The sequence below is a fragment of the Kitasatospora sp. NPDC054768 genome (assembly GCF_053612025.1).
Map to the genome: position 1 here is coordinate 13,968 of NZ_JBSHBN010000012.1, position 56,365 is coordinate 70,332.

Below are 56,365 nucleotides of genomic sequence, written 5' to 3' on the forward strand. Positions count from 1 at the left end.
ATCTCACCACCACCACCGGCGGCACCCAGGCCCTCAGCGACGCCGGCATCACCGCCCCCCCCCGCCCCCTCCGCGCCGGGACCCCTGGCACCCCGCGCCCCCGCCCCCCCCCGCGCCACGCGCGCCGCGGGCGCGCCGGCGGCCTGCGCCCGGGCCCCGGGGGCGGCGCCCCGGTCACCCCCCGGGTGTGGCACGGCGCCCCGCCCCCCTCCCCACTCCGCCCCGCGGCTCACGTCGGCCCGGTCCCGTCCGCCGCCGAGCGCACTGCCGCTTCGTCGAGGTCGGCTTCGGTCGAGGCCGGGCCGGTCCGGTGCCACGGCCCAGGGTGGGCCTCCCGGCGCCACGCCTAGGGTGAGCCGCATGGGGAAAACGCAGATGGGCGGACTGGCCGGCCGGTGGACCCGGCTCCTGAACCGGGCACGGGGCAGCCGACGGGCCGCACCGCTCTCGCACGAGGCGCGGTTGCGGGAGGCCGCCAAGCGGATGCGCGGGCGGCTGCTCCGCTACCCGGTGGAGGGCCCGTGGCAGGAGCAGGCCTACTGGGACCCGCTGCCGACCGCCCGGGAGATGACCGGTTCCGTGGGCGACGGCCGCTGGGAGCAGCGCAGCCGGCTGAACGTGCCGGGCCCGTTCTACGCCGGCGAGACCGACAGCGGGCTGAACGGCCCGTACTACCTCCCCGAGCTCGTGCTCTCGGACGACGAGCACTGCGAGTTCGTCCACCGCCAGCCCGCCAACCCCCGCGAGGTGGCCGCCCTGGTGGAGATCGCCCACGGCGAACCGCAGGGCGGCTACGCCTGGGACGGTGACTGTCACTGGACCCCGCAGGCGGTGCGCGACTGGTGGTCGCGCCGGGACGAGGTGCGGGCCTGGATCACGAGCGAGCTGGAACTGGGCGACGACGGCCGGAACGAACCCGAGGCCCTGCGGCAGTACGCCGCCTACCTGGACGACGGACTGGAGGCCTACCTGCGCGGCTACCTGTTCCGGCTCACCGAGGGCCGCGAGCCGCAGGCCGGAGAGGCGCTCCCGGAGCTCTGACGGCCCACACCCCGACCCGGAGACGCAACTTCCCGTTCGGCGTGGGCCGGGACGGCACCACCGTCACCCTCGTCGAGGGGTCGCCATCGTCGAGGGGGAGAGCAACCGGACCCGGCCCGACGTCCCCGCCTTCGAGGAGACCGTCCGCGCCGCCGTGAACACCTTGCACCGATCCAGGAGGCCACGGTGGGGTGGTCACTGACGCAGCGTCACATTCCTTTAGGGTGACGGCCATGAGCGACCCGCACCCCACCTCGGCCTTCAACGCCGCCAACACCGACCCGGCCGTCACCGACCGGCTGATCGCCGTGCTGGACGCCCAGGCGGCCAATCCCGGGGTCCGGCGGCTGCGGGCGTGGGCGCACGCACAGCTCGCCGTACGCCCCGGGGAGCGCGCGCTGGACATCGGCGCCGGCACCGGGTCGGAGACCCAGGTGCTCGCGGCCGCGGTCGCCCCGGGGGCCGGGGCGACGGACCGCGCCACCGGCAGCGCGATCGGCCTCGAACCCAACCCCGGGCTCCGGGCCGTCGCCGAGCAGCGCGCCACCGACGCCGGCAGCGCGGCCCGCTTCCTGGACGGCGACGCGCGCGACCTGCCCTTGCCCGACGGCGAGTTGGACGTGGTCTGGTGCGAGCGCGTCCTCCAGCACCTCCCCGATCCGGCGAAGGCCGTCGCCGAGATGGCCCGGGTGCTGCATCCGGGCGGCCGGGTCGCACTGCTGGACACCGACTGGGCCACCTTCGTGCTCCACCCGGCCGCCCCGGAGATCCGCCCCGCGCTGGCCGCCGTCGCCGAGGGCACCGCCGCCACCCCGGACGCCGGGCGCCGCCTCGCGGGCCTGCTGGCCGAGGCCGGACTGGCCGTCGATCAGCTCGGCGCCGACGTCCTGCTGCACGACTCCCGCACGGTCACCCGGCCGATCGTCCACGGGATCGGCGCGGCGGCCGTCGGCCGGGGCCTGATCACCGAGGAGCAGCGCGACCGGCTCTACGCCGACCTCGACGCGGCCGCCGAGCACGGGACGTTCCACCTGTCGGTGGCGATGTTCGCCGCGGTCGCCCACCGGCCCCGCTGAGCGAACCCGTCGGCCAGCCGCACCGACCAGCCGCACCGATCAGCCGCGCCGACCGGCCGCTGAGGAGGCCGACGCGCGGCTACGCCTGCGGCGGCCTGGCGGCCTCGTACCCGGCGGGCCTCACGGCGAGGCGGCGGCCGGCCTGGATCTACCGCCTGTCCGGCGAGCCGACCGAGGCGGGCCGCTGGGCGCACCTCGACACGGACCGGGACCCGGCCGGGAGCGCGGCCTTCGAGGCCCACCACCCCGATCCGCTCGACCGGATGGCGGCCCTCGCCCGGCGCGGCCCCGAGCGGTCGGCGCGGACCGGGACCGCCCGCGCCAGGCCGGCCGGGCTCCGCGAGACGGCCTCCGCACGGGCGGGCCGCCCGGTCCACTGGCAGCGCGTGCACGACCGCGCCCGGCACCCCGCCCAGGAGGAGCCGGCCGGGCTGCCGGCCTGCGCCTCTCTGGTCCTCGCCGGTCTGGTGCTCGCCGGTCTGGTGCTCCCGGGCTTCGCGGTGCTCGGTGTCGTCACCTTCGTCCGCTGGTCACTCTGGCGCCGGCACTGCGGTACTCCGGCGCCCCCGGCCCCTCGCTTCAGAGCCGGTGCAGCGCCGCCTCGCAGAGCCGGCACCGCTGCTGCTCCAGCTCGGGCGGGTACCACGGCTCACCCGGCCGGGCGGGACGGTAGTGGGCGTGCTCCATCGGGGCGGTGTCCAGCCCGCAGAGGGTGCGCGCCTGCGGGTCCTCCGGGACGTCCGGATCCTGGCCGGCGGCGTGCACCGCGACCACGCCCGGGCCGACGCCCTCGGGGCCGAGGGCCTGTTCCGGGGCCATTTCGAAGAGGACGACGATCGCAGCCACGGTCCCACCGTGGCGGGCGGCGGCCGTCCGCGCATTTCGATCTTCACCCCGCCGAGGGGTCCGGTGGCGCGGGCCCCCGGGCCTGGGCCGATCCGCTAGCCGCGGTAACAGGAGCCGCCCGGCCCCGTGTCCGGGGAGCCCATCCCGAAGACGTACAGCAGGAACAGCAGCACGGCCGCCACCACCAGCACCACCCACTTCACCTCCGGTTCGGTGCCCTCGGGCAGCACGGCCACCAGGACGGCCTGCAGGAGGACCAGCAGCACGGTCATGCCGATCCAGCCGACCGGCAGGCTCAGCGCCATCGACGCCCGGGTCGGCATGTCCATCCCCCGCGGGCAGTCCGCCCACCTGCGCGCAACCAGCAGCGCCCCCAGGACGGTGACCGCCGCCGCGAGCAGCGGTCCGGCGGCGTACCACCCGCAGCCGTGCGATCTGTTGCGCTCCACCGATGCCGCCATCCCCGCCGGTCCCCCTCGCCCACGCCCACGCCCACGTTCCCGGACGCACACGCCTCCGGAGTCCCGCGCGGTTCCCGGGCACGAACACGCGTGGACCCGAACACGCGTGGGCCCGACGACACACAGCCCCGGATTTCGGCGTCACGGACCTGTCAAAGCTGTGCCCGCGTACTCCAGGATGACAACGCCCCCTCGCACGACCGACCGCACTTCGCCACACCGCACCGCACCGTATTGCACCGCACCGACCGGACCCCGAGGAGCCGCACCATGGGCATCGCACGTCGTGAACTACTCAAGTGGGGCGCGGGATTGGGCGCCGCCACCGTCACGGGCCTCACCCTGCCTGGCACCGCGTGGGCGGCCACCGACGCCACGACGCCGCGCGGCCTGCCGACGGACAGCTGGATGAGCCGCCTGAGCGGCGACCTCTCCCTGCTCGACCTCACCATCCCCGGCACCCACGACTCCTGCTGCGAGAACCCCGCCTACGGCACCGAGTGGTCGCACACCCAGAACTGGGGAATCCCCCAGCAGTTGACCGAGGGAGTCCGCTTCCTCGACATCCGCTGCAACGGCCTCCAGGGCGCGCCCGACGAGCTCGGGATCTACCACTCCGACGCCTACCAGCACATCCGGCTCCAGGACGTGCTCGACCGGTGCCGGTCCTTTCTCCAGTCGCACCCCGGCGAGACCGTCCTGATGCGCCTGCGCAACGAGCGCGCCGGCGGCCAGTCGCTCGACGACACCGAGTTCATGCGGCGGGTCAACCACTACTTCGACGACCTGGGCTACCGCGGCCTGTTCCACTTCTACGGGTGGCCGACCCTCGCCACCGCCCGAGGGAAGGTCGTCCTGATCGCCGACTTCGCCAACCCGTGGGGCCTGATCGACTGGTCCAGCGGCGAGAACGGCTGGTTCGACACCCAGGACCTCTGGCAGACCGGCGGCCTCGACCCGCTGGGGACGAAGGGCCGGCGCATCGTCGCCCAGTTCGACAAGGCCTTCCTCACCCCGGGCCACTCGAAGATGTTCGTCAACTTCCTCTCCTACGCCGGGGGTTACTGGCCGAAGACTAGCTCGCAGGCCCTGATGGACCGCACGGTTTACCCGTATCTGAACGCCCGCACCCAGCAGCGCGCCCGATTCGGCATCGTGCCGATGGACTTCCCGGACTTCCACGTCAACGTCCTGCAGATGCTGATCGACAAGAACTTCATCTGATCACGGCCGGCAACGCGGCGTCGCCCCGGCGCTGCCGCGTTGCCGCCTGCCGGGTGCCGGGTGCCGGGTGCCGCCGACCGGGTGCCGGTTGGTACTCATTGATGCCTGTTGGGGCTCGCTGGTGCCTGTTGGGGCCGTCCGCATCAGCCCGGGGATGTAAACCCGTGGGCCAATACGACGTGACGGAGGATCAATCGACGGGCTGATGTTGCCCACCCGGCCCGCATGACAGCGTTCCACGCATGGACACCACGCCGCTGGACACCACGCCGACCGCACGCCGTACCGGACCGACCCGCCGCCGCATGCTGGGCACCGCGCTCGCCCTCGGCGCCGTCGCGCCGCTGGGCCTCGCCCGCACCGCCTCGGCCGCTCCCGCCGCCGCCCCGGCCGCCGCTCCCGTCCCCTCCTCCGGCGCCGCGTCCCCCTCCCGCCTCACCCTGACCGCGCCCACCGGCCCCTTCCCGGTCGGCATGGTGCCGCTGCACCTGCGCGACGAGTCCCGGCTGGACCCGAACGCCCGGCCCGGCACGTTCCGCGAGCTGATGGCCACCGTCTGGTACCCCGCCCGGACCGCGGACGCCGCCGCCTACCCGCTCGCCCCCTGGATGACCGAGGGCGCCCTCAAGGCCTTCCTCGACGACGTCGGCTTCCCCCTCCCGCTCTCGCTCGCCCCGCTCACCGCCGGCCACCAGGGCGCACCCGTCCACCGGGCCGGCCGGCCGCTGCCGGTCATCCTGTACTCGCACGGCGCGGGCAGCCACCGCGGCGACCACACCATCGTGGTCCAGGAGTTGGCCAGCCACGGCTTCGCCGTCGTCACCGTCGACCACACCCACGACGGCATCACCGAATTCCCGGACGGGACCGTCGTCACCCGGGACGGCGTCGCCCCGGGCCTGTACCCGAGGGACTACGCGGCCGACCTGCTCTTCCTGCTCGACCGCGTCGTCGACCTCGCCAACGGCCGCAACCCCGACGTCGACGGCCGCACCCTGCCGAACGGCCTGCTCGGCGGCCTCGACGCCCGGAACATCGGCGCCTTCGGCTGGTCCAAGGGCGGCACCGCCGTCGGCCTCGCCATGGTCGCCGACCAGCGCATCCGCGCCGGGCTGACCCTGGACGGGCGGATGGAGTCGAACCCCGCCATCACCACCGACATCGACCGTCCGTTCATGATGATGACCGCCAACTACACCCGGGCGAACAGCCCCTACATCGCGACCTTCTGGGGCCACCTGCGCGGCTGGCGCCTCGACGTCCAGGCCACCGGCGCCGTGCACAACTCGTACGGCGACAACATGACGCTGATCCCGCAGGCGGGCCGGCTGATCGGCCTGACCGAGGAGCAGATCCAGTCCCAGGTCGGCACCCTCGACCCCGAGCGCGGCGTCCTCATCCAGCAGGCCTACCCGCGCGCCTTCTTCGACCTCCACCTGCGGGGCCGCCACTGCGGCAAGCTGCTCGACGGCCCGTCGAAGGCCTTCCCGGAGGTCGTCCACCACCCGTAGGACCTCGTGCACGGGCGGCCGCCACGGGGGTGCGGCCGCCCGACCCTAGCCGCGCCCCGCCAACGCCACGCCCGTCCGGTACAGCTCCACCAGCAGCGGCCGCAGCGCCTCCCCGGCAGGCGTCAACCGGTACGAGGTCCGCACCGGGAACCCGCGCCGCCGCTCCCGCACCACCAACTCCCGCTCCCCCAACGCCTGCAGGCGCTCCGCGAGCACCTTCGAGCTGATCTCCGGCAGCCGCTCCCGCAACTCCCCGTACGAGGCGGGCCCGTGCATCAGCTCGCGCAGCACCAGCGTCGTCCACCGGCCGGCCACCGCCGCGAGCGCCACCTCCACCGGACAGTCCGGCTCCGGACGGGCGGTGCGGCCGCGCCCGTCCGGCACCAGCTCCTCGTCCCAGCCCCGCTCACCCGACCCGTCACTTCCCGTTTGGTGACCCACGCCGGGCCGGTCTTCACTGCTCGCATGACTCACCCCACCACCCTCCCCCCGAGCACCGACCCGGCACAACACCCGGCCGTCTTCGCCGCCGCCTTCAACTCCGGCCGCCCGGAACTGCTCGCCCGGGTCTACGAGCCCGGCGCGGTCTTCGTCCCCGCCCCCGGCGCCACCGCCACGGGGACCGAACTCCAGCGCGCCAACGCCGAGTTCCTCGCCCTCGGCCTGCCCATCACCGTCCGCCCCCGGCACACCTACGTCGCCGACGACATCGCCCTGCTCATCGTCGACTGGGAGATCACCGGCACCACCCCCGACGGCACCGACATCCACCTCACCGGCACCGCCACCGACGTCGCCCGCCGCGACCCGGCCGGCCACTGGCACTACGTGATCGACAACCCCTTCGGCACGGCCGCCCGGCCGTGACCGGGCGACCACTCAACCCTCGGTCCGCACGTTCGGGTTGACCGTGCAGAAGTAGACCCGGCTGGTCTGCTTGTCGAAGTAGAAGCTCCCCGAATACTGGGTCCGAGTGATCGACTTGTCGAAGGCCGTGCTGTGGAGCCATCCGGTCGTGCCACCCACCTCGGTGGCGATCTCCTCCGGGACACCGCACTCGATGACGGTCTCCTCCCACGTTCCGCCCGACGTGATCGCCGCCAGCGTCGCCGGCTCGACCTGCGCCACCCCCTCCAGGCTCACGTCAGTCGGTCCGAGAACCCCCCGCCCGGTGTTCTGCGTCAACACCCGGCTGACCCACGTGGCCCCAGACAGCGAACCCAACTGCGGAAAGCGGCGCGTCAGCGGGTCGAGGTCCGTCCGCACCGTCGGCGTCGGCACGGGCGCAGGTGCCGGAGGCTCCGCCGCCGTACAGGACACCACCAGCGGCAGGCCGGTGATCAGCGCCAGAGCCGGAACGAACAGCGCGGCCCGAGGCCTTGAACGCTGCTTCACACGAGGGCGATCCATGAAGCCGATCATTCCACTCCCGAACTACTGTCGAACGAACGGTCCTTGGCGGGTGTCCACACCGGTCAGAATCAGCGCCTCCCCCCCGCTTCTCCCTTGACATACTGGAAGTACCGCTCGCAGGTGAGGATTCCCTCCACAGAGGCCAGTCTGGCGACTGCGCCCGTCCCGGCGTCCTCCTGCCTCCCGCACTCCCAGGTACCGGTGAACCTGACGGCCGTCGGCGACTCCTTTCCCCGACAGATGGCGGGCGGCAGACTCACCTCGCCGAGCCTGCCGCCCTCCAGGAACTGGATCGAAGCGGCGCCCGCCTTCCAGGTCCCGATGACAGCCGGGTCAGGCGCCTTCCCCACCGCGCACGAAACCGCCAACGGGACCACACATGCCAGCACCATCGACACGCGCCGCCCCGCATGCCTCGCTCCGAACGAGCCCATCAACTCTGCATTCCCCGCTCCACCTCTCCGGAGCCACGGGAGCCGTTCAGGACTTCGTCATCAGTAAGCCCGGACTCTTCAGCCGCTAGAGATCCCTGCCCGCCGAGCAGCCTCCGCAGGATGATTCGTTGGTCCTTCACGCACCCCTCCATCGAAAGCTCTCCCATCCACCAACGAAGCCCAGAGCGCCCCATCCGACCTTCGGATGGGGCGCTCCCTGAGCCGGTCGTACTGCACCCTGACGGCTGGTGAACTACTGCCGGACGAAGGGATCATCGGCGATCGAGACCCCCGTCAGCTGCAGCCGCTCCCGCCCCTCGTACGTGAAGTACTGGAAGTACCTCTCACACGTCGGATAGCCGGCGCCGGACGTCAGCGTGGCCCACGCTCCGGTCCCGGCGTCCTCCAACTTGCCATGCTTCCACGTGCCGGTGAACTGCACCGGCGTGGGCGACTTCTCCCCACGGCAGGCGGCAGGCAGCAGACTCACCTCGCCGAGCCTGCCGCCCTCCAGGAACTGGATCGAACCGATGCCCGACGTCCACGCCCCGACCACCGGGGGCCTCTCCTCGGGCCCGGCCGAACACCCAACCGCCACCGGCAAAACGGACGCCAGGGCGACCGCCAATCCGCACCGCCTGCTCCGACGAACTACGCCCTTGAGAACCATCGCTGCTCACTCCCCCGAGACTGGGCGGACATCGTGGTCACCGGTCCCTTGCCTTGTTCCTGCAGGAAGATCTGACAGTCCTGCCCGCGGTTGTAGTTCCGCAGGGTCACGAAGACCCCCGCCCCGTCGTCGTCCACGCTCTCCGCCTTCCAGGTCCCCTGGAACTCACCGAGCGGGCCGTCGCCCACCACGGGCTCCTTCAAGCAGAAGTAGCCGTCGAGCCGAACCTCCCCGAGCGCCCCGTTCTCCCGCAGCTCGATCACCTCGTCGCGCGCGGCCCACCGGCCCACATAGTCCTTCACCTCCGGCCCACCCGGCCTGAGCTTCAAATAGCCGGTGGCTCCGGCGATCAGCACGAGCCCCACCACCAGGACCACCCCCTCCCGCGACCTTGGAAACCACCTTCCGACAGCCATGTCTCCCGCCCCTCCCTCAAAGGATCTCCCGCACACCCGCAAACACCGGGAGCGCCCGATCCGTTCGCCGGATGGGGCGCTCCCGAAGGCAGGGGTCAACACGATGTCACGATCACCGAACTACTGCCGGACGAACGGCTCCTGGCCGGCGTCCACACCGGTCGTCCCGAGCCAGTCGCCCGACTTGGCACTGCCGTACTGAAAGTGCCTCTCACACCTCAGGTTTCCCTCCGCCGAGGACAGTTTCGCTACCGCCCGGTCCCCGCGTCCTCCACCTTCCCGTACTCCCACGAACCCGTGAACCTGACATTCCTCCCAAGGACCACGGTTCCCGGTGAACCGCGCCCCATGGTAGGAAGCGGGGTCCCGCATCCCGCACGGGGAGGCGGGACCGCGCAGCCGGTCCGACCGGTCGGCACTGCACGCGGCCGCCGACCTTCCCCATGTCGAGCGTTACACGATCCTCGGCAACCGCGCCGTCGCGCTGGACTGCCACCCGGTACTCGCCTTGGAGGCTTTGCGGTACGGATATCGTGTCGACGGTGCGGAGCACCCCGTCGACGGTGATCGAGAACCCCTTCCGCGCCGGAAAGCTCCCTCCTTGGCAGGAGATCTGATCGATCGTCTCACCACTGGACATCAGCATGACCGACCACTGGCCGTTGTACATGCTGGCACCGATGAAGGTTCCGACTCCGGGGAGCGGCCTGGCAGCGATGTCCGCGAGCGGAACGCATCCACGCGAAACCACCCTCGGCGACGCCGAGCAGATGGCGCCGGTCGTCTCGGCCTGCCAGATCAACTCCGGGCCGTAGCACCGTGTCCACCGGGCACCCCGGTGCAGGCGCAGACGCCGAACAGCAGACCTGCGAGAACGGTACGGAGTTTCACCGGAAAGCACCTCACGTCTTCTCCCCCCTTCTCCGTGGCTCCTCGACCACCAGAGCCTCCGACGCGTGCAGCCGCCGCCCCCTTGGGCGGTGGACCACGGCGGCCCCTCGCCGAACGTACAGGACGTTCGGGAAGGGGCCGCGGTGCTGTGCGGAGCGTGCGGGGGCGGGTCAGGCGCGCTGGCCCTCGGTGGGGGCGGCGGTGGGGGTGGCGGTGCTGCCGGCCTGGGTGCCGAGGGTGCGTTCGACCTTGGCGACGGCGGTGCGGTACTGCATGGAGGCGGCCTGCTCGGAGGTGGCCTGGCGTTCGAAGAAGCCGAAGGCCATGGCGACCGTGCCGAAGCGCTCGATGCCGACGTAGCCGTTGAGTTGGACGCCGGCCAGGGTGCCGTCGAGGTGGACGGCGGGGGCGTCCTTGCGGTCGCCGAGGGTGACCGGGGTGACGGTGAAGGTCACCTCGTCGTCGGTGCCGCCGTTGAAGGTGATGCTGTGGCAGGTCTTCAGGGCGTCGGAGACGGTGTTGAAGTCGGCGGTGAGCCGGTCGGGAGCCTCGGCGGCGAGGACCTGGGTGGTCATCGGGTTGCCGTTCGGGCCGTCGAGTTCGACCGCGGCGTGCGCGACGTCGGTGCCGGTCTGGGTGGCGTGCATGTTGATCAGGGCGCTGAGCGCGGCGCAGCCCGTCATCGGCGTCGGGTTCGCGCCGGGGCTGGGGCTCTGCGTCACCGGGATCTCGGTGTGGCCGGCGCCGAGGTCGGCGGCGGTCAGCAGGGCCGACTTCAGCTGGTCGGCGGAGGGCAGTTGCTGGGCGTCCTGGGCGGGTGCGGCCGATGCCGGCAGGGCGGCCGGGCCCAGGGCGACCGCCACGGCTGCGGCCGCGGCGGCGAGGGCGTGGATGGGCCTGGGACGAGTCATACGGGCCCCCGGTCGAGGGTTCGGGCAGGGACAGCCACCAGTGTCCCACCGGGGGCCGGACGGGGCGCGCGGGCGGGGATCTCCGCTGGTCAGGACCCGTTCGCGGGGTCGGCGGACGGAGCGGATGGGGCCGAGGGAGCGGAGGGGGCGGGCGGAAGGGCTTCGAGGGCCTCCAGGGCGTCGAGGGTCTCGGCGAGCCACTGCACCCAGAAGGTCTCCAGTCCGATGCCGGCCCGCAGCACCGCGTGCTGGAGCCGGTTCCCGGGGTCCGTCCGCTCGGCCGGGAAGTCGCGCCGTTCGATTTCCCGGTAGTCGGCCAACTGTTCGCGGTGCAGGGCGAGATGGCGCCCCAGCTCGGCCGTCAGCCCGTCCGTGCCGACCACCGCGGCCGCCCGCAGCCGCAGCAGCAGGGGCTCCCGGACGGCGCGGGGCGCGGCGCCCTCGGCGGTCCAGCGGGCGAGTTCGGCGCGGCCCTCGGGCAGGACCTCGTACTCCTTCTTCTGGCCGCGCACCGGCCCTTCCGGCTGGAGGGCCCGGATGTGTCCGGCGGCCTCCAGCCGGCCCAGTTCGCGGTAGATCTGCTGGTGGGTGGCGGGCCAGAAGAAGCCGATCGACTTGTCGAACCGCCTGGTCAGCTCCAGCCCCGAGGACGGTTTCTCCAGCAGGGCGGTGAGGATGGCGTGCGGCAGCGACATGGGGTCGATCGTACGGGGCCGACCGCGGGCGGCGGGCCCGGCTCGGCCCCGGGCGGGCACGGAGGGCGTGCCGGGGCGTGCCGGCCGGGTACGGACCGGGTCAGAGGGTGGCGGCCAGTTCGGTGCCCTGCTTGATGGCCCGCTTGGCGTCCAGTTCGGCGGCCACGTCGGCGCCGCCGATCAGGTGCGCCGGCAGGCCGCGCTCGCGCAGCGCCTCGTACAGGTCGCGGCGCGGCTCCTGGCCGGTGCAGAGCACGACGGTGTCCACGGGCAGCAGTTGGCGCTCGCCGTCGACGGTGAGGTGCAGGCCGGCGTCGTCGATCAGGTCGTAGGTGACGCCGGGGACCATCACCACGCCGCGGTGCTTGAGCTCGGTGCGGTGGATCCAGCCGGTGGTCCTGCCGAGGCCGGCGCCGACCTTGCCGGTCCTGCGCTGGAGCAGGTGGACGCTGCGCGGGGGCTTGGGCCGCTCCGGGGCGCGCAGGCCGCCGCGCTCGCGGTAGTCCGGGTCGATGCCCCACTTGGCCTGGAACGCGGGCGGGTTGAGGCTGGCCACGTCGCCCGGGTCGGTGAGGAACTCGGCCACGTCGAAGCCGATGCCGCCCGCGCCGAGGATGGCGACCCGCTCGCCGACCGGCGCGCCGTCGCGCAGCACGTCGAGGTAGCCGAGCACGCTGGGGTGGTCGATTCCGGGGATGTCGGCGGGAGTTCGCGGGGTGACGCCGGTGGCGAGGACGATCTCGTCGTGGTCCTGCTCGGCCAGCTGTTCGGCGGTGACGGTCGCGCCGAGCCGCAGCGTGACGGCCAACTCGGCCAGCCTGGTGCGGAAGTAGCGCAGCGTCTCGTCGAACTCCTCCTTGCCGGGGATGCGCCGGGCGATGTTGAGCTGTCCGCCGATCGTCTCGGCGGCGTCGTACAGGGTGACGTCGTGGCCGCGCTCGGCGGCGGAGACGGCGAAGGCGAGGCCGGCGGGGCCGGCTCCGACGACGCCGATCCGCTTGCGCGATCGGGTGGGGCCGAGGACGAGTTCGGTCTCGTGGCAGGCGCGCGGGTTGACCAGGCAGGAGGTGATCTGGAGGTTGAAGGTGTGGTCGAGGCAGGCCTGGTTGCAGCCGATGCAGGTGTTGATGGCCTCGGCGCGGTCGTCCCGGGCCTTGGCGACGAAGTCGGCGTCGGCGAGCAGCGGGCGGGCCATCGAGACCAGGTCGGCGCTGCCCTCGGCGAGCAGGCGCTCGGCGATCTCGGGGGTGTTGATGCGGTTGGTGGTGACCAGCGGGATGCCGACCTTGCCCATCACCTTCTTCGTGACCCAGGCGAAGGCGCCGCGCGGCACCGAGGTGGCGATGGTGGGGATGCGGGCCTCGTGCCAGCCGATGCCGCTGTTGATGATGGTCGCCCCGGCGGCCTCGACGGCCTGGGCCAGCTGCACGACCTCGTCCAGGGTGGAGCCGCCGGGCACCAGGTCGAGCATGGAGAGGCGGTAGACGATGATGAAGTCCTCGCCGACGCGCTCGCGGACCCGGCGGACGATCTCCACCGGGAAGCGCATCCGCCGCTCGTACGGGCCGCCCCACTCGTCCTCGCGGTGGTTGGTCGCGGCGACGACGAACTCGTTGATCAGGTAGCCCTCGGAGCCCATGATCTCGACGCCGTCGTACCCGGCGCGGCGGGCGAGTTCGGCGCAGCGGGCGAAGTCCTCGATGGTCTGCTCGACCTGCTCGGCGGTGAGCGCGTTGGGCGCGAAGGGGCTGATCGGGGCCTGGATCGCGCTGGGGGCGACGAGGTCGGGGTGGTAGGCGTAGCGGCCGAAGTGGAGGATCTGGAGGGCGATCCTGCCGCCGGCGGCGTGCACCGCGTCGGTGACGGTCCGGTGCTTGTCGGCCTCCTCCTCGGTGGTCAGCATCGCGCCGCCCTCCCAGGGGCGCCCGGCCTCGTTGGGGGCGATGCCGCCGGTGACGATCAGGCCGACGCCGCCGCGGGCCCGTTCGGCGTAGAAGGCGGCCATCCGCTCGTAGCCGCCGGGGGCCTCCTCCAGGCCGACGTGCATGGAGCCCATGATCACGCGGTTGGGCAGGGTGGTGAAGCCGAGGTCGAGCGGGCTGAGCAGGTGCGGGTAGCGGCTGCTGCCGGGGTGGGCGCTCATCGACGTCTCCTGGGGCGCGGGCTGGGGGGCGTTGTTACCGCAGGGTAGGGGACGGGCGGCGGGGTATGCAACTAGTTGCATAAGGCTGGACGGGGCTGCCGGACGGACCTCCGGACACCCCTCCGGACGACCCCCGGAGGCGCCCGACCGGACGCCCCGGGACCCCACCGGACGACCCTCCGGACGGCCCTCCGGATGGCTCGAACACGCCGCCGGAACCCGGTCGGCGGCGTATCGTCGTGTCCCGGACATCGCGGGGGCGACGCGGGGCGTCCCGGACATCGCCGGGGCGTCGCGGGACGACACGAGCTCGGGAGAGGAGCGGCCGTGCGGGGTGGCTCGGTGGCCGTGGTCGGGGGCAGCATCGCCGGAAGCGCGTTCGCCGGCGCCGCCGCCCGGCTCGGCGCGGAACGCGTGGTGGTGCTGGAACGCAGCCCCGGCCGGCTGGAGGACCGCGGCGTGGGGCTGTGCACCCACAACGACCGCTTCGACGAACTGGTCCGGACCGGGCACCTCGACGCGGACACCCGCCGCCACCGCCTCACCGTCCGCCGCTGGGTCACCCGGGGCGCGGCCGGCGAGGGCGACGGACCGGACGGCTGCGGTCGGCTGCTCTGGGCCCAGCCCTTCCCCTTCCACTCCCACCACTGGGGCGTGCTCTGGCAGGCGCTGCGCGAACGGACGCCCCGGCAGGTCGAGTTCCGGCTGGGCACCACCGTGACGGCCGTCGGCAACGGACCCGAGGGAGCCTGGGCCGAAGCCGGTGGCGGCCGCGAGACGTACGACCTGGTGATCGGCGCCGACGGCTACCGCTCGGTGGTCCGCGCCGCCGTCTGCCCCCGGGCCGAACCCGAGTACGCCGGGTACGTGTGCTGGCGCGGCAGCTACGACGCCGCCCTGCTCGCCGAGCTGCCCGGAGGTGCGGCGCCCTGGCCCGAGGAGCAGTGCATCACCGCCTGCTACCCCGGCGGCCAGGTGGTGATCTACCGCATCCCCGGGGTCGAACCCGGCCGCACCCAGGTGAACTGGGTCTTCTACGCCCCCACACCCGCCTGGCTGCGGCTGGACGGCCCGACCAGCATCCCGGCGGGCAGCCTCCTCGACGGACAGCTGGACGAACTGCGGCAGCTCGCCGAGCGGTACCTGCCGCCGTACTGGGCCGGCCTGGTCACCCTGACCCCGCGCGAACGGACCTTCCTGCAGCCGATCTACGACCTGGCGGCCCCGCACCGCACGGCCGGCCGGCTGCTCATCGGCGGGGACGCCGCCACCGTGGTGCGCCCGCACAACACCAGCGGCGCGGTCAAGGCGATGCAGGACGCCCACGCCTTCGAACTGGCGGGGCGGGAGGCCGGCTCCTGGTCGGCCCTGCTGGCCACCTACGACCGCGAACGGACGGAGTCCGGGCGGGAGTTGGTGGAGCTGGGCCGCACCCTCGGCCGGGCCCAGGTCACCGGGGCGCCGGACTGGTCGGGGATGGACGAGCCGGGCATGGCCGCCTGGTGGCAGCACCAGTTCACCGGCGGCGGGGGTTTCGGCGGCCACGCGCTCGACCGTACCGGCCGAGCGCTCGCGGCGACCGCCGAAACCACGTCAACCCGCGCGGGGCGGACGGACGTCGACGACGTCGACGGTGGTGACGTCCACCATGGTGGCGCGGACGGCACCGGTGACGCCGCCGGCGGCGACGACAACGGTCAGACGTTCACGCCGTAGTCGGTCGCGATGCCGCGCAGGCCGGAGGCGTAGCCCTGGCCGATGGCACGGAACTTCCACTCCACGCCGTTGCGGTACAGCTCGCCGAAGACCATCGCGGTCTCGGTCGAGGCGTCCTCGGTCAGGTCGTAGCGCGCGATCTCCAGGCCGTTGGCCTGGTTGACGATCCGGATGAACGCGTTGCGCACCTGGCCGAAGTTCTGCAGCCGGGCGTCGGCGTCGTAGATCGACACCGGGAAGACCACCTTGGCCACGTCGACCGGGACGCGGTCCAGGTCGACCTTGATCTGCTCGTCGTCCCCGTCCCCGCCGCCGGTCAGGTTGTCGCCGCTGTGCTCGACCGAACCATCGGGGCTGCGGAGGTTGTTGAAGAAGACGAAGTGCTGGTCCGAGACCACCTTGCCCAGCGCGTTGCACAGCAGCGCGCTGGCGTCCAGGTCGTAGTCGGCCCCGGTGGTGGTGCGCACGTCCCAGCCGAGACCGACGATCACGGCGCTCAGACCGGGCGCCTCCTTGCTGAGCGAGACGTTGCCGCCCTTGGCCAGCGAAACTCCCACAATGCCCTCCTCGGATCTCTCCCTGTGGACGAATCTACAACACTGTAGAGATCACGAGAATCCGTCTGGAGGCGGGCCCGCCCCGGGATTTTCTCCGGGTCGCGCACGGGAACCGCGCGCGGGAGCCGCCGCAGGGCAGGTCACGGCGTCATTGCACGGCGTCACTGCACGCCGTAAAGACACGCCGTCACTGCACGGCGTCGATCTCGATCCGCAGCGCGCTGTGCTCCGCATGCCGAGCACCCTGACGACCTCCCGCCCTAGACTGGCAGTGGATTTCCCCTCGTCGGCTCTTCCCCCGTTTCCCCTCGTCGCAGGCCCGGTCGCCGGAGGTCCCGATGCGCCAGCGGTACAGCTTCCACCTCGACCGGGGCGGGCACTCGGTGACCGTCAACGTCCGGTCCGGCTGGATCACCGAGACCGAGTTGCTGGTCGACGGCAAGGAGTGCGCCTTCCACCGCGTCCACGGGCACGGTGTCTACCCGCTGACCCTCGCCGCCCAGGTCGCCGAGGAGCCGCCGAAGCCGCTCGCGGTCCGGCTCGACCGCACCGGCCGGGCCGAGCACCCGCTCGCCTGCGTCCTGGAGCTGTCCGGCGCCGAGCACCCGATGCCCGAGCGCACGGCGCGCTGAAACACCCCGTTCGGGTGGTTTGCCCCTGAATATCGGAAAACCGTACGATCCAGGGTCGGCCCGGACGAGCCGCCTCCACGAGCCGGACGCCCACGAGCCGCGCCCCACGACCCCCACACAGACGACGAAGGCCTGCGCATGACCACCCCCGCGACCCCCGACGCCTTCGATGAGCTGCTGCGCGAGGTGATGGCCGACGCCGAGCGCTTCGGCCACCGCCAGCACGTCCGGCTCACCTGGCTCGCCGTACGCCGCCACGGCGCCACCGCCGCCCTCGACCTGATCGGCGAAGGCATCCTGCGCACCGCCACCAAGGCCGGCGCGCCGCAGAAGTTCCACGTCACCATGACCCGGGCCTGGGTCGAGCTGGTGGCCCTCCACGCGGACGACGACGCGACGGGCTTCGAGCAGTTCGCCGCCCTGCACCCGGACCTGCTCGACAAGGACCTGCTCGCCCGCCACTACCGTCCGGGGACGCTCGCGACCGAGCAGGCCCGGACCACCTGGGTGGAGCCGGACCTCGCCCCCTTCCCCCGAGCCGCGGCCTGACACTCCCCCGGACCTCGGCACGACACGCCGGTCGGACGGCCGCCGAGCGAATCACCCGGCGCGCCGAGCGCCCCCTGCTCCGCCCGACGCACCGACCGCCGATACGCCGAGCACCCGACGCGTCAGCCCCCCTGAACCTCCGCGAGGCACTCCGCCACGATCTCCTCGACCGCCTTCCGGGCCCGGTCCGCGTCCTGCGCGACCAGCCCGATCCTGGTGCGGCGGTCGAGCACGTCGGCCGCGTCCAGCGCGCCCTCGTGGCTGACGGCGTGGGCGATCTCGGCGCGGGTCACGTCCAGACCCTCCGCGATCGGCGTCAACTCCCCCGCCGCCAGCACCTCGTGGGCCGCGCCGCCGTGGCGGGCGAGCAGCGAGGCGGGCACCTGGCCGACGGCCCCCGCGCCGGCCGGCAGCGGGCGGCTGTCCCCGTGACCGGGGGCGCCGATCAGTGGCAGCCGGGCCGTCCAGCAGGCGCGGGCGGGCAGGCCGCGCAGACGGACGGCGGTGTCCACCGCGTCCTCGGCCATCCTGCGGTAGGTGGTGAGCTTGCCGCCGACCACGGTGATCACCCCGGACGGGCTCTCCAGTACCGCGTGCTCGCGGGAGATGTCGGCGGTGCTGCCGTCCCCGGTGTCGATCAGCGGACGCAGACCGGCGTACGCGCCGCGCACGTCCGCGCCGGTCAGGGCGGTGGCGAGGGCGGCGTTGACGGTGTCCAGGAGGAACGAGCGCTCGGCCTCGGTGGGCTGCGGCTCGTCCGGGATCGGACCCGGGGCGTCCTCGTCGGTCAGGCCGATCGCGACCCGGCCGAGCTGCTGCGGCAGGGCGAAGACGAACCGGCTGGTGGAGCCGGGCACCGGCACGGTGAGGGCCGCGGTCGGGTGGCCGAGCGCCTCCGCGTCCACCAGCAGGTGGGTGCCCCGGCTGGGCCGGAGCTTGATCGAGGTGTCCACCTCGCCCGCCCAGACGCCGGTGGCGTTGACCACCGCGCCGGCCCGGACGGCCAGCTCCTGCCCGGTCAGGGTGTCGACCAGCCGGGCCGAGGCACCGTCGACCTGCTCGGCGCGCACCCTGGTCAGCACGGTCGCCCCGTACTGCGCGGCGGTCCGGGCCAGCGCGACCACCAGCCGGGCGTCGTCCACGAGTTGGCCGTCGTGGGCGACCAGCGAGCCGCGCAGCCCGTCCGTCCGCACACCCGGCACCAGCCGGCGGGTCCGGTCGGCGTCGATCCGGCGCACCCGGGGCAGCAGCGCGCCCGGGGTGCCGGCCGTCAGGCGCAGCGCGTCCCCGGCGTGGAAGCCCGTGCGGATCAGCGCGGCCTGGCCCGGGCGCAGCAGGTCGGGGAGCAGCGGCACCAGTTGGGGCAGCGCCCGGATCAGGTGCGGGGCGGTGCGGGTCATCAGCACGCCGCGCTCGACGGCGCTCTCCCGGGCCACCTTGATCTGCCCGGAGGCGAGGTAGCGCAGGCCGCCGTGCACCAGCTTGGAGCTCCAGCGGCTCGTTCCGAAGGCGAGGTCGCGGGCCTCGACGAGCACCGTGCGCAGGCCGCGCGAGGCCGCGTCCAGGGCCACTCCGGCGCCGGTGACGCCGCCTCCGACGACCAGGAGGTCGATCCGGGGGTCGTCGCCGAGCGCTTGGAGTTCCAGCGTGCGGCGGGCGGCGTCGAGCCGGCCGGTGCCCGCGTACGGGCCCGCGTGCGGGCCTGCGGTGGGGGTCATGGCGCGAGGTATCCGTTCAGTGCTCTGGCCAGTTCGCGCCGCCAGGCCGCCTCGGGCAGCAGGGAGGCGACCATGCGGTGCGACTGGACGGTGGACTGGGCGATCAGCAGGACCATGGCGGCCAGTTCGAGCGGCTCGCCGGCCCGGATCGAGCCGTGCGCCTGGCCGTGTTCGATGCCGGCGCGCAGCGCCTCCAGCAGGCCGCGCTGGCTGGCGCCGAGCCGCTCGACGACGTACTGGAGCAGCAGGTCGGAGTCGTCGGAGTGCAGCAGCGCGCCGAGCACCGGGTGGTCGCGCAGCCGGACGGCGATCTCCACGACCCGCTCGACGAGGGTCTCCCGGTCGTGGACGTCCAGCCCGGCGCCCTCCAGGGTGGTCAGGATCTCCCGGGTGAGCAGCGCGCCGATCACCGCCCGGACGTCCGGCCAGCGGCGGTAGACGGTCGGGCGGCTGACCCCGGCGCGGCGGGCGATCTCGGACAACTGGGTCCGGCGCACGCCGAGATGGACGATCAGGTCGGCGGCGGCGTCCAGGATCGCGTCGTCGGTGCTGCGCTCCCCGGGGGTCGGGGGCGGCGTCTGAGGCTCAGCGTTACTACTTGACATGATGTGTGAAACTGTAACGCATGGCACCTGAGACGCAAGCGGGACCGGCCGGCGCCGCACTTCCGCTCCCCCCGATGAAGTGGGACGCCTGGGGCGACCCGGCCCTCGCCAAGGAACTGTCCGCCGACATCAAGGGACTGCTCGCCGCCGCCCTCGGCGTCACCGGCGACGCCGCCCCCGGGCCCGGCGCCGACGAGGTCGTCCTGCGCCCGTCCCGGATCTCCGCCGAGGACCTCAAGGCGCTCGCCGCCGCCGTCGGCGAGGCCCACGTCAGCGCCGCCGACGCCGACCGGCTGCCGCGCGCCGGCGGCAAGTCCACCCCCGACCTGCTGCGCCGCCGCAGCCGCGAGGCACAGGACGCCCCCGACGCCGTCGTGCTGCCCGGCAGCGAGCAGGAGGTCGCCGCCGTCCTCGCGGTGTGCGCCGAACGACGCATCGCCGTCGTCCCGTTCGGCGGCGGCACCAGCGTGGTCGGCGGCCTCGACCCCGAGCGCGGAGCCTTCGACGCCGTCGTCTCCCTCGACCTGCGCCGCTTCGACCAGCTGCTCGACCTCGACGAGACCTCCGGCGAAGCCGTCCTCGGCGCCGGCCTCACCGGCCCGGCCGCGGAGGCACTGCTCGCCGAACGCGGCTGGGAACTCGGCCACTACCCGCAGAGCTTCCGCTACGCGACCATCGGCGGCTTCGCGGCCACCCGCTCCTCCGGCCAGGACTCCGCCGGGTACGGACGCTTCGACGAGATGGTGCGCGGACTGCGCGTCGTCACCCCCGCCGGGATCCTCGACCTCGGCCGCGCCCCCGCCTCCGCCGCCGGCCCCGACCTGCGCCAGCTCTTCCTCGGCTCCGAAGGCACCCTCGGCGTGATCACCGCCGTCCGGCTGCGCGTCCACCCGCTGCCCGCCGTCAAGGCGTACGAGGCGTGGAGCTTCCCCGACTTCGCCACCGGCACCGCCGCGCTGCGCGCCGTCGAGCAGCAGGGCACCGGCCCGACCGTGATCCGGCTCTCCGACGAGGCCGAGACCATGATCAACCTGGCCATGACCGAGCAGATCGGCGGTGCCCCGGCGGTCACCGGCTGCCTGGCCGTCACCGTCTTCGAGGGCACCGCCGCCCAGGTCGCCGCCCGCCTGCAGCTCACCCGCGACACCCTGCTCGCCACCGGCGGCACCTCGCTCGGCGAGGTCCCCGCCCGGGCCTGGGAGCATGGCCGGTTCAACGCCCCCTACCTGCGCGACTCGCTGCTCAGCGCGGGCGCGCTGTGCGAGACCCTGGAGACCGCGACGAGCTGGAGCCGCCTGCCGGCCCTGCGCACCGCCGTCACCGAGGCGCTCACCGGCGCCCTGCCCGGCTCCCTCGTGCTCTGCCACGTCTCACACGTCTACCCGACCGGTGCCTCGCTCTACTTCACCGTCGTCGCCGCCCTCGGCGAGGAGCCGCTCACCCGCTGGGGCGCCGCCAAGCGCGCCGCCGGGGACGCCATCCTCGGCGCCGGCGGCACCATCAGCCACCACCACGCCGTCGGCGCCGACCACCGGCCCTGGATGACCGAGGAGATCGGCGACCTCGGCGTGCGCATCCTGCGCGCCGTCAAGGCCGAACTCGACCCGGCGGGCATCCTCAACCCGGGCAAGTTGATCCCGTGAACGAGGTGAGAACCGTCCGCAGGGTCGCCGTTCTCACCAACCCGGCGGCGGGCGCCGGCCATGCCGAACCCGCCGCCCACCGGGCCACCGCCCGGCTGCGGGCCCTCGGCGTCCAGGTCGAACCGCACGCCGGGCGCTCCCCCGAGGACGCCGTCCGCCTCGCCCGCGAGGCGGTGGCCGGCGGGGTGGACGCGGTGGCCGTCGTCGGCGGCGACGGCATGATCAACCTCGCCCTCCAGGCCCTGGCCGGCACCCCCGTCCCGCTCGGCGTGATACCCGCCGGCACCGGCAACGACCACGCCCGCGAGTACGGCCTGCCGCTCGGTGCCCCCGAAGCCGCCGCCGACGTCATCGCCGCCGGACGCACCCGCGGCATCGACCTCGGCCGGATCACCGGCCCGGACGGCGCCGTCCGCTGGTACGGCTCCGTCCTCGCCACCGGCTTCGACTCCCTGGTCAGCGACCGCGCCAACCGGCTGCGCTGGCCGCGCGGCCGGATGCGCTACAACCTCGCCATCCTCGCCGAGTTCGCCAACCTGCGCCCGCTGCCGTTCCGCATCACCCTCGCCGACGGCACCGTCATCGAGCGCGACCTCACCCTGGCCGCCGTCGGCAACACCCGCAGCTACGGCGGCGGCATGCTGATGTGCCCCGCCGCCCTCCCCGACGACGGGCTGCTCGACCTCACCCTCGTCGACGCCATGCCCCGGCTGCGCATCGCCCGCTTCTTCCCGACCCTCTTCAAGGGCACCCACGTCACCTACCCAGAGGTCACCACGCTGCGCACCGAGTCCCTGCGGATCGAGTCCCCCGGCATCACCGCCTACGCCGACGGGGAGTTCATCGCCCCGCTCCCGGTGGACGTCGCGGTCGCCAAGGACGCCCTGCGGGTGCTGGTGCCGTGAGAGGCTGATGCCGCGGTCCGGTCCCACGGGCCGGACCGCGGCATCAGTCACCGGTCACCGGCGGGAGGGCGGTCGTCGAGTACGCGGCCGTCGCCACCCTGTGGCTCCCCCTCATCCCCGTCGGCGCCGTCCTCCTCGGCGCCGGCCTCGGCCTCACCAACTACTGGCGCTGGACCCGCCGGCGCACCTGACCACCCGCCGGCTGCCGCCCCCCGGTCTCACGCGCCCAGGCGGCGGCGCCACAGCAGCGGGCGTATCTCGATCGCGTGGGACGGGTCGCCGTTCCAGACCGTCGGCAGGCCGGCCTCCGCCAGGGCGGCGACCACCTCCTTCCCGACCGCGACGGTGGTCGCCCGGGAACCGTCGAAGCCGCCGTACAGCAGGGACAGGCCGTGGCCGGCGGCGGCGGACTCGGTGCACTGGGCGTGGAAGTAGACGAAGCCGCGCGCTTCGGGGGCGCCGGCCTCGGCGATCTCGGCGTCGGCGCAGGAGCGGCAGCAGCCGAAGTCCTCCCGGGCCGTGAGGCCGCCCGCCTCCAGGGCGGCGAAGGCCCTGGTCAGGCGCTCCGGATCCGTCTCGCCGATCCAGCCGCTCTGCTCGCCGACCCGCTCCAGCCAGAGCCGGTCGGCGAGTTGCTCGGCCTGCGGGCGCGAGAGCGGGCGGCGGTCGCGCGCGACCAGGTGCTCCTCGGCCTGTTCGGCGAGCCCGGCACGGTCGGTGTAGCCGCAGGCCAGCGTCAGCCGCAACCGCTCCTCCAACTCCCTCCGCTCGCCCGCCTCCAGGTCTATCGGCGGCACCGGCTCCGGCGCCGGGCCCAGGTCGAGCGGCCGCCAGTCCAGGCCCTCGTCCCAGCCCGCCGCACCGCGCGCCCAGCCCGTCATCGCCTCGACCACCGGCTCGGGCCCGTCCAGCCGCACCTCGAAGTGCCGCTCGGCGGAACCGTCCCGGTGCTCCAGCGTGTACTCCTCGCCGTCGGCGTGCCACACCTGCACGTACACGTCCGGCAGGTCCGGTATCCGCTCCACGACGAGGAAGCGGTCGTCCGGCGCACCGATGCGCCGGACCATCCCCGCCAGTTCGTCCGCGGACACCCTCAGGTGTCGCGTCTCGTTCGTCTGCACCGCGATCGCCAGCATGACGTCACCCTTGCACACGCCACTGACAATCCCCGCGGACGATCCCGCAGTTCAGACCCGGTGCGCCCGCACCCGGCCGGCCACGAAGGCCACGGCCGCCGCCACGGCCGCCGTCTCCAGCAGCACGCGGCAGGGACTGCCACGGGCACAGCACCCGCAGCACCGGCTCCTCGGCGGCGAACGCCCCCGTCGTCCGGGCTCAGGCCCTCTGGACGAGGGACTTCAGCTCGCCGACGCTCTCGGTGAGGGTCGGTTCGCCGGTGGCGGGGTCGACGGTGAAGACGCGGTAGCCGGCGTCGGTGGTGATGCGGACGTGGCCGGCGTCGGACCACTGCGCCGAGACGAACTCGCCGTGCCCCGGGAACGCCTGTTGGACGGTGAGGACGTGCCAGCGGCGGGCCGAGAGGCCGGTGCCGGTCTCCAGCGCGATGTGGAAGGTGTTGCTCTCCTGCTCCGAGTAGCCGCGGTCGACCACGGTCAGGACGTGGTCCGTCCGGCCCGGGGAGCTCGTGCGGGTGTCCGAGCGGACCGGCTCCTGGAACGAGCCGAGGACGGACGCGCCCACCGCGGACAGCAGCCCGAGGACCCCGACCGCCGTCACCACCCCGCCGACCGTGTCCCGACGGCCGCGGACCAGGCGCGCGGCCAGGAGCAGGACGGCGGCCGCGCCGACCAGCAGCACCGGCCGGTTCAGGGCGTCGGCCACCACGGCCCGTCCGCCACTGCGGGACTCCAACCGCCCCACCACACCCACGGCCAGCGGCAACAGGGCCGTCGCGGCCAGGACCCCGCCGATTCTCACACGATTCATCGAACCCCCTTGCGGGGCACCTTGGACGGCGTGACGATCCCGGCGCAGGCGGACGACCGCGGACCGGGCCCGTCCACCTGGAAAACCGGGTGCTTCGACGGCGGAGGGTCGGGTAGCGTGCCGGGCATGTCGAGCCCTGAGGCATCCAGGGTGGGGGCTTTCGGTCACGCGCCGTCAGCCCCCTGAAACCCGGAAGCACTGAACCACCGAGGTCCGAGCGAGCGCCACGTCCGCGCCGCCCGGGGGTTGAGCGTGCGGTGACGAGACGTCCGTCCTTCTCGTTCCCATCGCCCCGCTTCGGAGCCTCTCGATGCCCTTTCCGCTCTACCTGCTCGCCCTGGCCGTGTTCGCCATGGGCACTTCGGAGTTCATGCTCGCCGGGCTGCTGCCCGGCCTCGCCGCCGACCTCGGCGTCCCCGTCGGGACGGCCGGCGGGCTCACCTCGGCCTTCGCGGTCGGGATGGCGGTCGGTGCGCCGCTCATGGCCGTTCTCGTCCGCGACCGGCCGGGGCGCGGCAGCCTGCTCGGGTTCGTACTGACGTTCGCGGCGGCGCACGCCGTCGGGGCGCTCACCGCGAGCTTCCCGGTGCTGTTGGCCACCCGGGTGGTCGCCGCGCTCGCCAATGCCGGGTTCCTGGCCGTGGCGCTGACCACCGCTGCCGCGCTGGTCCCGGCGGACCGCAAGGGGCAGGCGCTCGCCGTGCTGCTCTCGGGGACGACGGTCGCGACGGTGGCCGGTGTCCCGGGCGGGGCGGTGCTGGGCGCGGCGTTCGGGTGGCGTGCCGCGTTCTGGGCCGTCACGCTGCTCTGCCTGCCGGCCGCCGTCGGCATCGCCAAAGGCCTGTCACCCCAAGCCGGTTCGGCCGACCGCACCCTCTCCGCCGCCCCGGCGCTGCGCGCGGAGCTCGCCGAGCTGCGTAGCCCCCGGCTGCTCCGCGCGATGCTCCTCGCCGCGCTGGTGAACGCGGCGACCTTCGGCGGGTTCACCTTCCTCGCCCCCGTGGTGACCGGACCCGCCGGGTTGGGCGAGCTGTGGGTGCCGGTCGCGCTGGTCCTGTTCGGCGCCGGCTCGTTCGCCGGGGTCACCGTCGCGGGGCGGCTCGCGGACCGGCGTCCCGGTCCGGTCCTCGCGGTCGGCGGCCCGCTGCTGCTGGCGGGCTGGCCGGCGCTCGCCGTTCTGGCCGGGGCACCGGGCGCGCTGCTGCCGCTGGTGTTCCTGCTGGGCGCGCTGTCCTTCGCGGTCGGCGGCACGCTGATCACCCGGGTGCTGTACGAGGCGGCCGGGGCCCCCTCCCTGGCCGGCGCCTGTGCGACCGCAGCCCTCAACCTCGGCGCCACCGCCGGCCCGCTGCTGGCCGCCGCCTCCCTCGGCACGGCGGCCGGCCGGCTCGGCCCGTTCTACGCGGGCGGCCTGCTGGTCGCCGCCGCGCTGCTGGTGGCGGCGGTGCGACCGCGGCTCGGCTGAGCCGGGCCGCCCCCGGCCTCGGTTCACACCCCCGGGGTCGCCGCCACCCGCCCGGCGGCGATCGCCGCGACCAGCTCGCCGTGGTCGGCCACCGTCCGGTCCGCGTAGCGCAGCGCGAAGTCGGCGACGGCCTCGGCGAAGGTGTCCGCGCTGCCGAGGTAGCCGGCGATGGCGAGGCGGTCGCCGGTGCGGGCGTGGGCGCGGGCGAGGGTGCGGCCGCAGAGCTCGGCGTAGGCGCGCAGGCCGGAGGGGGTGAGGTCGGCGATCTCCGTCGAGCCCTTCATGTCGCGCAGTTGGCGGCCGTAGTAGTGGCGCCCGGCGGGGCCGGTGGTCCAGCCGAGGAAGATGTCGCTGGCGGCCTGCATCAGGTGCTGCCCGGTGACCACCCGGCGGCCGCCGTGGTGGACGGCGACCTCGGCGTCCACCCGCAGCGGCGGCAGGTGGTCCTCCAGCACCGACCGGCCGGCCTCCTTGAGCTGGAGGAACAGCGGGTCGCGGCCGTCCCGGCCTTCCAGCAGCAGGATGTAGCACCGGGTGCCGACGCTGCCCACGCCGACCACCTTGGTCGCCGCGTCGACGAAGCGGAAGCGGTCCAGCAGCACCCGGCGGGACTCCGGGAGGGTCGACCGGTAGTCGCTGAACACCTGGCCGACGGCGCGCAGTTCGGTCCGTTTCAGTGGTTCGATCAGCGGCGGTGCGCTGATGATCCGGCGCCGCCCGTCCCGTTCCTCGGTGAGTTTGCCGAAGGCCTGCAGGCTGGTGCGGCTGCGGGCGTGGGCGAGGCCGGACTCCAGTTGCTTGCGCTGTCCCGGCTTGCCCAGCAGTGCCGGGAGGTCGGCGGTGTCCACCCGGGCGTACCAGACGTCGAGTTCGCCCTTCCCGGCCAGTCGCCGCATGGCGTCCGCGTACCCCTGGACGGCGGTGAGCGCGGCCCGGCGCGCCCGCTGCTCGTCCTGGCCGTTGTCGCGGGCGGCGACGGCGACGCTGGCGGCGAGCCGTTTGACGTCCCATTCGAAGGGGCCGGGGTGGGTCTCGTCGAAGTCGTTGACGTCGAAGAGCAGTGCGCGTTCCGGTGAGGCGTACAGGCCGAAGTTCAACAGGTGGGCGTCGCCGCAGAGCTGGACGGTGAGGCCGGTCTCGGGGAGGGCGCCGAGGTCGGCCGCCAGGACGGCGGCGGCGCCGCGCAGGTAGGCGAAGGGGCTCGCCGCCATCCGGCCGCGGCGGATCGGCAGCAGCCGGGTGATCCGGTCCTCGCACTGCCGTTCCAGCACGTCGAGCGGGTCGGGCCGGTCGGCGGCGGGGATCCACCGGCCGTGGGCGGAGCGGGAGATCCGCTCCCGGGCGGCCCGGCCGCGGCGGCGGCGTTCGGCGGGGGTGGTCATGGCGGCGGCTCCGTCCGTCGGCGGGTCCTCTTCCCGCGACGCTAGGGCAGGAGTGCCGGAGGGCGCAGCGCACACCCCCCCGGCACTGCGCCGTCCGGGTGGCCCGCTCCTCAGCGCACCGTGAAGTCCGCCATCATCGCCATGTCCTCGTGCTCCAGGTTGTGGCAGTGCAGCATGTACGCCCCCGCGTAGTCGGTGAAGCGCACGAGCACCTCCACCGCCTCGGCCGGACGCAGGTCCACGGTGTCCTTCCACCCCGCGTCGTACGGGCCCGGGTCCGCGCCGTTGCGGCCGATCACCTGGAAGTGGTCCAGGTGGACGTGCACCGGGTGGTGCAGGTCGGTGGAGAAGCGCCAGAGCTCGACCGCGCCGAGGGCGGGCGTGGCGATGCTCCGGCCGGGGGTGTACGGGCGGCCGTTGATGGTCCAGCCGTCGCCGCTGCTGCGCCGGAAGGTGAAGTCGCGGGTGGTGACGGCCGCGGAGGCGTCCAGGGCCTCGACGGTGGCGAGCCGGTCGGGCACCGTCGCGTCGTCGGCAGGCTGCTTCGCGGTGACGTCGAAGCGCATCACCTCGGCCGTCCGGCCGCTTCCGAAGCGGTTGACCAGCCGGACCCGGGTGCCGGGCGCGTAGCGGGAGAAGTCGACCACGACGTCGAAGCGTTCGGCGGGGGCGATCTCGATGCCGTCGTGCCGGACCGGGGCGGCGAGCAGGCCGCCGTCGGAGCCGATCTGGACCAGGGCGCCGCCGCCCTCGGGCTGCGGGTCGAGTTCGAGCCGGTAGAGCCGGGCGTTGGAGGCGTTGAGCAGCCGCAGCCGGTAGTGCGCCCGGTCGACGTCCAGCCGGGGCCAGGGCGCGCCGTTGACCAGGATGACGTCGCCGAGCACGCCGTTGGCGTAGGCGTCGGTGACGCCCGGCTCGGCGAGCTCGGGGTCGACGGCGGGGTAGCGGAAGGAGCCGTCGGCGGCGAAGGCGCGGTCGGCGATCATCAGCGGCAGGTCCCGGTCGCCGCGCGGCAGCGGCAGCGCGGTCTCCTCGTCGTCGTGCACGAGGTGGAAGCCGGCCAGTCCGCGCCAGACGCCGGGGCCGGTGAAGCCCATCCGGTGGTCGTGGTACCAGAGGGTGGCGGCACGCTGCTTGCCGGGATAGGTGTACGTGCGCTCGCCGACGGCGGTGCGGGCCGCCGGGTGGTCCGTCCCGGCCATCCCCGCCATGCCGGGCATGCCCGCCATTCCGGCCGTACCGGACGTGGCGTCCGCCGAGGACCCGACCGGCAGCAGCAGGTCGACCGGGTAGCCGTCGCTGTCCGCCGGGGTGTGTCCGCCGTGCAGGTGGGTCACCGAGGGCACCGGCAGCTCGTTGCGGTGCTTGACCACCGCCGCCCGCCCGGCGCGGGTGACCACGGTCGGCCCGGGGAAGCCGCCCCCGTACGTCCAGGCCTCGGTCCGTACCCCGGGCAGGATCTCCAGCCTGGCGACCTGCTGGGTGATCTCGTAGTAGTCGCTCGTCGCGTCGCTGCGCACCGGCTGCAGCACGGGCGGCACCGGCAGCGCGGCCCGGAAGGCCTCCGGCAGGTCGAGTTCGCTGCTCAGCAGTTGCCCGGGGCGGCCCTCGGCGAGCAGCCGGGCGGCGGAGGGGACGGCGACGGCGGCCAGGGCGCCCGCGCCGAGGACGGAGGCGCCGACGCCCAGGAACCGGCGCCGGTTCACCGGGACACCTCCACCGGTCCGCCGGGGCGCGGCAGCCGTCCGGTGCCGTCGGGACCGCCGACGGCCGGGGCGTGCCTGGCGGGCAGCGGCAGCCGCCAGGCGCCGACCAGGCCGAACAGCACGCCGCTGACCAGCAGGACGCCGAGCGTGACGTGCACACCGAGCGCCCGGGCGTAGCCGGCCGTGATCTGGCCGACGACGGCGACGGTGAGCAGGAGGGTGGTCCACAGCGGCCAGAGCGGGCCCCGGCCGGGCCACCGGACGGCGACGGCCACCGCGAGCTGGATCACCACCACGGTGGCCAGCATCATCGCGTTGCCCTCGTGGTCCTTCAGGGAGTCGTAGGTGCCGTTCAGGAAGCTGCCGGCCAGCATGACCTGGAGCAGTGACAGCAGGGCCAGCAGGGTGGTGGAGGCGCGCAGCAGGATCAGCGGCCAGCGGGGCGCGGGGGCCGCGGGAGGACTGCTCATGTCGGGCTACTCTCTGCGTCGACGGTCTGGCGGGGCGGGCGCGAGCGTAGCCGATACGACATCACGATCAGCCCTTGTCAAGGTCATTGGACGGTCATGCGGTTCCCATGAACCCCCCGCTCGGGCCGTCGTTCTCACCCGAAGGAAGGGGATGCCCTTGAGTCGTCCTCAAGTACACCCCCTTCCCCCACGGCCCGCCCCGGCCCCGTTACTGGCGCACCGCGCCCAGCGCCGCCGGCCGGGTCCGCAGCAGCGCCCGGACCGGCATCCCGGTCGCCGCGAGGCAGAGCAGCACGGCTCCGGCGGCCAGCGGCAGGGCGAGCATCGGCGGCACGTACGGGGCGGAGCCCGCCACGCCCCGGGCGACCGGCACCAGGGTGATCCCGGCGATGGCCGCGCCGACCGCCAGCCCGGTCGAGGCCACCAGCAGCGCCTCCCAGCGCATCATGCCGCGCACCTGGCGCCGGGTGGTGCCGGCCAGGCGCAGCAGCGCGACCTCGCGGCGCCGGTCCAGCACCGTCATCACCAGGGTGTTGGCGGCGCTGACGGCGGCGAACCCGCCGAGCACGACGGCCATCACGGTGTTGGCCCAGCCACTGAGCTCCAGGTCCTTGTCGGACTGGGCGACGAACCCGGCCCGGTCGGTCACCGCGGCCCCGGCCAGCGCGCCCAGCCCGGCGGCCACCGCCGCGGGGTCGGCACCCGGCGCGTCGGCGACCAGCACCTGGCTGTCGTACCCGGCGGTGACGTGCGCGGCCACCGCGGCCCGGGGCAGCAGCGCCTGGCCGACGCCGAGCCCGCGGTCGTACACCGCGACCACGGCGGGCCGGACGGCGGTGCCGTCGCCGAGCCGGAGCGGGACCCGGTCGCCGACCCCGGCGCCGAGCGCGTCGGCCAGGGTGGCGCTCAGCGCGATGGTGTCGGGGGCGCGGCCGAGGTCGGCGAGCGTACCGCTGCGCACGCCCAGGTCGAGCACCTTCGGCAGCCGCGCCGGGTCCCCGTCGACGCCGAGCACGGGGGCGGAGCCCAGCTGGCCGCCGGTCTCGTAGACGACGCCGGTGCGCAGCACGCCGACGGCGGTGTCCACGCCGGGCACCCGGGCCGCCCGCTCGGCCGTCCCGGCGGGCAGGCCGGGGCCGGTGGCGCCGACCACGTGGTCGGCGGTGACGCCGGCCCGGACGTTCTCGCCGGCGGTGTGGCGCACGGTGCTCTGCAGGATCAGCAGGGTGCCGCAGAAGGCGGTGACCAGGACGATCGGGGTGATCGCGGAGGCCAGCCGGCGGGCGTTGGCGCGGGTGTTGTCGGCGGCCAGCGAGCCGGGGGCGCCGCCGGCCCGCAGCGGGGCGCCGAGGATCACGGCGGCGGCCCGGGCCAGCCAGGGGCCGAGCAGGGCGACGGCCATCATCAGGCACATCACCACGCCGAGCGCGGTCTGGGCGGCCTGGGCGCCGTCCAGGGAGTTGGCGACGGCGGCGGCCGCGGCGCCGCCGGCGGCGAAGACCAGCCCGAGGACGGTGCGCACCCGGCCCGGGCGGGGCGGTTCGACGGAGGCCTCGCCGAGCGCATGGGCGGCCCGCATCCGGGACGGCCTGCGGGAGGCCAGGAAGCCCGCGGTCAGCGCGGCGAGGGTGCAGGCGAGGACGGCGACGAGCATCGGCAGCGGGCCGACGTCCAGGCGGACGTCCGCGGGGACGGCGCCGCGCTCGACCAGCTGGCCGAACCACCAGCGGGCGAGGGCGAGTCCGGGCAGGATGCCGAGCGCCGCGGCGAGCGGCGCGACCAGCATCGCCTCGGCGGCGATGGTGCGGCGGATCTGGCGCGGGGTGGCGCCGACGGCGCGCAGCAGGGCGAACTCGCGGGCGCGCTGGCCGGTGGCGAGGGCGACGGTGCTCATCACCACGAAGACCGCGGTCATGGTGGCGTAGCCGCCGAAGGTGCCGCCGAGAGCCATCAGCAGACTGCGGGCGCCGCCGAGGGCGGGGTGCTCGACGGCGCCCCGGTCGTCGCCGGTGAAGGTCCTGGCGTCGCCGCCGACGGCCTGGCGGACCTGTGCGGCGAGCGCGGCGGTGCTCACGCCCGCGCGGGACTGGACGGCGACGGCGTCGATCCGGCCGGGGTGGCCGGAGAGGCGGTCGGCGGTGGCGTCGGCGAACCAGGCGGTGGGCCCGGCCTGCTGGGCGGCGGCCAGGCCGGAGACCCGGTAGTCCGCGGTGCCGCCGGGCGCGGTGAGCGTGAGGCGCGCGCCGGGGGCGAGGTGGGCGGCGCGCGCCGTGTCGGCGTCCAGCACCACCTCGTTCGCGCCGGGCGCGCGGCCCTCGACCAGGGTGTCGCCCGGCCCGGCGATGCCGAGCGCGGCGAAGCCCCGGCCGGTCAGGGCCGGCGCCGGGCCGGTGGCGGGCAACGGGAAGGCGGTGTCCGGGCGGGCGGCCGCGACCCCGGGCAGCGCGGCCAGCCGGCCGACCATCGCGGCGTCCGTCCGGGCCCGCTCCGGGGTGGCCTGCTCCGAGGTCTCGGTGCCCTCGCCGACCTTCTTCTGGATCTTCACCGCCTGCTCGGCCGCGACCACCACCGGGGTGTTCGCGTACCGGGCGGGCTTCAGGCTCGCGGTCAGACCGGTCTGCAGCAGCACGCCGCAGGCCACCACCACGACGGCGCCCAGCAGCAGGGCGACCAGGGTGCCCGCGAAGGACGCGGGCCGAAAGCGCACCGAGGAGCGCGCGAGTCCGTTGGTCATGCCGCCGCTCCCACCGGGCGGGCGGTCAGCGCGACCATCCGGTCCGCGACGGTCTGCGGGCTCGGGTGCGGCAGGTCGTCCACGATGTCGCCGCCGGCCAGGAACAGCACCCGGTCGGCGAAGGAGGCGGCCACCGGGTCGTGGGTCACCATCACCACGGTCGCGCCGAGCGAGTCCACGGCCTGGCGCAGCAGGGCGAGCACCTCGTGCGCGGTCCGGGTGTCCAGGGCGCCGGTCGGCTCGTCGGCGAACACCACGTCCGGGCGGGTGATCAGCGCGCGGGCGATCGCCACCCGCTGCTGCTGGCCGCCGGAGAGCTGGCCGGGCCGGCGCCGGGCGTGCTCGCCGAGACCCACCCGGCCCAGCAGCTCCCGCGCCCGGGCGCGGTCCTGGCGCTCCCCGGCGAGCCGCTGCGGGAGCAGCACGTTCTGCTCGACGGTCAGCGAGGGCAGCAGGTTGAAGGACTGGAAGACGAAGCCGATCCGGCTGCGGCGCAGCTTGGTGAGCCGGTTCTCGCTCAGCGCGGTGATGTCCTCGCCGCCGAGCCGGACCTGCCCGGAGTCCGGACGGTCCAGGCCCGCCGCGCACTGGAGGAAGGTGGACTTGCCGGAGCCGGACGGGCCCATCACCGCGGTGAAGCTGCCGTGGGCCAGCGCCAGGTCGATCCCGCGCAGCGCCTGCACCGTCGCCTCGCCCCGCCCGTAGGTGCGGCTCACCCCGCGCAGCTCGATCGCGGGGGCCGCCTGCGGGGCGGTGCCGTAGGGGGTGCCGTACACGGGGGCGGCGTGGGCGGCGGGGGCGTACCCATCGGTGCCGTACTGGTCCGTCCCGAACTCGTCGGTCCTGCGGCGGTCTTGGCGGCGTGCCATGGGTGGGCCTTCCTTCGGTTCCGCGTCGTAGCGTCGCTCGTCGTCAACGTGCTCCAACCTAGGGAGGACGGACTCCGCGAACCATGCAGGCCACCGGCGGACCGGAGGTGGGGTTATCCCCCCACCGGTTCGGCGGGAACCCCCAGGTAGACGGCGCGCAGCTCGGCGAGCACCGGGTGGGCGGGGTCGAAGGCGGTGCCGTCCACGGCCGCCAGCGGACACACCCCGACACCCGCGTTCACCGCGAAGGCGGCGGTGAAGCGGTCCAGCCCGCCGGCGGCCAGCGGCTCGCGGGACTGCGGACCCCGGTAGGCGCCGGACAGCAGGGCCTCGGTCACGCCCGGCAGGCTCGGCCCCTGCGGCCAGACCAGCTTCTCCTCGGCCAGGAAACCCACGTTCCAGGTCGCGCCCTCGACCACCAGGCCGTCCTCGTCGACCAGCAACACGTCGTCGAAGCCCGCCAGTTGGGCCAGGCGGCGGTGGTGCACCAAACCGAACAGGCCGACGTGCTTCACCTCCGGCAGCTCCCGCCGGTACGCCGCGGTGCGGACCCGCAGCGGGGCGGGCGCGGCCGCCGTGGCCGGGCGGGTGGTCACCAGCAGGGCGGGTGCGGCCGGGGCCGCGGGGCGCTCCAGGCCGAGCTCCGGGTCGTACACGGTGACCCGGACGGTCACCGGCGCGCCGTCGGCGGGCAGCACCGCGCCGATCCGCTCCCGCACCGCCGCCCGGTCCAGCTCGGCGCCGAACAGCACCCGGCAGTCCCGGACCAGCCGGTCCAGGTGCAGCGCCAGACCGCGCACCCGGCCCTCCTCCGCCCGCAGGGTGGTGAAGTGCCCGTAGTTGAGCAGCCCCAGCGCGGCCAGCCGCGCCGGGTCGGCAGGGGCGCCGTCGATCTCGATCTCAGCCATCCCCCGAGTCTGCCAGCTGCGGGAATGCCGACGGAGCCTGCTCCGGCAGCCCCGACCGAGGCGGCCCCGACCGAGGCGACTCGGAGCGCGGCGGCCCGGAGCGCGACGGCCCGGAGCGCGACGGCCCGGAGCGCGACGGCCCGGAGCGCGGCGGCCCGGAGCGCGACGGTCCGGACTGCGGCGGCTCGGACTGCGGCGGCGACGCCGGGCGGTACGGGCTCACCATCGGCCGGCCCGCCTTCCGGGCCGCCCGCTCGAACTCCTCGATCCGGTACGCCAGGCCCTCCGGCTCCCCCGCGTCCGACCAGCGCCACGCCTCCGCCCACCACTGCGGGCCGCGCACCAGCGGGCGGCCGGCCAGCGCCAGGCACAGGGCCAGCGTGGAGCGGGCGTACTCGTGCACCCAGCCGTCGCAGCCCCGGTAGTCCGCCGTCTCGTCCAGCCGCAGCCAGCGGCCCTCCTGCCCGGCGGCCAGTATCGGCACCCAGCCGCGCAGCCGGTCGGCGACCAGCAGGAGCAGCCGGCCGTCCTCCTCCCGCACCCGGTGCACGGGGAGCTGGGGCATCCGGGCGAAGGACAGCGCATGCTTCCAGCCCACCACCCACAGCCCCCGGCGCAGGTAGTAGCGGACCGCCGGCTGCCAGGTCCAGTGCGCCTCCAGCCGGAACCCCGGCAGGCCCTCGGCGGTGGCCGCCGCGTACACCTCGTCCAGAGCGGCGGCGGCCAGGCCCCGGCCGCGCGCGGCCGGCGTCACGTAGAGGGAGGAGACGGCGAGCTGGCTCGGGCCCTTGGTCCAGTTGTCCACCGCGACGGTGCCCGCCACCGCGCCCGCGTCGTCCCGGATCCAGTAGCGCCGCCGGTACAGCTCCCCGCCCGGCCAGTCCCGCCCGCTCTCCCCCAGCCGCTCCCGCCACCCGCGCTCCGCCGACGGCGCCAGCCCGTCCGGGTCCACCAGCTCGCCCAGCTCGCCCTCCACCAGGGACGCCAAGTCCCAGAGGGCGAACCGCCGTTCCTCCCCCGGACCGGCCGCCCGCAGCCGCGGCCCCGCCGCCAGCCGGTCCTGTGCCCGCTCCACCGCCGCATCCCACGACCTCACCACAGGGCGAGGATAGCGGTGGGCCGGGGACGATCAGTAATCCACCGGCCACCGAACGTCAGCGCGAGGAGCGGGCCCGTCCCCGCCGCGCCCCGAGGCCCCTCCCCGGCCCTCCGCGGCCCTCCCCGGCCCTCCCCGGCCACCGCCACCGCCACCGGCACCGGCACCGGCACCGGCACCGGCACCGGCACCGGCCGTCCTGGCGGAGGTGGGGGAAACCCGACCACAGGACTCGACCTGGCCGTGATGACCCCGCCGAGCTGCGGCGATGCAATGAAGGGGTGACGAAACGGGCGTGGTGGTGGTGCGGCGGGTGGCTGGTGGCGGCCGGGTGGGCGGGGGCGTTTCCGGTGCTGTCCGGGCTCGGGCCGCACCGGAGTTGGGGGACCTTCGCGGCCTGCGGGTACCTGTCGGCGGCACTCGCCGTGGCGCTGGTACGGCGGCGCGGGCGTGAGGTGTCGGTGGCGCTCGCCGCCGTCGGGGCGGTGCTGGTGCCGCTGCTCGTGCTGGTGCTGGACGGGCGGGGGCAGAGCGAGGTCGGGGTGATCGAGCGCTCCGGGTCGCTGCTGCTGCACACCGGCACGCCGTACCTGGCCGAGCCGGCGTCCGTCACCCAGTACACCCCGTACCTCCCCGGCATGGCCCTGCTGGGCCTGCCCCGGGCGCTGCTGGGCAACACGCCGCTGGGCGGGTCACCGCTGGGTGACGCCCGGCTCTGGTGTGCGGCGGTGTTCCTGGTCTGCGTGCTGCGGACGGTGCCCGCCGGGCGCCGGCTCGGCGCCGCCGCGCTCACCGTCTCGCCGGTGGTCGCGCTGCCGCTCTGCGTCAGCGGAGTCGACCTGCCGCTCATCGGCCTCTGCTGGCTCGCCCTGGTCCGCGCCGCCGAACGGCGGCCGGTGGCGGCCGGGTTGGCGCTGGCCGCCGCCTGCTCGCTGAAGTGGACGGCCTGGCCCGCACTCGCCGTGGTGACCGCCCTGCTGGCGGCCACGGCCGGACGGCGAGCGGCGCTGCGCGGGGCGGCCGTCACGGTGGGCGCGGCGGCGGTGGCCGTACTCCCGGTGGCGCTGCGCGCGCCCGGGCCGCTGGCGGAGCAGGTCTTCGCCTTCCCCACCGGGCGCGGCCGGCTGCCCACCCCGGCCGCCAGCCCGCTGCCCGGACGGCTGCTCGCCGATCTCGGCCCGCCCGGCCGGTACGCCGCCGTCTGCCTGCTGCTGCTCGCCGGGCTCGCCGTCGGGGCGTCCCTGCTCCTCCGACCGCCCCGCACCGCGGCCGCGGCGGCGCACCGGCTGGCCCTCGGGCTGACCGCGGCCTTCCTGCTGGCACCCGCCGGGCGGTTCGGCTACCTCGCGCTGCCGCTCGTCCTCGTTCTGCTCCCCCTCTCGTCCTCCGTTCCGGTCTCCGTTCCGCTCTCCGTTCCGAAAGGCCTGCCATGGGCACCACCCTCGTCGTCACCAACGACTTCCCACCGCGCCAGGGCGGCATCGAAACCTTCGTCCGGGCCATGGCCGACCGCGTCCCCGACCACGACGTCGTGGTCTACACCTCGGCCGAACCCGGCGCGGAGCGCCACGACGCCGCTCTCCCCTACCCGGTGATCCGCGACCGCGCCCGCACCCTGCTGCCGACCCCGCGGGCCACCCGCCGGGCCGCCGCGATAGCCCGCGCGCACGGCTGCGACCGGGTCTGGTTCGGCGCCGCCGCCCCGCTCGCCGCGATGACGCCCGGCCTGCGGCGGCTGGCGCCCGGCCTCCGCCGCACGGTCGCCACCACGCACGGACACGAGATCTGGTGGGCCCGCACCCCGGGCGCCCGCGGCCTGCTGCGCCGGATCGGCCGCAGCACGGACGCGGTGACCTTCCTCGGGGCCTACACCCGCGCCCGGATCGCCCCCGCGCTCGGGCCGGACGCCCGGCTGGTGCGCCTGGTACCGGGGGTCGACCCGTCGGTCTTCCGGCCGGCCGGCACCACCGGAGTGCCGGCCACCGCCCCGGTGGTCCTCTGCGTGGCGCGGCTGGTCCCGCGCAAGGGGCAGGACACGCTGATCCGCGCGCTGCCCGCGATCCGCCGGGCCGTGCCCGGGACCACCCTGGTGCTGGTCGGCCGGGGCCCGGACGAGGACCGGCTGCGGGGCCTCGCCGGCCGGCTGACCGAGCCGGGCAGCGTGGTGTTCACCGGCGGCCTGGACCACGCCGGGACGGCCGTCCACTACGCCGGCGCGGACGTCTTCGCGATGCCGTGCCGCACCCGGCGGCTGGGCCTGGAGGCCGAGGGCCTGGGCATCGTCTTCCTGGAGGCGGCCGCGGCCGGCCTCCCGGTGGTGGCCGGCCGCTCCGGCGGCGCCCCGGACACCGTCCTGGACGGCGTCACCGGCACGGTCGTCGACGGCCGCGATCCCGCCGAGGTGGCCGCCGCCCTGACCCGCCTCCTGCTGGCCCCGCCCGCCGAGCGGGCCCGGATGGGGGCGGCGGGGCGGCGCTGGGTCGAGGAGCACTGGACCTGGGAGGCCTCGGCGCGGCGGCTCACGGAGTTGCTGGACCCCGCTTCGCCGCTGCCGGGCCCGGGCGCCCCGGCTGTTCCGGCTGTTCCGGCTGTTCCGGCTGTTCCGGCTGTTCCGGCTGTTCCGGCTGTTCCCCGTCCCCCGGCCGCCCTGGTCCTTCCAGTCGCGCCGGCTGTGCCCGGGCCTCCGTCCGCCCAGGAGGCTCCGGCCGGACCGGTCACTCCGCCTGCCCCCGCAGGTGCCTGACCAGTCGGGCGATGGCGGGCGCCCCGCCGTTGGCGCGGACCGCCGCCACCCAGTTCCTCGCCTGGCCCGGCAGGTCGTCGCGGCTCGGGCAGGAGAAGCTGAACAGCCAGACGTGGGCGGACAGATCACGCTCCGGCATGGCCCTCCACTCCTCACCCCCGGCCGCCGTCAGCATGTCCTGACAGGCCGCCAGCGCCCGGTCGCCGTCCCCGGCCCACTCCTGCCGCAGCCACAGCAGGAAGTTGGTCTGCGCCGCCGTGGTGTCCTCCCTGGTCGCCTCGCCCTTGAGCAGCCGGTTGACGATTGCGCTCTGCGGTTCCCGTGTCCTCTCCATGACGCCATCGTTCCGGCCGCACAACCCCGGTGACAAGTGGGTGAATTGCCGTCGGACGGGCGGACCGGTCACTCGCCGCGCAGGTGCGCCAGCACCGCGAGCACCCGCCGGTTGCCCTCGGTCGGGTCCAGGTCCAGCTTCATGAAGATGTTCCCGCAGTGCTTCACCACCGAGGCCTCGGTGATGCTCAACCGGGCCGCCACGGCCTGGTTGTTGAGGCCCTCGGCCAGCAGCGCGAGCACCTCACGCTCGCGCGGGGTGAGGCGGGCCAGCGGGCGGTCGCCCGACCGGCCGCGCAGCAGCACCCGGACCACGTCGGGGTCGATCACCGTCTCCCCGTCCGCAACCCTCCGCAGCGCGTCCAGGAAGTCCGCGACGTCACCGACCCGGTCCTTCAACAGGTAGCCCAGACCGGCCGGTTGAGCACCGGCGGCGGCCAGCAGCCGGGTCGCGTACGGAGTGGCCACGTACTGGGACAGGACCAGGACGGGCAGGCCGGGGTGGCGCTCGCGCAGGGCGAGGGCGGCGCGCAGGCCCTCGTCGGTGTGGTCGGGGGGCATCCGGACGTCGGTGACCACGATGTCCGGCCGCTCGGCATCGACGGCCGCGGCCAGCGCCTCGGCGTCGCCGACGGCGGCGGTCACCCGGTGGCCGCCGAGGGCGAGGAGTTCGACCAGTCCGGCGCGCAGCAGCACCGCGTCCTCGGCGATCACGACCCGGAGCACGGGACCTCCAGCCGCAGCGTCGTCGGGCCGCCCGTCGGGCTCGTCACCATCAGCCGTCCTCTCAGCAGTGCCACCCGGTCGGCGAGTCCCGCCAGTCCGGCCCCGGCGGCCGGGTCCGCCCCGCCGCGGCCGTCGTCGGTCACCTGGACGACCAGCCGGCCCCCCGCGACCCGCCCGTGGACGGTGATCGCGGTGGCGCCGCTGTGCTTGGCGGCGTTGGTGAGCGCCTCGGTGACGGTGAAGTAGGCGGTGGTCTCCACGGCCGGGTGCAGCCGCTCCGGGAGCTCGATGTCGGCGTCCACCGGGATCGGGTGACGCAGCGCGACCTCGGCGACGGCGGCGGCGAGCCCGTGGTCGGTGAGCACCTGCGGGTGGATGCCGCGCACCAGTCCGCGCAGCTGCTCCAACGCCTGCCGGGCCTCGCCGCGCGCCCGGGTGACGAGGTCCGCCGCCCGGCCCTGCCGGTCGCGCAGCTCGTACTCGGCGAGCCCGAGGGTCATGCTGAGCGCGACCAGCTGCTGCTGCGCCCCGTCGTGCAGGTCGCGCTCGATCCGGCGCCGCTCGGCCTCGAAGGCGTCGGCCAACCTGGCCCGGGAACGGGTGAGTTCGAGCACCTGGCGGCCGAGGTCGTCCTCCCGGGGGGCGAGCAGGAAGCGGGCCAGCGCGACCTCGGCGGCGGTCAGCAGCGCCCCGGCGTACGCGCAGAGCAGCAGGCCCGCCAGCCCGGCGGCGGTGAACGGCAGGGCGGCGAGCGGCCCGGGGACGGCGCGCCCGGGGATCAGCATCACGGTCTCCGGCGCGAGCGCCCAGACCACCAGCGGGGAGAGCACGTACAGGCCGGAGAGCACCAGCAGCGCGGTGAAGCCGAGCGCGGCGGCGGCCAGCACCGTCGAGGCGAGCGCGGCATGGGCGAGTTCGCGCCAGGTGGCCCGCTCGCGCAGCCGGGTGCGGATGCGGGCCCGGCGGCCCGCCCCGGGCAGGCTGCGGTGCGGGTCGGGCAGCGGGACCGGCTCCACCAGCCGCAGCCGCCACCGGGCCGCGGTGGCGGTCGGAATGCCGATGAGCGCCAGGGCGACCAGCAGCGGGATCCCGACGCCGATCGCCCCCAGGCCCAGGCCGAGCACCAGCAGCACCACGAGGACCGCCAGCAGCACCGGCCCGAGCAGCGCACTGCCCAGCAGGTACGCCCAGCAGCGCGGCACCCAGTGGGTGAACGGGAAGCGCAGCGGGTGCGCCCACAGCGCCTCGCCCACGGCCGTCGGCTGCGGATCCGCCTCGCGGCCCCCTTCGCCGCCCCCGCCGCCCTCGCCGTCGCTGACCTCGCTCACCCGGTCCACCCTAACCGACGGGCTGACGGCCCTTCGGGTCCTCCGCCGGGGCCCCGCCCTCGGCCGCCACCGGGGCCGGGCGCGGCCGGGCCAGCGCGACGGCCGCGATCACCAGCGCACCGCCGACCAGCGCGTTCCAGCCCACCGGCTCGTGCAGGAAGGCCACGCCCAGCGCCGTCGACCAGAGCGGCATCACGTACGTGACGGCGGAGGCCACCGTCGTCCCCGCGCCGCGGACCAGGGCCAGATTGAGCAGGTACGCCAGGCCGGTGCCGACCACGCCGAGCACCAGCAGGGCGAGCGCCGGGCCCGCCCCGGGCCAGTGCGGAGCGCCTGCGGCGAGCGGCGCTACCAGCGCCAACTCGGCGGAGGCGCAGGCGATCTGGAGCGCGGAGAGGGTGGTCACCGACTCCGGGCGGCCGGACAGGAAGCGGCGCAGATAGGCGAAGCCGGCGCCGTAGCAGCAGGCGGCGGCCAGGCAGGCCAGCGCGCCGGCGGTCGCCCCGGCGCCGAGGCCGCGCCAGACCCCGAGCACGGTGAGCACGCCGAGGAAGCCGAGCCCGAGGCCGGCCAGTCGGCGGGCGCCCGGGCGGCGCTCCCCGGGGACGGCCAGCACCGCGAACAGCAGGGTGAACAGCGGGGTGGTCGCGTTCATCACCCCGGCGAGCACCGAGCCGACCCTGGTCTCGCCGAACGGGAAGAGGGTGAACGGCACCGCGTTGAGCAGCACCGCCACCACCGCCGAGTGGCCCCACAGCACCCGGTCGCGCGGGGCCCGCTCGCCGCGCACCACGAGGATCGCCCACAGCGCGGCCGCGCCCAGCAGACAGCGCCACAGCGCCACCCAGAGCGGCGGCACCCCCGCGTCGACCGCGACCTTGATCAGGGCGAAGCTCGCACCCCAGATCGCCGACAGGGCCACGAAGCCCGGCAGCCAGCGCCGCACCCCCACCACCTCCTTGTCCGTGTCCGTGGCCGCGCCCGTTTCCGCTTCCGTCTCCGTGGCTGCGTCCGTGGCCACGCTCGTGGCCGTGCCATCAACTGGACAGAGCGTGGCCCGGCACCGGACCATGAGTCCAACAAGTGGCAGCACACCCGCGATGAGGAAGTCTCATGACCTCGGACGTCAACCTGGCCCAGCTCAGGGCACTGGTCGCGGTCGCCGACACCGGCGGCTTCGGAGCGGCCGCCGACGAGCTGGGCATCAGCCAGTCCGCCGTCTCGCACGCCGTCGCCGCGCTGGAACGCAACCTCGGCGCGCCCGTGCTGCGGCGCGGCAGCCCGTGCCGCCCCACCCCGCTCGGCGAGCAGATCCTCCCGCACGCCCGGACGGCCGTCGCCTCGGCCGCCGCCGTCCGCGCGATCGCCACCCGGCACTGCGGCGGCCTGACCGGCACCGTACGGCTGGCGGCGCCCACCACCGTCTGCCAGGCGCTGCTGCCCGGGCTGCTGAAGGACTGGCGGGCGGCCCATCCGCAGCTGACCGTCCGGGTCTTCGAGGGCGAGGACGAGGAGCTGGCGGCCTGGCTGGAGGCGGGCACGGTCGACGCCGCCGTGCTGGTGGACGCCGGTCCGCTGCCGCCCGGGGCGGTCGCGCTCGGCGCCGACTCGATGCACGCGCTGCTGCGCCGCGACCATCCGCTCGCCGACCAGCCGACCGTCCACGTGGCGGAGTTGGAGGACGACGACTTCCTGCTCTCGGAGGGCGGCTGCGAGCGTCACATCCGCGAGGCCTACCGGCGGGCCGGTACCCGCTTCACGCCCCGGCACCGCATCCGCGACCTGAACACCCTGATCGGCATGGTGCACGCGGGCGTCGGGGTCTCGGTGATGCCCGCGCTGGCGCTGACCATGCTCCCGGCCGACTGCGTGCTGGTCCCGATCCGGCCCGCCGTCCACCGGACGCTGTCGCTGACCGGGCCGACCGGCCGCCCGTGGGCCCCTGCGGTCAGCGGACTGCTGGCGGGGGTGGGCGCGGACACCGCCGTCGGGGCCTGAGCCCCCGGCGCCGGGCGCTCAGCTCCATCCGTCCGGCGGCAGCCAGGGCGGTACGGGCAGGTCCCACCGGACGTCGAACCGGGCGACGACGGCGCGCAGTTGACGGGCGTGCCGGGGCGACAGCGCGAGCATCACCGCCTCCAGCAGGTCCCGGTCGTCCCACGGGCAACCGCAGCAGAACCAGTACAGGTCGCGCTCCGCGTAGTCCTCCCACAGCCGGCGCTCGGGACGGTGGACGTACGCCCGCCACCGACGCAGTGCGGCCGCCGTGTCCCCGGGCCGCAGGTGGTTCCGCGTACGTTCGAGCCGCGCGATCTCGGCGAGGGCCCGCGCGGACACCCCGTCGATCGCCGGCTGCGCTCCTCGGACCCGGCGGCGCGGAAGCTCTGCGCGGATCCGTCCCGGCCGACTACGCGGCACGGTCCTTCCGGTCGGTCGTCATGGGCGCCATGCTGCCACGGGCCCGCCCGGCGATCCACGGCATTTCCGCCTGCCCGCGCACCCGCCGGACTCCTCGCGCTGTCGCGCCCGTGACGGACGGGCGGGCTTGACCCTTGTGGGGTTGACCCCCCTTCCCCATAGGTCTATACCAGTGAGGACCTTCGGCAACCACCCGCCGCCGACGGTCCGTTCGGCCGCCGCGCCACCCCCACACCCGGCGCGACCAGGCCGGCCTCCCCCACCGCCGTTTCCTGGAAAGGCTTCCGATGGAACGCGCTCTTCCCCCGCATTCCCACCGGCACACCGCACCTCGCCCCGCCCGTCGCCCCGCCCTCGGGCGCCGCGCCGCGCTCGCCGTGGCCGCCGCGCTCGGCCTGGTCGCCGGCGGCGTCGCCGTCCTGGCCGGCACCGGCTCCGCCTCCGCGGACACCACCGGCACCACCGGCACCACCGGCACCACCGGAGGGCTCGGCAGCAACTGGTACGCCTCGGCGCCGTACCTGATGCCCGAGGACAACAGCCCGCCGGACGCCGCCGCCGTCATGGACGCCACCGGCCAGAAGGCCTTCCAACTGGCGTTCATCCTGGCCCAGGGCAACAGCTGTTCGCCCGCCTGGGGCGGCACCTCCTCGATCGACACCGACACCACCATGCCGAGCGTCATCCAGACCGTGCGCGGCAAGGGCGGGGACGTCTCGGTGTCGGTCGGCGGGTACGGCGGCACCAAGCTGGGCCAGGTCTGCGGCACCCCCGAGGCGACCGCCGCCAGCTACCAGAAGGTGATCACCAAGTACGGCCTCAAGGCGATCGACTTCGACCTGGAGGAGCCGGAGTACGAGAACACCGCGGCCATCCACAACGAGATCGGCGCGGCCCGGATCCTCCAGCAGAACAACCCCGGCCTGTACGTCTCGATCACCACCGCGGGCACCAACGCGGGCACCGGCTGGTTCGGCACCCAGATGCTCAACGAGGCCAAGTCGCAGGGCTTCACGCCGGACAACTACTCGATCATGCCGTTCGACGGCGGCTTCGGCGGCGCCGCGGCGCAGACCGACGCACTGGTGAAGTTCAACCAGATCCTGCAGGGCACCTTCGGCTGGAACGAGGCCACCGCGTACGCCCACGAGGGCGTGTCGATGATGAACGGCCGCACCGACGCCGCCGAGTACTTCCACCAGTCCGACTTCCAGACCGTGCTGGACTTCGCCACCGCACACGGCCTGGCCCGGTACACCTACTGGTCGGTCAACCGGGACCGCCAGTGCGCGGGCAACGTCGACCCGGGGCTGTCCGGCTCCTGCTCCAGCGTGGCGCAGAACGACTGGGACTTCACCAAGTACACGGTGAAGTTCGCCGGGGCGACCCCGCCCACCACGCCGCCCACCACCCCGCCCACGACTCCCCCGACGACTCCTCCGACCACCCCCGGCAGTTGCACCGCCCCGGCGTGGAGCGCGAGCACCACGTACACCGGCGGCGCCAAGGTCTCGTACAACGGGCGCAACTACCACGCCAAGTGGTGGACGCTGAACGAGGTGCCGAGCGCCGGCGGCCAGTGGGGTGTCTGGGCCGACGACGGGCCCTGCTGAGCGCGGCTTGCCGGTGCCCCGGGTCGGCCCGCACCCCGCCGCTGACGGCTGGGTGCGGGCCGACCCTGCGGGGCACCGCGCAGGTCACTCCCCGGCGAACCGCTCCCGCAGCTCCACCAGCACCTCCGCCGCCTCCGACAGCCCGGCCGCCTCGCAGCGCGCGATGCCGGCGGTCAGCCGGTCCACCGCCGCCTCGGTGCGACCGAGGTCGCTGCCCTCGATCAGCGCGGCCAGCCGGACCGACTCCGCCCGCGGCGACTCGGCCCGCTCGCCGCCCGCCTCGTACTCCGGGACGGCCCGCTCGGCCTCGGCCAGCGCCTCCTCGTACCGCCCGGCGACGGCCAGCGAGCGCGCCCGCTCGTAGTGCGAACCACCGCGCAGGTACCAGGAGTTGTACTCCTCGCCGCCCTGTTCGGCCGCCTCTCCGACCGCGTCCGCCTCGGCCAGCAGGGCGAGCGCCGCCGCCAGCCCCTCCGCGCCCTGCTCCCGCATCGTCATCCGAGCCAACTCCCGCAGGGTGGAGGCCAGTTGGTCCACCTGCGGGGCCTTGCCGTGCGCCTCGCGGGCGCGGGCCAGCGCCGCCTCGGCGGCGCCCGGGCGCTCCGCCCGGGCGAGCGCCAGGGTGGCCTCGCAGGCGACCATGGTGTGGGTCTCCTGGTCCTCCCAGCCGGCCACCAGGTCGGCCAGCCGCAGGTACTCCTCGGCGGCGTCCCGGTGCTCCTCCAGCTCGGACAGCCCCCGGGCGAGGTCCAGCCGGGCCTGGGCGAGCATCCGCACGTCCAGCCGGGCCGCCGACGCGTCCAGCAGCACCGACTCCAGCACGGCCACCGCGTCCGCCGCCCGCCCGGTGTCGCGCAGCACGTCGGCCAGCTGCATGCGCACCCGGGTGGCCTCCTCGACCGCCTCGGTGCCCTTGCGGTCGTAGCGCGCGGCCGCCTCCGACAGCGCGCGGACGGCGCCGCCGAGGTCCCCCACCTGGAGGCAGCCGTGGCCGAGCATCATGTACGTCGGCGCGTACGGGTAGGAGTCGTCGCCCCAGCGCACGGCCTCGGCCAGCGCCCGGTGGAACACCTCGACCGCCTGGCCCGGCTCGCGGCTCTGCAACAGCACCTGGCCCAGCAGGCCGAGCACCCGCGGGGTGTGCCAGGGCAGCTCGGCGGCGTCCAACTGGGCCAGCACCTCGCGCAGTTCGGCCTCCGCCTCGGCCAGCAGGCCCTTCCGGGCGGCGGCGTCGGCGGTGTACTGCCGGGAGGTGGCGGCCCGCCGCTCGGAGCCGAGCTCCACGGCCGTGCGCCGGTAGGCCCCGACCACCGCCTCGAAGCGCTCGGCCACCTCGTCGGCGGGCTCGGGCAGCGTCTCGACCAGGTCGTGGTGGGCGGCGTAGGCGCGGGTCTGCAGCACGATCAGGTAGTCGTCGTCGGTCAGTTCGCCGCCGGCGCGCAGCTCCTCGGCCCGCGCCAGCGCCGCGTCGAGCGCCGCCCAGTCGGCCCGCCGGCCGCTGTGCCCGGTGTCCGCGTCCGCATCCGCGTCCGCGTCCGCGTCCGCGTCCGCGCTGCGACCCGAGCCGCCGTCGCTCTCGTGCCCGGCGCTCTCGTTCCGGGCGCTCTCGTTCCGGGTGCTCTCGCCCCCGTCGCTCTCGTCATCCAGGTCCGCGATGAGGGTCCGGGCACGGCACATCAGCGCCGACCCGGCCAACCCCGCCTGCTCGAACAGCTCGGCGGCGGCCAGCAGCCCGGCCTTGCCCTCCGCGTACGCGTCCCGCTGGAGCGCCTCGTGGGCACGCTGCTCGGCGAGTTCGGCGCGCAGCCGCTCGGGGCCGCCCAGCTCGGCGCTCCGCGGGTGGACGAAGTCCGCGGCCCCGGCGCGCTCGGCGACCCGCTTCCACAGCCGGTCGGCGTCCGGGTGGCCGAGCACCTCCAGCTCGCGGGCCCGCAGCACCAGGGCGGTGAAGTCCTCCGGCTCCGGCTCGACCGTCCGGCGCGGCGCGGGAGCGACGGCCGGGGCGTCGGACAGCCCCGGCGCGGCGACGGCCCGCACACCCAGTGCCAGCGGCTCGGCGAGCAGCGGCTCGACGGCCAGCCGGGCGCGCCGCTCGGCGCCGACCGCGCCGGTGCCGTTGCGGGCGTCGAAGCGCGCGGCCAGCGCGTCGGCCTCGGTGCGCACGTGGGCCAGCAGGGAATCCACCGTCCAGGTGGTGCCCGCCGGGCCGCTGACCGCGAGTCCGCCGTGGCCGGCCCGGGCGAGCAGGGCGAGCAGCACCTCGACGCCGGTCAGGAAGCCCAGCCGGGCCGCGGGTTCGCCGGTGACCGCGAACAGGTCCCGGTTCTCGGCGACCAGTTCCAGGCCGCGCGGCTCGTTGCCGGACAGCGCGCAGAACTCGATGTGCAGGCCGACGGCGTTCAGCATCGAGGCCTTGCCCCGGGCGTAGCGGTAGCCGGAGAGGTGGCCGGAGCGGGCCTCGTCCAACCGGCCCCGGCGCAGCTGCGCGAGCAGGGCGGTGGCCTGGCTGAGGTAGGGCTCCTGCTCGCAGCCGCTGCGGCCGTCCAGCACCGGGGCGATCACCTCCAGCGCCCGGGCGTCGTCCCCGGCGGCGATGAAGTGCCGGGCGCGGGCGCGGGTCTCGCAGGCGTGGCAGTCGCTCAGCTCGGAGCGCGGGCGGGCCGCCCACAGTTCGTAGGCGTCCTGCACGTCGAGGCCGGTCTGCACGGCCAGGTGGTAGCGCTGGGCGTAGTACGGCTGGAGGTCGTGGCCGGCCGTGCGGTAGCGGTCGCGCAGCTCGGTGTGCCAGCGCCGGATCGCCGCGAGCGGGACGTCCGGGGTGTCCTTGAGCGCGTCGGCGACCCACTTGAAGCGCCAGAGCACCTGGCGCCGGGCCCATTCGCCGAAGCCGTCCGGGTCGGTGTCCCAGAGCTTGAGGATGCGGGCGAAGACGACCGGGCTCTTGCTGCGCTCGCCGTCGTACTCGTAGGCCTCCATCAGTTCCAGCAGGGCCATCGAGCGGATCCCGGTGTCCTCGAACTGCTCGGCGGCGTCGACGAGTTCCTCGGCCGTGACGGTCCTGGTCCGGCCGTACGGGCGGGCGTCGTTCTCGCGCAGCGCGGCCATCACCGCGTCGGGGGTGTCCAGCATCACGCCTCCTTGTCGCCTTCGGGGGTTCCCGCCGCCTCGTGGCCGAGCATGGCGTGGTCCAGCAGGCTGATGAACGAGCGGTTGAGCAGGGCGGACTCGCTGGCCTTGAGCGGGCGGCGGGTCATCAGCACGGCCTGCCCGTACAGCGCCTCGACGGCGGTGACGGCCAGCTCGCGGCTGGTGACGGTGGCGGCGCGGCGCACCAGCGGGTTGAGGTGGTTGAGCACCAGTTGGGCGCGGGGCACCTCGGCGCGCAGCGAGCCGAGGATGTCCGCCCACAGCCCGTCGGCCTCGTCGGCGAGCTGGGCCCTGGTGCGCTCGTGCCGGGCCTCCCGGTTGTCGAGCAGCAGGGCGGGCGCGTTGGTCGGGTGGAAGCTGCGCAGCGCGACGTCGCAGTCGAACCGGCCGACGACCTCGCGGGCGATCGCCAGGAAGGCGTTGGCGGCCAGCTCGACGGCCGGGTCCACGGTGTCCAGGTGCGCGGTGACGGTGCCCGGGTCGAGGTCGGAGACCGAGACGCCGGGCCGGATCTCGGGCAGCCGGTGGACCAGGTCGTGGTCGTAGGTGTAGCCGCCGTTGACCACGCCGAGCCCGGCCGCGGCGGCGATCGGGGCGACCTGGCGGAACTCCTCGACCGTACGGGTCACCAGCACCGTCGGGTGGCTGCGGGCGAACTCGTCCAGGGTGACGTTGCCGTCGGTGGTCTCGAACGGCAGCCAGGGCAGCATCATCCGCAGCAACTCGTCGTCGTAGCGGGCGAGTTCCTTGACGGCCAGGTGGTGGACGGAAAGGAAGCGGTGCAGCAGCGCCGGGTCGCTCGCGGACAGGCCGGTCAGCCAGTCGCGGATCCGGGCGCCGAGCGCGTCCCGGACGGCGGCCAGCGTCTCGTCGGCGTACAGGCCCTCGCGGGAGGCGGTCGGGCGCAGCCCGTCGGTGTCGACGACGCAGCGGACGAAGAAGGCCCAGTCCGGCAGCAGTTCGTCGGCCTGGTCGGAGAGCAGCATGCCCTTGAGGTGCACCCGGTGGCCGTTGCGGCGCGAGGGCGGGGCGGCGTCCGGCAGCACGTACGCGACGCCGCGCAGGCCGACCAGCGGCAGGTCCAGCTCGATGGTGTCGAGCGGGGTGAAGTCGAAGGCGGCGCGACAGTACTCGGTGAGCGCGTCGCGCCTGGCCAGCGGGGAGGCGTGGCGCTCGGCCCACGGCGGGATGCGGTTGACCCGGTGCTCGGTGCCGGCGGCGTCGATCACCGTGACGTCGTGGCGCAGCAGGCTGCCGAAGTCCCGGGCGAGGGTGAGGACCCGGCCGGGGCGGGTCCACTCGGCGGCGTCGGCGCGCGGGGCCAGCGTGACGGTGGTGCCCGGCTCGGGCTTGGCCGAGGCGGGCAGCGTGCGGATGGTGTAGCTGCCGTCGGAGCTGCCGCGCCACTCGATCACCGGGGCGTCCGGGGCGGCGGCGGAGCGGGTGACCACGGTGATCTCGTCGGCGACCACGAAGCAGGCGAGCAGGCCGATGCCGAACTGGCCGATGAAGTCGCCGCGGGCCTTGGCGAGCCCGGCGCCGTCGAGCCGGCCGTCGGCGTCGCGCTTGGAGCTGCGGCCGATGGTGGCGAGGAAGGTGTGGACGTCCTTCTCCGTCAGGCCGATGCCGGTGTCGGTGACGGACAGCTCGTCGTCGGCGCGGACGGTGATCCTGGCCGGCGCCTCCGGGTCGAGGGCGCGGCGGGCGGAGATCGCGTCCACCGCGTTCTGCAGCAGCTCGCGCAGGTAGACCCGCGGGCTGGAGTAGAGGTGGTGGGAGAGCAGGTCCACCAGACCGCGCAGGTCCACCTGGAAGGTGTGCGCACTCGTCGGGTTGTCGGTAGGGGACACCGGAGGCTCTTTCGATCGCGGGGTGGATGGCGGTGGTGGGGTGCGGGTGCGGGTCGGTACCGGCACCGGCACCGGCACGCCTCAGCGCCAGTACGAGGTGCAGCGGTCGCGGTGGGCGCGGAAGGCCTTGACCGGATTGCCCGACAGGTAGTGCCAGGGCGATTCGGTCACGAAGCCGTCCAACGCCTCGAACAGCAGGCGCGCGGTCTTGGGCTGGTCGGCGAGGGAGAAGGCCATCGCGAAGGTGTTGAAGGCGCCCTGCCAGCCGCGCGCCGGCACGAAGGCCGGGTGCAGGACGGACCGGAAGGCCGCTTCCTGCAGCCCGGCCACCACGGCCGGACTGGTCAGGTAGGCGCGGTCCTCGCCGTCCGGGAGGGCCAGCCAGTGCTCCAGGTGCGCGACCGCGACCAGCTCACCGAGGCGACTGCCGTCCGGGGCCGCGAGCATCACGGAGCGGGCGAACTCGTGCATCTCCTCGTGCGAACCGCCCCACTTGGCGCTCAGCTGCTGCAGCCTGACCCAGTGCGAGGCGGAGTTCCCGGGCGCCCGGCGCACCGCGGCCTCGAAGCGGCTGGTGGCGACCTCCGGGCCGAGCGAGGCCCCGAGGGCGCTGGTCTGCAGGAACCGCCAGGGGGCGTGCCAGGACGGCTCGCGCTCGGCGACCTCCAGCAGTTGCTCCTCGGCGACCTCCAGCCGCTCGTGGAACACCTTCCACCGCTCCTCGGTGACGTCCTTGGCCCGGGCACCCGTCCGGGCCTCCCAGCCCCAGTCGATGTGCCGGGCACCGGACAGCAACAGCAGCAGCGTGTCGTCCGGGGTGTCGGCCAGCGCGCGGGACGTCCACTGCTCGACCCGGGGCACGTCGGCTATCGCGCCGACCAGGAAGGTCAGGTCCTCGCCCTCGGCGGCGGCGAGCGCGGGGCGCAGCGCGGCCCAGTCCCCGTCGGCGGCCTGGCGGAGCGCCAGACGCACCGACTCGTCCCCGTACGCCGGGTCGAGCCGCGGCTCGGCAGCACCGGCCGGCGCGGCCGATCCGGCTCCCCGTCGGCCGAAGCCGAACCCGAACCCGCGCCGCTCGGCCCGGTCCTCCCCGCCCTCCCCGCCGGAGCGGCGTCGGAACAGCGGCATGTCTGGCCCCCTCGAACGTCATCGGCATCTTTCGCATGGCCGCACAGTGGCCACGAGATAGGTACATATCACGGTCGACTGACATCCGTTTCCCCAGCCCAGCGCCCCGCCCGTGCGGGGAGGGGCCCCTCAGCCCACGCCCGGCCCGGCGTCCGGCGCCTTCCCGGCCTGGGCCTGCTCGATCCGATTGACCAGCATCACCGCGAACTTCCGCGTCGCGGCCACGTCCACCGGACCGCCCTCGCTGGTCACGCTCGCCACCACGGTGCCCGAGCGCACCACGATGCCGACGCCCTCGCCCTCGGCCAGCGGCCCCTGGAAGGCCTGGCTCTCGCTGCCCAGCACCGGGGTGTCGATCTTCTTGAACGGCCCGGCGGCGTACGAGGCGTAGCTCTCCTTCAGCCGCTGCGCCGCCGCGTCCCGGCTGGGCAGGGTGTCCACCAGGAAGCGGACGACCACGTCCCCCGAGGAGAACCGGACCGACCCGCTGAGCGGCTTTCCGGCGCACGAGGCGGCGGCGGCACCGGCGCAGGTGACCTTGTGGTCGGCCGTGTCGACCTTCCGCTTCTCCTCCTCCCAGCCGGCCATCGCCTTGGCGTCCGGCAGCACCTGCCCGACCACCTTGTCGTCCAGCAGCGCCACCTCCAGGTCCCCGTGCGGCGCCTCCACCGCGGCCGGGGCCGGCGCGGAGGCGGGCGCCGAACCCGCCCCGGGCGCCCCGGCGTCCGACCCGCTCGGCGCGGGCGCGGGCGCAGCCGCGGACCCGGACGCGGACGCGGACGCCCCGGCCGTACCCGTCGACGTCGCCGCCGGACCCGACGCGGACGAACCCGCGGCCGCCGCCCCGCCGACCCCCTTCGACCCCCCGGAGGAGCACCCGGCCAGCACGCCCGTCAGCACCCCCGCCGCCGCCACCGCGGCAAGCACCCGCCGACCACCCATCCCCGTCGCCCTCCCTAGACCTGTCAGTGACCCCTCAAGATAGCGACCGCCCCGCCCGCGAACGCCGACGGGGCGGCGACCTGTCGGTCACCGCCCCGCCGTGCTGCTCGTCGTACCGCTGTGTCGTCCTGCCCTACCGGTGGATCAGACCGCCGGAACCGGGAAGGTCGGGTACTCGACGCCCGAGATGTACTGGACGACCCGGATCACCTGGCACGAGTAGCCGAACTCGTTGTCGTACCACAGGTAGAGGATCGCGTTGTCGCCCTCGACCTTGGTCGCGCCGGCGTCCACGATCGAGGCGTGGCGCGAGCCGATGAAGTCGCTGGAGACGGCGTCGGGCGAGTCGGTGAAGTCGATCTGGCGCTTCAGCGGCGAGGTCAGCGAGACGTTCCGCAGGTACTCCAGGACGTCCTCGCGGTTGGTCTCCCGCTTGAGCTGGAGGTTGAGGATCGCGATGGAGACGTCCGGCACCGGGACGCGGATCGAGCTGCCGGTGATCTTCGCCTGGAGGTCCGGCAGGGCCTTGGCGACGGCCGAGGCGGCACCGGTCTCGGTGATCACCATGTTCAGCGGCGCCGAGCGGCCGCGGCGGTCGGCCTTGTGGTAGTTGTCCAGCAGGTTCTGGTCGTTGGTGAACGAGTGGACGGTCTCCACGTGGCCGCGGACCACGCCGTACTCGTCCTCCATCGCCTTCAGCGGCGGGACGATGGCGTTGGTGGTGCAGGAGGCGCAGGAGAGGATCTGCTCGTCCGGCTTGATCGTGTCGTGGTTCACGCCGTGCACGATGTTCGGGACGTCGCCCTTGCCCGGCGCGGTCAGCACGACCTTGGCGATACCGGGGCGCAGGTGCTTCGACAGGCCCTCGCGGTCGCGCCAGCGGCCGGTGTTGTCGATCAGGATCGCGTCCTTGATCCCGTACTCCGTGTAGTCGACCTTGGTCGGGTCGTCGGAGTAGATCACCGTGATCTCGTTGCCGTTGGCGATGATCTTGTTGTTCGCCTCGTCGACGGTGATCGTGCCCTGGAACTGGCCGTGGATGGAGTCACGGCGCAGCAGCGAGGCGCGCTTGACCAGGTCGTCGCCGCCGCTGTTGCGCACGACGATGGCCTTCAGCCGCAGGCCGTTGCCCGAGGCCTTCTCGACCAGCAGGCGGGCGACCAGCCGGCCGATGCGGCCGAACCCGTACAGCACGACGTCCTGCCCGGACCGGCGCTCCAGCTTGTTCTCGCCGGTGGCACCGACGACGGCCCGGGCGGTGAACTCCGCCACCGACAGGCCGCGGTCGTCCGCCTTGTACGTCGCGGCGAGCATGCCGAGGTCGATCTGCGAGGGGCCGAGGTCCAGGGCGGTCAGTGCCTCCAGGAACGGCATCGTCTCGGTGACCGAGAGCTCCTCGCCGGCTATCTGCCGGGCGAAGCGATGCGTCTTGAGGATGCTGACCACCGACTTGTTCACCAGGGAACGGCTGTGGAGCAGAACGGTGACGTCCCTCTCCCGGTGCAGCCGCCCGATGATCGGGATCATCGACTCCGCGATCTCCTCGCGGTTCTTCCAGTCCGTGAACACGTCGTCGTTGACAGTCACAAGTCCATCTTTCGAGCTGAGGGTGTTGCCCACATGGTAGCTTCGCCCGCCCGCGCCCCGACCGCCGGTCCCTCCCCCGCCCTCCCCGCCCGAGCCCCCGACCTGCGCGTTCACCCCCGCCCCACCCCCGAAGGTGATCACCGCCACCCCCGACCGGCCCGCCGCCGGGCGGCCCGCCGCGAGTGATCACCGGGGCCAGTACAGTGAGGCGCACTGCCCGGCCGCGCGGACGGGCCGGGGCGCGCGAGGGGGCCGGGGTGGCGACGCTGGGTATGCACCGGGACTTTCTGCTGGAGTTCGCGGCACTGGAGAAATCCGTGCAGCGCAGGGTCTTCGACGTGTTCGAGAAGTTCACCGGAGCGACGCACACCGGCGCGCATCTGGAGAAGCTCACCCACCAGCGGGACCCCCGGATCCGGACCATCCGGATCACCGACTTCTGGCGCGGGGTGGTCCTCAAGGCCGACCGGGGCGACGGGTACATGCTGTTGAAGGTGCTCCCCCACGACAAGGCGAACGACTGGGCGTACAAGCACCGGGCCTCGGTGAACGCCGCCACCCAGGGCGTCGAGATCCGCAACGACGTCGCCCTGGAACGCGCCACGGAGTCGCTGAGGGCCCTGGCCCCCGACGAACCCCGGAGGCTCTTCGCCGACCGCTCCGACAAGGTCCTGCGCAGCCTGGGCATCGAGGAGGAGATCCTGCCGATCATCCGGCTGCTTCCGGACGAGGCCCATCTGGAGGCGCTCCACCGGGTCCTGCCGGAGCAGCAGTTCGACGTTCTGATCGGCCTCGCGAGCGGGATGGAGCCGGCCGACATCGACCGTGAGATCGTCCAGGCGTACGCGCGGGCGGCGGCTCCGGTGAACGCCGCGCAGCCCGAGGACGGGCTGGTCTCGGCGATGGCCCACGCGCGCGGCCGGGTCGCTCTGGTGTCCGGCCCCGAGGAACTGCGGGAGATCCTGGAGCGCCCGTTCGACGTGTGGCGGATCTTCCTGCACCCGGCCCAGTACCGGATCGCCTACCGGGAGTCGTACAACGGGCCGGCCCGGGTGACCGGCGGCCCCGGGACCGGGAAGACGGTGGTGGCCCTGCACCGGGCCTATCACCTGGCGCGCCGGCTGCCGCCGGACGCACCTGACGGATCGATTCTGCTGACCACCTTCACCAAGGACCTCGCCGGCGAGCTCGAACGCTGCCTCACGCTGCTCATCACGGACGAGCGGATCAGGGCGAAGGTCCGGGTGGTCACCGTCGACGCGCTGGCGAACGAGGTGCTCCGCCGCTCGCGGGGCGGCGCCCCACTGAAGACCGTCTTCAACCGGCGCGCGGTCCTCGCCCGCTGGGGCCGGATCGTCCGCCGGCTCGGGATCGACTTCACCGACGTCTTCCTGGACCAGGAGTGGCGGCAGGTCGTCCTGGCCCAGGCGATCGAGAGCCCGGAGCAGTACCTGAAGGCACAGCGGTCCGGCCGCGGTACGGCCCTCGGTCCGCTGCAGAAGGCCCAAGTGTGGCGTGCGGTGGCCGCGTTCGAGGACGAGCTGCGACAGGCCGGGGAGTTGACGTTCCTGCAGGTCTGCGCGCAGGCCGCGCGGGCGCTCGACGAACAGGACGACCGCCCGTTCCGGCACGTGGTGATCGACGAGGCGCAGGACCTCCACCCCGCGCAGTGGAGGTTCCTCCGCGCGATCGTCGCGTCCGGACCGGACGACCTGTTCCTCGCCGGCGACCCGCACCAGCGGATCTACGGGAACAAGGTCTCGCTGCGCTCACTCGGAATCCAGGTCGTCGGACGGTCCTCCCGACTGCGGGTCAACTACCGGACCACCCACGAGATCATCAGCTGGTCCGCGTCCCTGCTGACCGGCGAGCGGCCCGACGACATGGACGGCGGCGAGGACTCCCTCGTCGGCTACCACTCGACCCTGCACGGCGCGCACCCCGAGGTGCACGGCCACGTCGACAAGGCCGACGAGATCCAGGACCTCGTCGCCCGGATCGCGGAGTGGACCGCGTCCGGCGTCGCCCCGGAGGACATCGGCGTCGCCGCCCGGACCGCCCAGCTCGGCCGCGAGGTCGCCCAGGCCCTGGAGCAGGCCGGGACGCCCGCCTACGTGCTCGGCAACGCGCCGTCCCCCGGCGTCCGGGTCGGGACCATGCACCGGATGAAGGGCCTGGAGTTCCGCTGCGTCGCCGTGGTGGGCGTGAGCGACGGCCTGGTGCCCATGCGCAGCGCGATCACCCCGGTGGACACCGACCCGCTGCAGCACCAGGAGGACCTCAGCGGCGAGTTGAGCCTGCTCTTCGTGGCGTGCACGCGTGCACGCGAGGCCCTCAGCGTGTCCTGGCACGGCACACCGAGCGTCTTCCTCGAACCGGTCGTCCCGGCGCAGCTGCTCGCACGGTGACCCGCGGCGCCCCGGGCGACGCGTCCTCGACGAATCGTTCCGGGTGGTCGATCGGCCCGGAAGTTGCCCGGGGCCCGGAGGGGTGGGGTAATGGGAGGCGGCCGGTGTTCGAGCGTGTGACGAGCAGCCCCGGGAGCGTGGGATGAGCGGTGGGCCGGAACCGATCAGTGCCGAGGGCCTGCGTGCGGTGCAGGCGGACCTGGCGCAGTTGCGGGAGGAACGGGAGAAGGTGGCCGCGACGCTGCGCGGGCTGGAGCCGGTGGGGGACCGGGCGGATGCGGCGGACGAGTTGCAGCGGGCGTCGGAGGTGACCCGGCTGGACCGGCGGATCACCGAGCTGGAGGCGCGGCTGCGGGAGGCCGAGGTGGCCGGGAAGCCGTCCGCGCGGGTGGTGGGGGTGGGATCGACGGTCACCGTGCGGTTCGACGACGGCACGGAGGAGACGGTCGAGATCTCCGAGCTGGCGGAGGAGCGGGACCTCACCCTGGTGACCTTCGACAGCCCGCTCGGGAAGGCGCTGCTCGGGCGGCACGCCGGGGAGACGGTGAACTACGAGACGCCGGCCGGCGCGGCCAGCGCGGTGGTGCTGTCGGTGGGCGGCACGGAATAGCCGGCACGCAGTAGCCGGGGCGGAATAATCCGAACGGAATGATCGGAGCGGAATTCCCGATCGTTCTTTCGGAATGTCCGGCAGGTTTTCCGGACACCCGGCAAAGGGATATCCGTCGAATCTCCGATAGGCGCCGCTTATCGGCTCACAGGATTCACTTCTTTGACGCCCGCGGCGACGGACCGCACACTGGACTGCGGAAATCCAGGAATGGCCGGAAAGCCGGAAACGGGGCAGGACAGCGCATGGGCGGTACCGACGGAATGCCCGTGCCCCGCACCGCCCACTGGCTCCCGGCGGCCGCCGCCGTCGCCGTCGCCGCCTGGGGCGCCAACCAGTTCACCGCGCTGGCCACCGTGTACCGGGCGCGCACCGACTGGTCGGCGCTCTCGCTGGCCGCGATGTTCTCGGTCTACCTGCTCGGCCTGCTGCCCGGTCTGCTGCTGGGCGGGCCCGCCGCGGACCGGTACGGCCGGCGGCGGACGGTGCGCGGCGCGCTGGGCCTGTCCGCCGCCGCCAGCGTGGTGCTGGCGCTGCCGGACGAGCCCTCGGTGTACGCCGCCCGGCTGGCCACCGGCTTCGCGGCCGGGCTGGTCTTCCTGGCCGGGACGGCCTGGCTGCGCGAGCTCTCCGGGCCCGCCGTCCCGCCCGAGCGGAGCGCCCGCCGGGCGATGTACGCCACCGGTACGGGCTTCGCGGCGGGCGCGCTGGCCTCCGGGGTGATCGCCGAGTGGCTGCCCGGCCCGACGGTGCTGCCCGCCCTCGCCCATGCGCTGGGCTGCCTGCTGGTGCTGCGGGCCACCCGCGGACTCCCGGAGACCGCCCGGAGCCACGGCCGCGGCGGCGGCAACGGCAACGGCAACGGCAACGGCAACGGCAACGGCGGAAGCAACAACGG

At 74.6% G+C, this 56,365-nt stretch carries 49 protein-coding genes and 3 pseudogenes; 20 read left to right on the forward strand and 32 right to left on the reverse strand.

Annotation, left to right across the window (positions count from 1 at the left end; all coding sequences use genetic code 11):
- The first annotated feature begins 360 nt into the window (after positions 1-360).
- The 3 genes and pseudogenes from ACWGKU_RS05740 to ACWGKU_RS05750 all read left to right on the forward strand — a co-directional run.
- Positions 361-1,041, forward strand: a complete 681-nt coding sequence (locus ACWGKU_RS05740) for a ferredoxin (protein WP_452177634.1) — start codon at positions 361-363, stop codon at positions 1,039-1,041.
- Positions 1,042-1,274: 233 nt separating this feature from the next.
- Positions 1,275-2,117, forward strand: a complete 843-nt coding sequence (locus tag ACWGKU_RS05745; RefSeq protein ID WP_452177633.1) for a methyltransferase domain-containing protein — start codon at positions 1,275-1,277, stop codon at positions 2,115-2,117.
- 95 nt (positions 2,118-2,212) lie between these two features.
- A pseudogene (locus tag ACWGKU_RS05750) lies at positions 2,213-2,629 on the forward strand (DUF6584 family protein); the annotation flags it as partial.
- 67 nt (positions 2,630-2,696) lie between these two features.
- On the opposite strand, the gene ACWGKU_RS05755 reads toward ACWGKU_RS05750, so the two are convergent.
- Entirely contained in the window at positions 2,697-2,963 is a 267-nt protein-coding gene (locus ACWGKU_RS05755) for a hypothetical protein (RefSeq protein WP_452177632.1), read from the reverse strand.
- Between the two features lie 95 nt (positions 2,964-3,058).
- The gene (locus tag ACWGKU_RS05760; protein WP_401055580.1) at positions 3,059-3,412 is read right to left on the reverse strand and encodes a hypothetical protein; all 354 of its coding nucleotides are present in this window, start codon (positions 3,410-3,412) and stop codon (positions 3,059-3,061) included.
- A 282-nt stretch (positions 3,413-3,694) separates the two neighbouring features.
- Between ACWGKU_RS05760 and ACWGKU_RS05765 the strand changes: the two genes are divergently transcribed.
- On the forward strand, positions 3,695-4,648 hold the full coding sequence (locus ACWGKU_RS05765) for a phosphatidylinositol-specific phospholipase C (protein ID WP_401055578.1): 954 nt from the start codon (positions 3,695-3,697) through the stop codon (positions 4,646-4,648).
- A 242-nt stretch (positions 4,649-4,890) separates the two neighbouring features.
- Positions 4,891-6,159, forward strand: a complete 1,269-nt coding sequence (locus ACWGKU_RS05770; RefSeq protein ID WP_452177631.1) for an alpha/beta hydrolase family protein — start codon at positions 4,891-4,893, stop codon at positions 6,157-6,159.
- 45 nt (positions 6,160-6,204) lie between these two features.
- On the opposite strand, the gene ACWGKU_RS05775 is transcribed toward ACWGKU_RS05770, so the two are convergent.
- Entirely contained in the window at positions 6,205-6,600 is a 396-nt protein-coding gene (locus tag ACWGKU_RS05775; protein WP_401051600.1) for a winged helix-turn-helix transcriptional regulator, read from the reverse strand.
- Positions 6,601-6,624: 24 nt separating this feature from the next.
- On the opposite strand from ACWGKU_RS05775, the gene ACWGKU_RS05780 reads away from it, so the two are divergent.
- Positions 6,625-7,026, forward strand: a complete 402-nt coding sequence (locus ACWGKU_RS05780; RefSeq protein ID WP_452177630.1) for a YybH family protein — start codon at positions 6,625-6,627, stop codon at positions 7,024-7,026.
- Between the two features lie 12 nt (positions 7,027-7,038).
- Here the strand turns inward: ACWGKU_RS05780 and ACWGKU_RS05785 are convergent, their stop codons facing one another.
- From ACWGKU_RS05785 to ACWGKU_RS05800, 4 genes are all read right to left on the reverse strand, one after another.
- Positions 7,039-7,581, reverse strand: a complete 543-nt coding sequence (locus ACWGKU_RS05785; RefSeq protein WP_452177629.1) for a hypothetical protein — start codon at positions 7,579-7,581, stop codon at positions 7,039-7,041.
- 59 nt (positions 7,582-7,640) lie between these two features.
- A complete protein-coding gene (locus ACWGKU_RS05790) occupies positions 7,641-7,970 on the reverse strand; it encodes a hypothetical protein (RefSeq protein ID WP_452177628.1) in 330 nt (109 codons plus the stop codon).
- Positions 7,971-8,259: 289 nt separating this feature from the next.
- Entirely contained in the window at positions 8,260-8,562 is a 303-nt protein-coding gene (locus ACWGKU_RS05795; protein ID WP_452177627.1) for a hypothetical protein, read from the reverse strand.
- Positions 8,563-8,657: 95 nt separating this feature from the next.
- Entirely contained in the window at positions 8,658-9,053 is a 396-nt protein-coding gene (locus tag ACWGKU_RS05800; protein WP_452177626.1) for a hypothetical protein, read from the reverse strand.
- Positions 9,054-9,736: 683 nt separating this feature from the next.
- Between ACWGKU_RS05800 and ACWGKU_RS05805 the strand changes: the two genes are divergently transcribed.
- Positions 9,737-9,907: a hypothetical protein gene (locus ACWGKU_RS05805; protein ID WP_452177625.1), complete on the forward strand. Its 171-nt coding sequence runs from the start codon at positions 9,737-9,739 to the stop codon at positions 9,905-9,907.
- Between the two features lie 246 nt (positions 9,908-10,153).
- Here ACWGKU_RS05805 and ACWGKU_RS05810 read toward each other — a convergent pair whose 3' ends face one another.
- The 3 genes from ACWGKU_RS05810 to ACWGKU_RS05820 form a co-directional block, all read right to left on the reverse strand.
- Positions 10,154-10,894, reverse strand: a complete 741-nt coding sequence (locus tag ACWGKU_RS05810; RefSeq protein ID WP_452177624.1) for a hypothetical protein — start codon at positions 10,892-10,894, stop codon at positions 10,154-10,156.
- An 89-nt stretch (positions 10,895-10,983) separates the two neighbouring features.
- Positions 10,984-11,589: a PadR family transcriptional regulator gene (locus tag ACWGKU_RS05815; RefSeq protein WP_452177623.1), complete on the reverse strand. Its 606-nt coding sequence runs from the start codon at positions 11,587-11,589 to the stop codon at positions 10,984-10,986.
- A gap of 100 nt (positions 11,590-11,689) precedes the next feature.
- Positions 11,690-13,732, reverse strand: a complete 2,043-nt coding sequence (locus ACWGKU_RS05820; protein ID WP_452177622.1) for an oxidoreductase — start codon at positions 13,730-13,732, stop codon at positions 11,690-11,692.
- Between the two features lie 327 nt (positions 13,733-14,059).
- Here ACWGKU_RS05820 and ACWGKU_RS05825 point away from each other — a divergent pair, with 327 nt between their 5' ends.
- Positions 14,060-15,448, forward strand: a complete 1,389-nt coding sequence (locus ACWGKU_RS05825; protein WP_452177621.1) for an FAD binding domain-containing protein — start codon at positions 14,060-14,062, stop codon at positions 15,446-15,448.
- Here the strand turns inward: ACWGKU_RS05825 and ACWGKU_RS05830 are convergent.
- A complete protein-coding gene (locus ACWGKU_RS05830) occupies positions 15,430-16,005 on the reverse strand; it encodes a TerD family protein (protein ID WP_359897655.1) in 576 nt (191 codons plus the stop codon). The genes ACWGKU_RS05825 and ACWGKU_RS05830 overlap by 19 nt on opposite strands.
- Positions 16,006-16,343: 338 nt before the next feature.
- Between ACWGKU_RS05830 and ACWGKU_RS05835 the strand changes: the two genes are divergently transcribed.
- Together ACWGKU_RS05835 and ACWGKU_RS05840 are read left to right on the forward strand one after the other, a co-directional pair.
- Positions 16,344-16,637: a hypothetical protein gene (locus ACWGKU_RS05835; protein WP_380352839.1), complete on the forward strand. Its 294-nt coding sequence runs from the start codon at positions 16,344-16,346 to the stop codon at positions 16,635-16,637.
- A 138-nt stretch (positions 16,638-16,775) separates the two neighbouring features.
- Positions 16,776-17,186: a hypothetical protein gene (locus tag ACWGKU_RS05840; RefSeq protein ID WP_452177620.1), complete on the forward strand. Its 411-nt coding sequence runs from the start codon at positions 16,776-16,778 to the stop codon at positions 17,184-17,186.
- A gap of 122 nt (positions 17,187-17,308) precedes the next feature.
- Here ACWGKU_RS05840 and ACWGKU_RS05845 read toward each other — a convergent pair whose 3' ends face one another.
- Positions 17,309-18,904, reverse strand: a complete 1,596-nt coding sequence (locus ACWGKU_RS05845; RefSeq protein WP_452177619.1) for a glycerol-3-phosphate dehydrogenase/oxidase — start codon at positions 18,902-18,904, stop codon at positions 17,309-17,311.
- On the reverse strand, positions 18,901-19,509 hold the full coding sequence (locus tag ACWGKU_RS05850) for a TetR/AcrR family transcriptional regulator (RefSeq protein ID WP_452177618.1): 609 nt from the start codon (positions 19,507-19,509) through the stop codon (positions 18,901-18,903). The genes ACWGKU_RS05845 and ACWGKU_RS05850 overlap by 4 nt, the downstream gene beginning before the upstream one ends.
- A gap of 74 nt (positions 19,510-19,583) precedes the next feature.
- Here ACWGKU_RS05850 and ACWGKU_RS05855 point away from each other — a divergent pair, with 74 nt between their 5' ends.
- Together ACWGKU_RS05855 and ACWGKU_RS05860 are read left to right on the forward strand one after the other, a co-directional pair.
- Positions 19,584-21,152, forward strand: coding sequence for an FAD-binding oxidoreductase (locus ACWGKU_RS05855; RefSeq protein WP_401044983.1), 1,569 nt, complete (start codon positions 19,584-19,586; stop codon positions 21,150-21,152).
- A complete protein-coding gene (locus ACWGKU_RS05860; RefSeq protein ID WP_359897648.1) occupies positions 21,149-22,057 on the forward strand; it encodes a diacylglycerol kinase in 909 nt (302 codons plus the stop codon). The genes ACWGKU_RS05855 and ACWGKU_RS05860 overlap by 4 nt, the downstream gene beginning before the upstream one ends.
- Before the next feature lie 218 nt (positions 22,058-22,275).
- On the opposite strand, the gene ACWGKU_RS05865 is transcribed toward ACWGKU_RS05860, so the two are convergent.
- Both ACWGKU_RS05865 and ACWGKU_RS05870 read right to left on the reverse strand, forming a co-directional pair.
- Positions 22,276-23,193: a DUF6891 domain-containing protein gene (locus tag ACWGKU_RS05865; protein WP_401044992.1), complete on the reverse strand. Its 918-nt coding sequence runs from the start codon at positions 23,191-23,193 to the stop codon at positions 22,276-22,278.
- Between the two features lie 199 nt (positions 23,194-23,392).
- Positions 23,393-24,004 (reverse strand): hypothetical protein, encoded by a 612-nt coding sequence (locus ACWGKU_RS05870; RefSeq protein ID WP_452177617.1) that lies wholly within the window; start codon positions 24,002-24,004, stop codon positions 23,393-23,395.
- A gap of 310 nt (positions 24,005-24,314) precedes the next feature.
- Here ACWGKU_RS05870 and ACWGKU_RS05875 point away from each other — a divergent pair, with 310 nt between their 5' ends.
- Complete coding sequence (locus tag ACWGKU_RS05875; RefSeq protein WP_452177616.1) at positions 24,315-25,469, forward strand: Cmx/CmrA family chloramphenicol efflux MFS transporter; 1,155 nt, start codon at positions 24,315-24,317, stop codon at positions 25,467-25,469.
- A 23-nt stretch (positions 25,470-25,492) separates the two neighbouring features.
- Here the strand turns inward: ACWGKU_RS05875 and ACWGKU_RS05880 are convergent, their stop codons facing one another.
- From ACWGKU_RS05880 to ACWGKU_RS05910, 7 genes are all read right to left on the reverse strand, one after another.
- Positions 25,493-26,851, reverse strand: coding sequence for a DUF2252 domain-containing protein (locus ACWGKU_RS05880; RefSeq protein ID WP_452177615.1), 1,359 nt, complete (start codon positions 26,849-26,851; stop codon positions 25,493-25,495).
- A 110-nt stretch (positions 26,852-26,961) separates the two neighbouring features.
- Positions 26,962-28,557: a multicopper oxidase family protein gene (locus ACWGKU_RS05885; protein ID WP_452177614.1), complete on the reverse strand. Its 1,596-nt coding sequence runs from the start codon at positions 28,555-28,557 to the stop codon at positions 26,962-26,964.
- Positions 28,554-29,027, reverse strand: coding sequence for a hypothetical protein (locus ACWGKU_RS05890; RefSeq protein WP_401044974.1), 474 nt, complete (start codon positions 29,025-29,027; stop codon positions 28,554-28,556). Before ACWGKU_RS05890 ends, ACWGKU_RS05885 begins: the two co-directional genes overlap by 4 nt.
- A gap of 208 nt (positions 29,028-29,235) precedes the next feature.
- Positions 29,236-31,761, reverse strand: a complete 2,526-nt coding sequence (locus ACWGKU_RS05895; protein WP_452177613.1) for an FtsX-like permease family protein — start codon at positions 31,759-31,761, stop codon at positions 29,236-29,238.
- Entirely contained in the window at positions 31,758-32,630 is an 873-nt protein-coding gene (locus tag ACWGKU_RS05900) for an ABC transporter ATP-binding protein (protein WP_401054487.1), read from the reverse strand. Before ACWGKU_RS05900 ends, ACWGKU_RS05895 begins: the two co-directional genes overlap by 4 nt.
- A 113-nt stretch (positions 32,631-32,743) precedes the next feature.
- Positions 32,744-33,538, reverse strand: coding sequence for an aminotransferase class IV (locus tag ACWGKU_RS05905; protein WP_452177612.1), 795 nt, complete (start codon positions 33,536-33,538; stop codon positions 32,744-32,746).
- The gene (locus ACWGKU_RS05910; RefSeq protein ID WP_452177611.1) at positions 33,531-34,634 is read right to left on the reverse strand and encodes a GNAT family N-acetyltransferase; all 1,104 of its coding nucleotides are present in this window, start codon (positions 34,632-34,634) and stop codon (positions 33,531-33,533) included. Before ACWGKU_RS05910 ends, ACWGKU_RS05905 begins: the two co-directional genes overlap by 8 nt.
- A 281-nt stretch (positions 34,635-34,915) precedes the next feature.
- Here ACWGKU_RS05910 and ACWGKU_RS05915 point away from each other — a divergent pair, with 281 nt between their 5' ends.
- Positions 34,916-36,229 (forward strand): glycosyltransferase 87 family protein, encoded by a 1,314-nt coding sequence (locus tag ACWGKU_RS05915; RefSeq protein ID WP_401055970.1) that lies wholly within the window; start codon positions 34,916-34,918, stop codon positions 36,227-36,229.
- Positions 36,136-37,176: pseudogene (locus tag ACWGKU_RS05920) on the forward strand (glycosyltransferase family 4 protein); the annotation flags it as partial. The gene ACWGKU_RS05915 and the pseudogene ACWGKU_RS05920, both read left to right, overlap by 94 nt.
- A gap of 172 nt (positions 37,177-37,348) precedes the next feature.
- Here ACWGKU_RS05920 and ACWGKU_RS05925 read toward each other — a convergent pair.
- The 4 genes from ACWGKU_RS05925 to ACWGKU_RS05940 form a co-directional block, all read right to left on the reverse strand.
- Entirely contained in the window at positions 37,349-37,711 is a 363-nt protein-coding gene (locus tag ACWGKU_RS05925) for a hypothetical protein (protein ID WP_401048379.1), read from the reverse strand.
- 68 nt (positions 37,712-37,779) lie between these two features.
- A complete protein-coding gene (locus ACWGKU_RS05930; RefSeq protein WP_359897632.1) occupies positions 37,780-38,436 on the reverse strand; it encodes a response regulator transcription factor in 657 nt (218 codons plus the stop codon).
- Entirely contained in the window at positions 38,421-39,689 is a 1,269-nt protein-coding gene (locus ACWGKU_RS05935; protein WP_401048395.1) for a sensor histidine kinase, read from the reverse strand. The genes ACWGKU_RS05930 and ACWGKU_RS05935 overlap by 16 nt, the downstream gene beginning before the upstream one ends.
- A gap of 85 nt (positions 39,690-39,774) precedes the next feature.
- Positions 39,775-40,785: a DMT family transporter gene (locus ACWGKU_RS05940; RefSeq protein ID WP_401048382.1), complete on the reverse strand. Its 1,011-nt coding sequence runs from the start codon at positions 40,783-40,785 to the stop codon at positions 39,775-39,777.
- Positions 40,786-40,877: 92 nt separating this feature from the next.
- Here ACWGKU_RS05940 and ACWGKU_RS05945 point away from each other — a divergent pair, with 92 nt between their 5' ends.
- A complete protein-coding gene (locus ACWGKU_RS05945) occupies positions 40,878-41,762 on the forward strand; it encodes a LysR family transcriptional regulator (protein WP_401048384.1) in 885 nt (294 codons plus the stop codon).
- Between the two features lie 18 nt (positions 41,763-41,780).
- Here the strand turns inward: ACWGKU_RS05945 and ACWGKU_RS05950 are convergent, their stop codons facing one another.
- Positions 41,781-42,101 (reverse strand): hypothetical protein, encoded by a 321-nt coding sequence (locus ACWGKU_RS05950; RefSeq protein ID WP_401048386.1) that lies wholly within the window; start codon positions 42,099-42,101, stop codon positions 41,781-41,783.
- Positions 42,102-42,469: 368 nt separating this feature from the next.
- On the opposite strand from ACWGKU_RS05950, the gene ACWGKU_RS05955 reads away from it, so the two are divergent.
- Positions 42,470-43,795: a chitinase gene (locus ACWGKU_RS05955; protein ID WP_452177609.1), complete on the forward strand. Its 1,326-nt coding sequence runs from the start codon at positions 42,470-42,472 to the stop codon at positions 43,793-43,795.
- Between the two features lie 84 nt (positions 43,796-43,879).
- Here ACWGKU_RS05955 and ACWGKU_RS05960 read toward each other — a convergent pair whose 3' ends face one another.
- The 5 genes from ACWGKU_RS05960 to ACWGKU_RS05980 all read right to left on the reverse strand — a co-directional run bounded on the left by ACWGKU_RS05960 (position 43,880) and on the right by ACWGKU_RS05980 (position 52,449).
- Entirely contained in the window at positions 43,880-46,924 is a 3,045-nt protein-coding gene (locus ACWGKU_RS05960; RefSeq protein WP_452177608.1) for a tetratricopeptide repeat protein, read from the reverse strand.
- Positions 46,924-48,792, reverse strand: coding sequence for an HSP90 family protein (locus ACWGKU_RS05965; RefSeq protein ID WP_452177607.1), 1,869 nt, complete (start codon positions 48,790-48,792; stop codon positions 46,924-46,926). Before ACWGKU_RS05965 ends, ACWGKU_RS05960 begins: the two co-directional genes overlap by 1 nt.
- Positions 48,793-48,873: 81 nt before the next feature.
- Entirely contained in the window at positions 48,874-49,920 is a 1,047-nt protein-coding gene (locus ACWGKU_RS05970; RefSeq protein WP_452191361.1) for a hypothetical protein, read from the reverse strand.
- 129 nt (positions 49,921-50,049) lie between these two features.
- A complete protein-coding gene (locus ACWGKU_RS05975) occupies positions 50,050-50,589 on the reverse strand; it encodes a hypothetical protein (protein ID WP_452177605.1) in 540 nt (179 codons plus the stop codon).
- Positions 50,590-51,006: 417 nt separating this feature from the next.
- On the reverse strand, positions 51,007-52,449 hold the full coding sequence (locus ACWGKU_RS05980) for a glyceraldehyde-3-phosphate dehydrogenase (RefSeq protein ID WP_401056053.1): 1,443 nt from the start codon (positions 52,447-52,449) through the stop codon (positions 51,007-51,009).
- 257 nt (positions 52,450-52,706) lie between these two features.
- Between ACWGKU_RS05980 and ACWGKU_RS05985 the strand changes: the two genes are divergently transcribed.
- The 3 genes and pseudogenes from ACWGKU_RS05985 to ACWGKU_RS05995 form a co-directional block, all read left to right on the forward strand.
- Positions 52,707-54,857, forward strand: coding sequence for a UvrD-helicase domain-containing protein (locus ACWGKU_RS05985; RefSeq protein WP_401053140.1), 2,151 nt, complete (start codon positions 52,707-52,709; stop codon positions 54,855-54,857).
- 142 nt (positions 54,858-54,999) lie between these two features.
- The gene (locus ACWGKU_RS05990; protein WP_401053138.1) at positions 55,000-55,467 is read left to right on the forward strand and encodes a GreA/GreB family elongation factor; all 468 of its coding nucleotides are present in this window, start codon (positions 55,000-55,002) and stop codon (positions 55,465-55,467) included.
- A 263-nt stretch (positions 55,468-55,730) separates the two neighbouring features.
- A pseudogene (locus tag ACWGKU_RS05995) lies at positions 55,731-56,228 on the forward strand (MFS transporter); the annotation flags it as partial.
- Positions 56,229-56,365 lie beyond the last annotated feature (137 nt).

Bases quoted from the DNA above. Each gene is read 5' to 3' on its own strand.
- ACWGKU_RS05740 (WP_452177634.1), top strand. From the start codon at position 361: ATGGGGAAAACGCAGATGGGCGGACTGGCCGGCCGGTGGACCCGGCTC.
- ACWGKU_RS05745 (WP_452177633.1), top strand. From the start codon at position 1,275: ATGAGCGACCCGCACCCCACCTCGGCCTTCAACGCCGCCAACACCGAC.
- ACWGKU_RS05765 (WP_401055578.1), top strand. From the start codon at position 3,695: ATGGGCATCGCACGTCGTGAACTACTCAAGTGGGGCGCGGGATTGGGC.
- ACWGKU_RS05770 (WP_452177631.1), top strand. From the start codon at position 4,891: ATGGACACCACGCCGCTGGACACCACGCCGACCGCACGCCGTACCGGA.
- ACWGKU_RS05780 (WP_452177630.1), top strand. From the start codon at position 6,625: ATGACTCACCCCACCACCCTCCCCCCGAGCACCGACCCGGCACAACAC.
- ACWGKU_RS05785 (WP_452177629.1), bottom strand. From the start codon at position 7,581: ATGATCGGCTTCATGGATCGCCCTCGTGTGAAGCAGCGTTCAAGGCCT.
- ACWGKU_RS05805 (WP_452177625.1), top strand. From the start codon at position 9,737: ATGACCGACCACTGGCCGTTGTACATGCTGGCACCGATGAAGGTTCCG.
- ACWGKU_RS05810 (WP_452177624.1), bottom strand. From the start codon at position 10,894: ATGACTCGTCCCAGGCCCATCCACGCCCTCGCCGCCGCGGCCGCAGCC.
- ACWGKU_RS05815 (WP_452177623.1), bottom strand. From the start codon at position 11,589: ATGTCGCTGCCGCACGCCATCCTCACCGCCCTGCTGGAGAAACCGTCC.
- ACWGKU_RS05820 (WP_452177622.1), bottom strand. From the start codon at position 13,732: ATGAGCGCCCACCCCGGCAGCAGCCGCTACCCGCACCTGCTCAGCCCG.
- ACWGKU_RS05835 (WP_380352839.1), top strand. From the start codon at position 16,344: ATGCGCCAGCGGTACAGCTTCCACCTCGACCGGGGCGGGCACTCGGTG.
- ACWGKU_RS05840 (WP_452177620.1), top strand. From the start codon at position 16,776: ATGACCACCCCCGCGACCCCCGACGCCTTCGATGAGCTGCTGCGCGAG.
- ACWGKU_RS05845 (WP_452177619.1), bottom strand. From the start codon at position 18,904: ATGACCCCCACCGCAGGCCCGCACGCGGGCCCGTACGCGGGCACCGGC.
- ACWGKU_RS05850 (WP_452177618.1), bottom strand. From the start codon at position 19,509: ATGTCAAGTAGTAACGCTGAGCCTCAGACGCCGCCCCCGACCCCCGGG.
- ACWGKU_RS05855 (WP_401044983.1), top strand. From the start codon at position 19,584: ATGAAGTGGGACGCCTGGGGCGACCCGGCCCTCGCCAAGGAACTGTCC.
- ACWGKU_RS05865 (WP_401044992.1), bottom strand. From the start codon at position 23,193: ATGCTGGCGATCGCGGTGCAGACGAACGAGACGCGACACCTGAGGGTG.
- ACWGKU_RS05870 (WP_452177617.1), bottom strand. From the start codon at position 24,004: ATGAATCGTGTGAGAATCGGCGGGGTCCTGGCCGCGACGGCCCTGTTG.
- ACWGKU_RS05875 (WP_452177616.1), top strand. From the start codon at position 24,315: ATGCCCTTTCCGCTCTACCTGCTCGCCCTGGCCGTGTTCGCCATGGGC.
- ACWGKU_RS05880 (WP_452177615.1), bottom strand. From the start codon at position 26,851: ATGACCACCCCCGCCGAACGCCGCCGCCGCGGCCGGGCCGCCCGGGAG.
- ACWGKU_RS05890 (WP_401044974.1), bottom strand. From the start codon at position 29,027: ATGAGCAGTCCTCCCGCGGCCCCCGCGCCCCGCTGGCCGCTGATCCTG.
- ACWGKU_RS05895 (WP_452177613.1), bottom strand. From the start codon at position 31,761: ATGACCAACGGACTCGCGCGCTCCTCGGTGCGCTTTCGGCCCGCGTCC.
- ACWGKU_RS05900 (WP_401054487.1), bottom strand. From the start codon at position 32,630: ATGGCACGCCGCCAAGACCGCCGCAGGACCGACGAGTTCGGGACGGAC.
- ACWGKU_RS05905 (WP_452177612.1), bottom strand. From the start codon at position 33,538: ATGGCTGAGATCGAGATCGACGGCGCCCCTGCCGACCCGGCGCGGCTG.
- ACWGKU_RS05925 (WP_401048379.1), bottom strand. From the start codon at position 37,711: ATGGAGAGGACACGGGAACCGCAGAGCGCAATCGTCAACCGGCTGCTC.
- ACWGKU_RS05945 (WP_401048384.1), top strand. From the start codon at position 40,878: ATGACCTCGGACGTCAACCTGGCCCAGCTCAGGGCACTGGTCGCGGTC.
- ACWGKU_RS05955 (WP_452177609.1), top strand. From the start codon at position 42,470: ATGGAACGCGCTCTTCCCCCGCATTCCCACCGGCACACCGCACCTCGC.
- ACWGKU_RS05960 (WP_452177608.1), bottom strand. From the start codon at position 46,924: ATGCTGGACACCCCCGACGCGGTGATGGCCGCGCTGCGCGAGAACGAC.
- ACWGKU_RS05970 (WP_452191361.1), bottom strand. From the start codon at position 49,920: ATGCCGCTGTTCCGACGCCGCTCCGGCGGGGAGGGCGGGGAGGACCGG.
- ACWGKU_RS05990 (WP_401053138.1), top strand. From the start codon at position 55,000: ATGAGCGGTGGGCCGGAACCGATCAGTGCCGAGGGCCTGCGTGCGGTG.